Genomic DNA, 57509 nt, shown 5'->3' with positions numbered 1-57509 from the left:
CCCGGTCGCCCTGCTGCACTTCGACGCCCACCTGGACACCTGGGACACCTACTTCGGCGCCGAGTACACCCACGGCACCCCGTTCCGCCGCGCGGTGGAGGAGGGCATCCTCGACACCTCCGCCCTGTCCCACGTCGGTACCCGCGGCCCGCTGTACGGCAAGCAGGACCTCACCGACGACGAGAAGATGGGCTTCGGCATCGTCACCTCCGCCGACATCTACCGCCGGGGCGCCGACGAGGTCGCCGACCAGCTGCGCCAGCGCATCGGCGACCGCCCGCTGTACATCTCCATCGACATCGACTGCCTCGACCCGGCCCACGCCCCCGGTACGGGTACGCCGGAGGCGGGCGGCATGACCTCGCGGGAGCTGCTGGAGATCCTGCGCGGCCTGGCCTCCTGCAACCTGGTCTCGGCGGACGTCGTCGAGGTGGCGCCCGCGTACGACCACGCCGAGATCACCTCGGTGGCGGCCTCGCACACCGCGTACGAACTGACCACCATCATGAGCCGCCAGATCGCGGCGGCCCGCAACGCCTAACTCTCCTTAGGGGACCGAGAGCAGTGACTCACGACCACGACCTGGTACTTCGCCCGACGCCCGCGCAGACGGAGGCAGCGCTGAACCCGCCCCCGGGACGCAATGGCGGAGACCTGGTCGTGGAGACCCTGGCCGGGCTGGGCGCGACGACCGTCTTCGGCCTGCCCGGCCAGCACGCGCTCGGCATGTTCGACGCCCTGCGCAGGTCGGCACTGCGCTACGTGGGCCTGCGGGTGGAGAACAACGCGGGTTTCGCGGCGGACGCGTACGGCCGGATCACCGGCGAGGCGGCCCCGCTGCTGCTGTCGACGGGTCCGGGCGCGCTGACGTCGCTGGCGGCGCTCCAGGAGGCGGCGGCGGCTTCGGCCCCCGTGCTGGCGATCAGCAGCCAGATCCCGACGGCAGGCCTGGGCGGCGGCCGACACGGCTATCTGCACGAACTCCCCGACCAGGCGGCCTCGTTCCGGGGTGTGGTGAAGTCGGTCCACACGGTCCGCACCCAGTCCCAGATCCCTTCCGCGATAGCGGCGGCCTGGAAGTCGGCGCTGACGGCACCGCACGGCCCGGTGTGGGTGGAGATCCCGCAGGACGTACTGCTCGCGGAGACCTCGCTGCCGGTGGTGACGGCGCCGGACGCGACCCCCGAGGACCTGGCTCCCCGCCCCGAACTGACCGCGGTGGCGGCCGACCTGCTGTCCCGCGCCGCCCGTCCGGCGATCATCGCGGGCGGGGGAGTCGTACGGTCGGACGCCTCGGGCAAGCTGCTCCAGCTGGCCGAGAAGCTCCAGGCCCCCGTGGTGACGACCTTCGGCGGCAAGGGCGCCTTCCCCTGGGAGCACCCTCTGTCGTTGCAGTCCTGGCTGGAGGACCGGCACACGACCGACTTCCTGGAGGACGCCGACGTCCTGCTGGTGGTCGGCTCGGGCCTCGGTGAACTCTCCTCCAACTACCACACGTTCAAGCCGCGCGGCCGGGTCGTCCAGATCGAGGCCGACCTCGGCAAGCTGGAGTCCAACCACCCGGCGCTGGGCATCCACGCCGACGCCCGACTGGCGTTGCAGGCGCTGCTGGAGACGGTGCGGGAGCGCACGGACGAGTCGGCGCCGGGGCGGGTGCGGGAGCTGCTGGAGAAGGTGGCTTCCCGTATCGCAGGCCAGGAACTCACCCTGGAACGGGAGGTGTTGGGGGCTGTCCGCCGCGCGCTGCCTGCGGGTGCCCCCTCCTTCTGGGACATGACGATCCTGGCGTACTGGGCCTGGTCGGCCTTCGACCCCCGGGGCGCGAACACCATGCACTCGGCCCAGGGCGCCGGCGGCCTCGGCTACGGCTTCCCGGCGGCGCTGGGCGCGGCGGCGGCCGACCCCACCCGCCCGGTGCTGGCGGTGTCCGGCGACGGCGGCGCGCTGTACTCGATCGCCGAGCTGGCGACGGCGAAGCAGTACGACCTGCCGGTCACCTGGCTGATCGTCGACGACGGCGGCTACGGCATCCTCCGCGAGTACATGACGGACGCCTTCGGCCAGGCGACGGCCACGGAACTGACCCGCCCGGACTACGTGGCGCTGGCGGAGTCCTTCGGGGTGCCGGGTGTCCGTACGACCCCGGAGACCCTGGAGGAGGACCTGGCGAAGGCGCTGGCCGCGCCCGGCCCGTCGGTGGTCGTCCTCCCGGCGGTGCTGCGGATGTTCGCGCCGACGCATCTGGGCTAGGGGCGCATGGCGCCGCCCCGGCGCGGGTGCGGGACCTGCGCCGGGGCGAGCGGACGGGGCCGAGGGTGCCTCAGTGGCACGTGCTGGAGCTGCTGATGTAGACCTGCGTCGGGTGCGCCCCGTTGAAGGCCCATCCCTCGCCCGGCTTCATGCAGATGACCGGGTGGTTGGAGAACCTCACGTAGGCCACGTCGTCGTGCCGGGTGTTGACGGCGCCCTTCGCGTTGCGGCTCGCACCGAGCTGCTGCCAGTACCCGGTGTCCTTGAACTTCCCGGTCATCGTGTTGCCGTTGTAGAAGCAGACGTACGGATACGGACAGTTCGGGCGGGCTGCGATGGACGGGGCGGACGCGGTGTGCGTGTCGGCCGAGGCGGACGGCGCGGAGAGGGCCAGGCCGCTTCCGGCCATGGCGCACGCGGTCAGGACGGTTGCGGTCGCGATGCGGAATCGCATGGATGCTCCTTGGGTCGGTTGCTCGGGGCGGCCCGCCCCACCCCCGTGAGGGCGGGCCGCCGAGTGCCTGGGGCGGTGCGGGGTGGACCGCACCGCCCGCCGTGCACCACCGACAGTGCAGGCCGAGTCCAGGACGGGGCCAGGCCTGCCGGACAGTTGCCGCGGGCGCGGGACGTCCCACCCTCCGACCTGCACAAACACCCCGTGCCGTGAGTTACCGGCGGGACGCGTGGACGCCGGGTGAGGCGGCCGAAACCATGCGCCCGCACGGCAGGTCACGGAACCGCGCGCTCTTGGTGGGGCATCCTCGTCCGGGAAGTCGCAGCAGACATGGGGTGGAGCATGTCTCGTTGGAAGCAGTTGCCGGACTCGCTCGACCCGCGAGTGCGGCAACTCGCCGTACAGATGCGCCGGATCAAGGACCACAGCGGCCTCGGTCTGCAGGCGCTGGCCGCCCGGACGGGCTACAGCCGCGCCTCCTGGGACCGCTACCTCAACGGCCGGGCGGTGCCACCGCAGCAGGCGGTGGCGGCACTGGCCCGCGCCTGCGGCGCCGACCCGGCCCGGCTGCTGGCCCTGCACGAGGTGGCCGTGGCGGCGGGGAGGGGAGGGGAGGGTGCCGGTCGGGCGGGGGAGCCGGAGCCGGGGGTGGACTCCGGTCCTGGCGGGGAGGAACCGGCGGGACGCGGTGGGGGACGGCGGATGCGCGCCGTCGTACTGGCCTCGGCCGTGCTCGTGACCGCGGTGATCGTCCTGCTGGTGGCCGCGCCGTGGGACGGCGGTCGGGACCGGACCGGCGACCGGCCGGTCTCGGCGGACGCCACGTCACCGGCCTCGGGGACGGGGGCGGCGAACGGGGCGTTCGTGTACCGGGCCGACAAGGACTACCCCTGCCGGGTGCACCGCGCCAAGGACGGGTTGCTGTACGCGGGGTACAGCACGACCCGCGTCGGCCTGATCGGCCCGGGATCGGCGCAGTGGTCCGTCGTGGAGGCGCAGTGCCTGTTGCGCCACCACGGTTTCTCGCCGGGGATGGCCGACGGGGCGTTCGGCTCCCGCACCGAGCGCGCGGTGGAGCGGTTGCAGCAGGGGGCGCACCTGCGCGTGGACGGGGTCATCGGCGAGGACACCTGGGGGGTGCTGCGGAAATGACGTCCGGCGCCGCGTCCGGCGACCGGCCGGTGGAGTGCGAGCGGCTGGCGGAGGCCCTGCGCGGGTTGCGGATCGGCACCGGGCTGAGCCTGGCCGCACTGGCCGCGAAGACGCCGTACAGCAAGTCGTCCTGGGACCGCTATCTCAACGGCAGGACGGTGCCGCCCCGGCAGGCGGTCGCGGACCTGTGCGAACTGGCGGGCGCGGACCCGGCTCGGCCGCTCGCGCTGTGGGAGCTGGCGGACGCGGCGATGAGCGGGCGGGGAGCGGGTGGGCGCACAGAAGGCGGGCGTAGCAGGGAGGGCGGGAGCCGCCTCGCGGGCGCGCCGTCACCCGCACCGCCGTCCGAGCCGCGTCCGCCCGAGGACGCCGGCCGCGCGCCCAGGCGTCCGGCCCGGCGTGGCCTGCTCGCCGGAGTCGTGGGCGGCGGGCTCACGGTCGCTGCGGTCGTGGTGTCACTGGCGGCCACCGGCGCCTTCAGCGAGTCCGGCCGGGGCCCGTCCGCGTCCCCGTCCTCCCCCGTGCCCGCACCGGCGAAGGGCTGCCACGGCAGCGGCTGCACCGGCAAGGACCCCGAGACGTACGGCTGCGGAGCCGACCCCGTGCCGGTGACCCTCGGCCGGCGGAGCTTCCCCGGGCCGACTGTCATCAAGCTCCGGCACAGTACCGCCTGCGCCGCGGTGTGGGCGCGGATCGACCTCGGGAAGGTGGGGGACCGGGCGGAGATCCTCGTACCGCATCACGCGCCCCTGCGGATCGAGGTCAAGGACCGGTACGACGCCAAGGACTCCCTGTCGACTCCGATGGTCGCCGCGAACCCCGGTGACCTGGACCGGGTGCGCGCCTGTCTGGTCCGCAACGGCGAGCGGCACTGCTTCGGCCCGGAACGGTAGCCGCTCCGTCAGGCGTGCTGGGACGGCGCCAGGACCGCGGCCGCCAGATGGTCGCGGAACCAGCGGTGCCCCGGGTCGGCCGAGTTGCGGGGGTGCCAGGCCATCCCGAGGTCGACAGGGGCGAGATCGAGGGGGACGGGGAAGGTGCGCAGGCCGAGGGCGGCGATGGTGCCGGGCAGCCAGTCGGCCAGGGTCAGCGCGACGAGATCGGTGGACCGGGCCAGCATCATCGCGGCCGTGTGACTGGGTACGACGACCGCCGTCCGGCGCCGCAGCCCGAGGTCGGCGAGCGCGCGGTCGATCGGTCCGGTGCGTTTGCCGAGCCGGGAGACGCCGATGTGACCGACCGCGGCGAACCGGCGGACGTCGACCCGCCCGTCGGTCCGCCCGTCGGTTCGCCCGTCAAAGAGGGGATGGCCGCTGCGGGCGAGACCGACCAGGTGCGTGCGTGTGAGGCGCCGGGTGTGGATCTCGGGGTCCAGATGCTCCAGGACGCCCAGTTCGACGTCCACCAGCCCCTGCCGCAGCGCCGGGCCGCCCTCCACCGCCTCCGGCAGGAAGACCACGTCCACGTGCGGGGCCTCCGCGTGGATGCGGTCCGTCAGCGTCCCGGCCAGTCCGGTCAGCAGCAGGTCGGTGGCCTGCACCGTGAACGTGCGCTGAAGACGCGCCGCGTCGAAACCGGCGCCGGGCCGCAGGACGTTGTCGCAGCCGCGCAGCAACACGGCCACCTCCTCGCGGAGTTCCAGCGCTCGCGGTGTCGGCACCATCCGCTGACCGGCGCGCACCAGCAGCGGATCGCCGACGGCACGGCGGAGCCGGGCCAGCATGCGGCTCGCCGCCGCGGGCGAGGTGCCGAGCCGCTCGGCGGCGCGGGTGACGCTGTTCTCCTGGAGCAGGGCGTCCAAGGCACGCAGCAGATTGAGATCCATCGAAAGCGGCTCCTGAGCTGTGCCTTTACGTCTGAGGCAATAATGCCCTGCCGATCTTTGCATTGCGGCGGAATTCTCCCGGGCGGAGGGTGGAGGTGTCCACGAAGACCCTTTATGAAGCTGTTCGAGGAGACACCTGTGCAGCAGTCACCCCGTGCCGGTCGAGAAGGCGATGTGCTGGCCGTGGTCAGCCAGAGCGGGCCGACGGTCTCGTTCTACGACGCCGCTTCCGACCGCCACCTCGGTACGACCGAAGTCACCGCCGAACCCCACGAGTTGTGCTTCGACCCGGCACAACGCCTGCTGTGGTGCAGCACGTCGTACCGCTCGGGCTACTACCACGCCAACAGCGGCCGCCGCACCCAGCTGACCGCCATCGACCCCGACAGCCGCCGGATCGTGGAGGTCATCGACATCGCCCCCGAACACGGCCCGCACGGACTGGCGTTGGACCCGGCACGCAGCCGCCTCTACGTCAGTGTGGAGGGCTCGGCGGACCGCCCCGGCGGAGTGGTCGTGATCGACACCGCCACTCGCCGCCCCCTGGGCCGGATCGACACCGACGCACCCGGACCGCACTGGTTCGCCATCGACCCGGCGGGCCGGACGGGATACGCCACCAACAAGGAGGCGCCGTTCGTCTCGGTGGTCGACCTCGACCAGGGCGCCCTCACGGCGAAGGTGGAGGTACCGGGCAGCGAGGGACTGGCGGTCTCCGCCGACGGCACGCAGGTCTTCGTGGCCGCCCCGTACGCGGGCGCGCCCGAGGGGCACACGCCCGGCATCCGAGTGATCGACACCCGCACCCTGTCCGTGACCGCCACCCTGCCCACGGAGCACGTCGTGGTGCCGGTGCACGTGACGCCGACGGGCAAGCTGCTCGCCGGCCAGCTCCGTATGACCCCCGACCCGGCGTCCCCCCTCGGCCGCCAGGCACCGGGCCGCCTCACGGTCTTCTCCGCCGCCACCCATCAACACCTCGGTGACGTCGAGGTCGGCCTCTTCCCGCTGACCATCCACTCCTCCCCCGACGGCCGGCTCGCCTACGTCGCCTGTGTCTCCTCGTCGACGGTCGACATCATCGACCTGGAGACCACGAGCACCCTGACCCGCCTGAACATCCCGAAACGGGGCGAACCGGGGGCGCACGGCCTGGCGTACCTTCCGCGGGCGGCCTGAGCAACATTCCCCCCACAGGGCAGGAGCCGCCGACCGACCTGCGCAGATGGCGTGTCAGGCGCGCCCTGACCTGGTCCGCCTCTGTCCGCCTCAGCCGGCGTCCGAGGGGTCCAGGCGGTAGAGAGCCGACTGGTTGCTCTGTGACGACGTCGAACTCTTGCCGTACGCGCTCTCCTTCACCAGCGTCCCGTGCTTCTTCACCCAGGCCGTGACCTCGGACGACACGCTGTTGCCGCCCCCTCCGGGGCCGCCGCCCATCATGCCGCCGCCGAGCTGGATGTAGTGCAACTCGCCCTTCTTCACCAGCTCCTCGAGCTTGGCGACGGTCATCGCCTCGTCGGTGCCGGTGAAGCCCCACATGGAGATGACCGGCGCCTTGGCGCTCAGCTCGATCTGGGCCGCGCTCTGCGAGTTGGGGACGGCGAGCAGCCAGGTGGCGCCGTCCTGGTGCTTCTTCAGGTACGCGACCAGCTCGCTGCTCGCGCCGCCCATGCCGCCGCCCTTCATGCCGCCGCGCATACCGGCTCCTCCCATGCGGCCGCCCGTGCTTCCCGAGCCGCCGGTGCCGGTTCCGTACGGCGCGGTGCCGTACGGGGCGGCGCCGCCCGGCGAGCCCTGGCCGCCGGGGAGGTCACCGTTCTCCTCGCCGCCAGGGAACCCACCGGCCTGCTGCCCGCCGGCGGCTCCGCCGGGAAGGCCCCCGCCCGCCTCGGCGTTCCCGCCGCCCCGGCCGCCGTTCTGCCCGGGCATCTCCCCGCCGCCCGGGAAGCCCCCGGCGCCGCCCCGGCCACCGGCCCCGCCAGGGCCTCCGCCGAAGCCGCCGCCCGTCGACGGGCCGGCCGTCGGGTTCACCCCGCTCATGCCGCCGCCCGAACCGGACGGCACCGACCAGGCGTACGCCGCCGGGCCCGCGAGTGCCGCGACGACCGCCGCAGCGACGGAGGCCGCGAACAGCCGTACCCGGCCCCCCGAGCGGAAGACGAACAGGCCGGCGATCGCCGCCGCCATGACCACACCGACGCTCGGCCACAGCCAGGTGTGCCAGCCAGAGGCCCGGCGCAGCAACACGATCGCCCAGACAGCCGTTACCGCCAGGCCGGCCGGCAGGACCCAGGCCCAGCGCTTGTCGGTGCGGAACGCGCGCAGCAGCAGTACGCCACCGCCTCCGCACAGCGCCGCGATGCCGGGCGCGAGGGCGGTCGTGTAGTACGGGTGCATCGTGCCCTCGGCGGTGGCGAAGGTGACGTAGTGCAGCACCGTCCAGCCGCCCCACAGGATGAGCGCGGCCCGGGTGAGGTCGGTGCGCGGGGCGCGGCCGCACAGGATCAGGCCGGCGACGAGGGTGATGGCCGAGAAGGGCAGCAGCCAGGAGATCTGGCCGCCGAGGATGTCGTTGAACATGCGGCCGAGACCGGCGGAGCCGGAGAAGCCGCCCCCGCCGCCCCCGCCTCCGCCACCGTTGCCCTCGCCGCCGAAGATCCGGCCGAGGCCGTTGTAGCCCATGATCAGGTTCCAGGCGGTGCCGTCCGTCGAACCGCCGATGTACGGCCGCTCGGAGGCGGGGACGAGGGACACGGCGATGGCCCACCAGAAGCTGGAGACCGCCAGCACCACCCCGGCGATCAGCAGGTTCACGATCCGCCGTACGAGCTTCGGGCGCGCGGCGAGGAGGTGGACCGCGAAGACGGCGGGCAGCGCGATGTACCCGGCCAGCATCTTCGTGTTGAAGGCGAGGCCGAAGCACACCGCCGAGCCGAGCAGCGGCAGCAGCCTGCCGTTGCGCACCGCGCGCAGGGCGAGCGCCGCGCCGCCGACCATCAGCAGGACGAGGATCGTGTCGGGGTTGTTGTCCCGGTTGATGGCGACGGTGATCGGGGTCAGCGCGAGGACCAGTGCGGCCACCGCTGCGGCAGCGTGTCCGAAGGCCCGCTTCACGCTGGAGTGCAGGATCCAGATCGTGGCGAGCCCGGCCGCGACCTCCGGCAGCATCATCTGCCAGGTGCCGAAGCCGAAGATCCGGCACGACAGGCTCATCACCATGTCGGCGAACGGCGGTTTGTCGACGGTGAGGAAGTTCCCGGCGTCGAGCGAGCCGAAGAACCAGGCCTTCCAGTTCTGGGTGCCGCTGTAAATGGCCGCGCTGTAGAAGCTGTTGAGGCCGGAGCCGGACAGGTTACAGGTGTACAGCACGGCGGCCAGCAGCAGGATCGCGAGCAGCACGGGCAGCGACCAGCGTGGTGCGCGCTCCGGCGCCACGGCGTCCGGTGCCGGGGGAGCGGGGGTCGCCGTCGTGGCGTCGGGGAGGGGATCGGTGGCAGATGTCACCATTGCACCCTGCAGACCGGCGATGGGAGCGCGCTGTGGTGCACCTGGGCGGAAGCTGTGGGTCGGTGAAAGCCGGGTAAGGGCGTCGAATCCCCTTGGCGGGAACGGATGTGCAACCATTCGGCTGCCTCCGTGAGTCAACTGGGGCATGAATCCCCGGACATCAAGGCGTACCGGCGCGCTCGCCGCCGCGCTGCTCATACCGGCCGTCACCGCCCTCACCGCCGCCACCCCGGCCGCCGCGGCCACGCCCACCGTCAGCTGTACGTCCGCGAAGGCGGGCCTCGCCGCGAAGCTGCAGAAGGACATCACGGCCGCCCTCGCAGGCCGCAAGGGCACGGTCGCCATCGGCCTGTACGACCGCGGTACCAGCACCACCTGCACCCTGCGTGCCACCAGCTCCTACGACTCGGCCAGCACCGTCAAGGTCACCGTGCTCGCCACGCTGCTGTGGGACGCCAAGAAGCACAACCGCTATCTGACGGACCGGGAGGCCTCGCTCGCGAAGGCCATGATCACCCAGTCGGACAACAACGCGACGACCACACTGTGGAAGCAGCTGGGCCTGACGAAGATCAAGGGCTTCCTGGCCGCCGCCGGGATGACGAACACCGTGCCCGGCACGAACGGCTACTGGGGCCTGACCCAGGAGAACGTCACCGACGAGCAGAAGCTGCTCAAGCTCATCACCGCCAAGAACGGCGTGCTGAGCGACAACTCCCGCGCCTACATCCTGAAGCTCATGGGCGAGGTCATCTCCTCCCAGCGCTGGGGCACCCCGGCCGGCGCGCCGTCCACGGTCTCCGTGCACGTCAAGAACGGCTGGCTGCAGCGCGCGACGCACGGCTGGCGGGTGCACAGCCTCGGCACCTTCAACGGCGCCGGGCACGACTACATGATCTCGGTGCTGACGCAGGACGACAGCACCATGGACTACGGCGTCACCACCATCCAGAACGTCGCCAAGGCCATCCACAAGGACATCGTGCCGACCACCCCCGGCACCGCGGTCTACACCCCGACCAGCCGGCCCAGCGAGGCCTTCGTCGCGGTACCGCCGCAGGGCTGACGCTTTCAACGGGGCGGTTCACGAAAAACGGCCGAACTCAGCCGAACCAGCGGAGCGCTTTGTTACAGAGGGATGAAATCGACCCCCATCCGCGTTGGTGCCTTCCGGTAGAGCAGGACAACAGGAAGGCACCCGCGTGGCAGCGCAACGGGGATGGGCACGGCGCCTGGCGGCATACGCCTGGCGGTATCCGAAGGACGTCGTCCTGGCCCTCGGCTCGTCCCTCGCCGGAATGGCCGTCATGGCCGTCGTCCCGCTGATCACCAAGGTGATCATCGACGACGTGATCGGGAACCACACCCGCTCCATGGCCCCCTGGGCCGGCGCCCTGATCGGCGCGGCCCTCCTCGTCTACGTGCTCACCTACATCCGCCGCTACTACGGCGGCCGCCTCGCCCTCGACGTCCAGCACGACCTGCGGACCGAGATGTACGGCACGATCACCCGTCTCGACGGCCGCCGCCAGGACGAGCTGTCCACCGGGCAGGTCGTCGGCCGGGCCACCAGCGACCTCCAGCTGATCCAGGGCCTGCTCTTCATGCTCCCGATGACCATCGGGAACGTCCTGCTCTTCCTGATCTCCCTGGTGATCATGGCGTGGCTGTCGCTGCCGCTGACGCTGGTCGCGCTCGCCGTCGCGCCCGCGCTGGGTTACATAGCCAGGCACAGCCGCAGCAAGCTGCACCCCGCCACCTGGTACGCCCAGGCCCAGGCCGCCGCCGTCGCGGGCGTGGTCGACGGCGCGGTGAGCGGCGTACGCGTGGTGAAGGGCTTCGGGCAGGAGGAGCAGGAGACCGGGAAGCTCAGGGAGGTCGGGCGCAAGCTGTTCGCGGGGCGGCTGCGCACGATCCGGCTGAACAGCAAGTACACCCCCGCCCTGCAGGCCGTCCCGGCCCTCGGCCAGGTCGCCATGCTGGCCCTCGGCGGCTGGCTGGCCGTGCGCGGGCACATCACGCTCGGCACCTTCGTCGCCTTCTCCAGCTACCTCGCCCAGCTGGTCGGCCCGGTCCGCATGCTCGCGATGGTCCTCACGGTCGGCCAGCAGGCCCGCGCCGGCACCGAGCGCGTCCTGGAGCTGATCGACACCGAGCCGACGCTCCGGGAAGGCACCAAGACCCTCCCCGCCGACGCGCCCGCGACCGTCGAGTTCGACGACGTGTCCTTCGGCTACGACGGCGGATCCAAGGTCCTGGACGGACTGACCTTCGAGATCCGGCCCGGCGAGACCCTGGCCGTCGTCGGCTCCTCCGGCTCCGGCAAGTCCACCCTCTCCCTCCTGCTCCCGCGCTTCTACGACGTCACCCACGGCGCCGTCCTGATCGGCGGCCACGACGTCCGCGAGCTGACCCTGGACTCGCTCAGGTCGGCGATCGGGCTCGTCCCCGAGGACTCCTTCCTCTTCTCGGACACCGTGCGCAACAACATCGCCTACGGCCGCCCGGACGCCACCCAGGAGGAGATCGAGACCGTCGCCCGCGCCGCCCAGGCGGATCGTTTCATCGCCGAACTCCCCGAGGGCTACGACACCACGGTGGGCGAGCAGGGCCTGACCCTCTCCGGCGGCCAGCGCCAGCGCATCGCGCTCGCCCGCGCCCTGCTCACCGACCCCCGCCTGCTGGTCCTGGACGACGCCACCTCGGCCGTGGACGCCCGCGTCGAGCACGAGATCCACGAGGCCCTCAAGCAGGTGATGGAAGGCCGTACGACCCTCCTCATCGCGCACCGCCGCTCCACCCTCAACCTCGCCGACCGCATCGCCGTCCTCGACGGCGGCCGGCTCGCCGACCTCGGCACCCACGAGGAACTCCAGCGGCGATCCGCCCTCTACCGCCGCCTGCTCACCGACCCGGACGAGCTGGGCGGGGTCTCCCCGGGGCACGCCGCGCCCGCCGCGGTGCGGGAGGACACCTCCGTCCGCGAGGAGCTGGACGCCGAGTTCGACGCCGAGCGGGGCGTGACCCCCCGGCTGTGGACCGGCGACCGTACCCCCAAGGACCAGGCGCTCAGCGGCACCCCCGCCACCCCCGAGCTGCTCGCCCAGGTGGACGCGCTGCCCCCGGCCGCCGACACCCCGGACGTCGACGAGGCCCGGGCGGTCCGCCGCGAGGACTCCTACGGCCTGCGCCGCCTGCTGCGCGGCTTCGGTGTGCCCCTGCTCCTCAGCCTGCTGCTGGTCGCCCTGGACGCGGGCACCGGCCTGCTGCTGCCGGTGCTGATCCGGCACGGCATCGACTCGGGCGTGACGAAGATGGCCCTCGGGGCCATCTGGTCCGCGTCCCTGCTGGCCCTCCTCACCGTCGTCGTCCAGTGGGCCGCGCAGATCGGCGAGACCCGGATGACCGGCCGTACCGGCGAGCGGGTGCTGTACACGCTGCGGCTGAAGATCTTCGCGCAGCTCCAGCGGCTCGGGCTCGACTACTACGAGCGCGAGCTGACCGGCCGGATCATGACCCGGATGACGACGGATGTCGACGCGCTGTCCACCTTCCTGCAGACCGGACTGGTCACGGCGTTCGTCTCGGTCGTCACCTTCTTCGGCATCATGGCCGTCCTGCTGGTGATCGACCTCCAGCTCGCCCTCGTGGTCTTCGCGACGCTGCCCCCGCTGATCGTCGCGACCTTCTTCTTCCGCCGGGCGAGCGTGCGGGCGTACGAACTCGCCCGCGAGCGCGTGTCGACGGTCAACGCCGACCTGCAGGAGTCGGTCGCCGGGCTGCGGATCGTGCAGGCGTTCCGGCGCGAGCGGGACGGCGGGCGGCGGTTCGCCGAGCGCAGCGACAGCTACCGGCGCGCCCGCATCCGCGGCCAGTGGCTGATCTCCGTGTACTTCCCCTTCGTGCAGTTCCTGTCGTCGGTCGCGGCGGCGTCCGTGCTGATGGCGGGTGCGGGCCGGGTGGCGGCGGCGACCCTGACGACGGGCGCCCTGGTCGCGTACCTGCTCTACATCGACCTGTTCTTCGCGCCCGTCCAGCAGCTGTCCCAGGTCTTCGACGGCTACCAGCAGGCCACGGTCTCCCTGGGCCGTATCCAGGAGCTGCTGCGCGAGCCGACGTCCACGAAGTCGGCGGACGAGCCGCTGGAGGTGCTGTCGCTGCGCGGTGACATCGCCTTCGAGGGTGTGCGCTTCGCGTACGGGGCCGCCGATGCGGGCGACGCTGCCCTGACCGGCATCGACCTGACGATCCCCGCCGGGCAGACGGTGGCCTTCGTCGGCGAGACGGGCGCCGGAAAGTCGACGCTCGTCAAGCTGGTCGCGCGCTTCTACGACCCCACCGTCGGCCGGGTCACGGTCGACGGCACGGATCTGCGCGCCCTGGACCTGACCTCGTACCGGCACCGCCTGGGTGTCGTCCCCCAGGAGGCGTACCTCTTCCCTGGCACCATCCGGGACGCCATCGCCTACGGCCGCCCGGACGCCACCGACGCCGAGGTGGAGGCGGCGGCGCGGGCGGTGGGCGCGCACGAGATGATCGCCACGCTGGAGGGCGGCTACCTGCACGAGGTCGCCGAGCGCGGACGCAATCTCTCGGCAGGCCAGCGCCAGCTGATCGCGCTCGCCCGCGCCGAACTGGTCGACCCGGACATCCTTCTGCTGGACGAGGCCACGGCCGCCCTCGACCTGGCCACGGAGGCCCAGGTCAACCAGGCCACCGACCGCCTGGCCGGCCGTCGTACGACACTGGTGGTCGCCCACCGGCTGACCACGGCGGCCCGCGCGGACCGGGTGGTGGTGATGGACCACGGCCGGGTCGCGGAGGACGGCACCCACGACGAGCTCCTGGCCCGCGACGGCCGGTACGCCGAGCTGTGGCGCACCTTCGTCGGCCGCCCCGAACCGGAGGAGCCGGTCACCGCCTCCCGCTGACGGCCCCCTGCCGACGCGTTCCCCTGACGGCCGTGCAACCATCCGACATACGTTGTGCGTCCGTACATCAGTACGGCAACGGGGGTGTACGGACCGCCTCAGGGGGAGGACGACAGTGGACAGTAGTGGGATACGCCGGCGTCTGGCGCTCGGCGCGGCCGTGCTGGCCGCGCTCGGGACGATCGGCCTCGTGACAGCGGGCACGGCCCAGGCGGCCACCGGCGCCGGCTGCGCCGGGCGCGAGGTGCGGACCTTGCCGTTCAGCACCGGGGTGACACACGTCTACAAGCGCGACGGCTACGTCTGCGCCGTCACCGTGGCCCGGCACCCGGGCCCCACGCAGACGATGTCCGTCAGCGTCCAGGCGCGCGGCACCCGCCCGGTCGTCGACCAGGGCCGCTACCGGCACCACGCGGGCCCGGTGACGGTCCACGCCGGCCACCGCTGCGTGTGGATCAAGGGCAATGTGGGGCGGCCGGGGGTCAGCTCGGGGTGGATCCTGTGCTGACGGCCGCCCGGCCCTGACGCCCGGCCGGCTCGCGGCCGCCCGGTCAACTCGCTTCCGGCAGCCTCGCGAACGCCTCGTGGAACCCCGGGAACGTCTTGCGGACGCAGCCGGGATCGTCGTACGACAGACCGGGCGTGCGCAGGCCGGTCACCGCGAAGGACATCACGATGCGGTGGTCGCCGAAGGTCTTGATCTCGGTGCCGGGGGCCGGGGTGCCGGGCCGGATCTCGATCCGGTCGGGGCCGGTCGCCACGTCGACCCCGAGCCGCCGGAGGTTGTCCGCGCAGGCCTGAAGCCGGTCGCACTCCTTCACCCGGGTGTTGGCCACGTCCTCGATGCGGACCGGTCCCGAGGCGAACGGCGCGATCGCGGCCAGCGTCGGCATGGTGTCGGAGATGTCCCGCATGTTCACGGTGAGCCCGCGCAGCACCCCCGTACCGCGTACGGTCGTCCGGTCCGCCCCGATCTCCACCTCGGCGCCCATCCGCCGCAGCACCTCGACGAAACGCAGATCGCCCTGGAGCGCGCCGGTGCCGAGACCGGGCACGGTCACCTCGCGGCCCGGGGTGACGGCGGCCGCGGCGAAGAAGTAGCTCGCGGTGGAGGCGTCCGGCTCGATGGCGTAGGTGGTGGCCCGGTAGCCGCCCGGCGGGACGTCGTACACCTCGCCGTCACCGTCCCGGACGACCTCCACCCCGAACGCCCGCATCATCGCGAGCGTGATCTCCACGTACGGCGCCGAGACCAGGTCGGTCACCCGGATCCGGAGGCCCTGGCGGGTCAGCGGGCCGAGCAGGAGCAGTGCGGTCAGGTACTGGGAGGACTGCCCGGCGTCCAGCACCACCTCGCCGCCCTCGACGCCGGCCGCCCGGACGGTGAGCGGATGGTGGCCCTCGGCCTCCTCGTGCCGCAGGTCGACGCCGAGGTCGCGCAGGGCGCGGGTGAGCGGGCCGAGCGGGCGGCGGCGCATCTGCGCGGAGGCGTCGAAGCGGTAGGTGCCGTGCCCGGCGGCGGCCAGGACCGGCAGGAAGCGGGCGGTGGTGGCGCCGTCGCGGCAGTAGACGTCGGCCTCGGCGAGCGCCGGTCCCTGCGGGCGGCCGTCCAGCTGCCAGGCTTCGGGGGTGCGCCCCACCCGGTAGCCGAGCCGGGTCAGGCCCTCGGCGAAGCCCTCGGTGTCGTCGGAGCGCAGGGGCCGTACGAGGGTGCTGACGCCGTCGGCGGCGGCCGCGAGGAAGAGCGCGCGGGCGGTGATGGACTTGGAACCGGGGATGTCGACTGCGGGCATGCCCGCCATGATGGCCGCTACCGCTGCGTGCCGGGACGCGATGTCCATGACCTGGACGCCGCGGCTGCGGGAACCGGCCCGCCGCCGTCGGCACGCCCCCTCAATGCGCCGACGGCGGCCCCTCACTGGTTACTGTGCATTCCCTTGACGGAAAGAAACTTCCCGGATATTGGTGGCTCCTCGGAAGTTTCCTTCAGCGGTTCTCCTCTGGAAGGAGCGCACGTGCACGACACCAGCACGGGAAGCACGGGAAGCACCGGAAACGCCGCAACACCCTCCAGACGCGCCGTCCTCGCCGCGACCGCGGGCCTCACCGCCGCGCTGACCGTACCGGCCACCGCCCGCGCCGCCGCACCCGCCGAGGACCGCCGGCTGCGCGCCCTGATCTCCCGGATGACGCTTCAGGAGAAGGTCGGCCAGCTCTTCGTGATGCGGGTCTACGGCCACTCCGCCACCGACCCCGACCAGGCCGACATCGATGCCAACCTCAAGGAGATCGGCGTCCGCACCGCCGCCGAGCTGATCGCGAAGTACCGCGTCGGCGGGATCATCTACTTCACCTGGACCCACAACACCCGGAACCCGCAGCAGATCGCCGCCCTCTCCGACGGCATCCAGCAGGCCTCCCTCGACCAGCCGCGCGGCCTGCCGGTGCTCATCGCCACCGACCAGGAGCACGGCGCGGTCTGCCGGGTCGGCAAGCCCGCCACCCTCTTCCCCGGGGCCATGGCGATCGGCGCCGGAGGCTCCCGCGCCGACGCACACACCCTCGGCCGCATCTCCGGCGCCGAGCTGCGCGCGATGGGCATCAACCAGGACTACTCCCCGGACGCCGACGTCAACGTCAACCCGGCCAACCCGGTCATCGGCGTACGGTCGTTCGGCGCCGACCCGGACGCGGTCGCCGCACTGGTGGCCGCCGAGGTGAAGGGCTATCAAGCGTCCCGGGTCGCGGCGACCGCCAAGCACTTCCCGGGCCACGGCGACACCGCCACCGACAGCCACACCGGCTTCCCGGTCATCACCCACAGCCGCGAGTTGTGGGAGAAGCTGGACGCCGTACCCTTCCGGGCCGCGGTCGCCGCGGGCATCGACTCCATCATGACCGCGCACATCCAGTTCCCGGCCCTGGACGACTCCGGCGACCCGGCCACCCTCTCCCCCTCGATCCTCACCGGCATCCTGCGCGGCGAACTCGGCTACGACGGGGTCGTGATCACCGACTCCCTCGGCATGGAGGGCGTCCGCACCAAGTACGGCGACGACCGCGTGCCGGTGCTCGCACTGAAGGCCGGGGTCGACCAGCTGCTCAATCCGCCGTTCCTCGACGTGGCCTGGAACGCGGTGCTGAACGCCGTCCAGAACGGCGAGCTGACCGAGTCCCGCCTGGATGAATCGATCCTGCGCATCCTGCGGCTGAAGTCCCGGCTCGGGCTCTTCGACGGCCCGCGCGGCGGCCGGCCGGGGAGTGTCGAGCACACGGTGGGCACCAAGGCGCACCTGGCGGCCGCCGACGAGATCGCCGGGCGGACCACGACCCTGCTGGTCAACGAGGACCAGGTCCTCCCCTTCTCCCCGCGCACCGAGCGCCGGATCCTGGTCGTGGGCGCGGACCCGGCCTCCCCCTCCGGCACCACCGGCCCGCCCACCGCCGTCCTGGCCGCCGCCCTCACCGAGCTGGGCTTCACCGCCACGGCCCTGTCCACCGGCACTTCACCCTCCGCCGCGACCATCGCCCAGGCGGTCACGGCCACGCAGGACGCGGACGCGGTGGTGGTGGCGACGTACAACGTCACGGCGGCGAACGCACAGCGCACGCTGCTGGAGCAGCTGCTGTCGACGGGCAGGCCACTGGCCGCACTCGCGATCCGCAACCCCTGCGACGTGGCCCAATTCCCGTCCGTCAAGGCTTGCTTGGCGTCCTACGGCTGGACCGACGTCGAGCTGCGCGCCGCCGCACGGGTGATCGCCGGAGGCGTGTCGCCGCGCGGCAGGCTGCCGGTGCCGGTGCAACGGGCCGACGACCCCACACAGGTGCTGTACCCGATCGGGCACGGGCTGACGTACTAGCCGTACGCCACACACCGGGCGTAACACCCCCAACAGGCGGAAACCCTCCCGGATGTCTGGCGTGGCCGTACCACCAAGGGCCACGCTGGACGGGGGGGTCAGGGGGGTGCGATGCGTGGGAAGGGTGCCGCAGGACTCGCGTGCCTGCTGCTGGCCGCCCTGCTGACCGGTTGCCGGGGAGCGGCGGGCGCCCCCGTCGGCGACGCCCGCCCCACCCCGGTCACGACCGGCGGCTACGGCGCGGAGTTCCTCGCGGTCGGCGAGTGCAGCTCCTTCGGCACGACCAGCTTCACCGAGGTGCCCTGCGCGAGCGAACGGGCGGCGGCCAAGGTCGTCGCCCGCTACGACGGTGCGGTCGCCGACGGCCCCCTGTGCCCGGCGACGACCGACTTCGTGCTGCACATCAGCGCCCAGGCGGCGATCTCCCCGGGCTACGCCTGCATGCGCAACCTGGAGCCCCCGCACCCCGGTGACCCCGGCGGCGGGGGCGGCCCGCGCACGATCCCCGGCGACTGCGTGTACACCTCCGGCAGGGGCCAGGTCCGCGAGACCCCTTGCGACGGCTCCGGCGAACACCCGCCGCAGTACCGCATCACGAAGGCGGCACCGACGCGGGCGGACTGCCCGGCGTCGACGGTGTTGTACGTCGAGGTGGGCGGGACCAGGCCGGTGGGCTGTGCGCGCCGGTTGTGACGGCGCACAGGCACCGCTTCCGCACCGCTCGGTCCGGCCTACGGCCGCAACGCGGGCTCGCGCTCGGGATCCCGGACATCCAGGCGGCCGTCGAACGCGGCCAACGGCTTGGCCCGGGCCACATCCGCGGCCGAAACCCCGGCCCACTCCAGGATCCGGGCCGTGGCGAGCGCCTTCTGATCCGGCACCAGGCCCGCGACGTTCGCGCCGTGGTTCAGACCGGGCGCCGTGAAGACGTACGAGTCACGCGCACCCGTACCGAGCCGGAACCGCTCCGAACCCCAGGGGTCGTTCTGGCCGTACACGAAGAGCATGTGCGTGGCGTGATGCCGGACCCACGTGTCCACGTCCCGCATGGCGTACGGCTTAAAGCGCATCGGGATGGAGCGGGGCACGAAGTTGCGCGGCGGCTGGTAGCCGTAGCGGATCAACTTCCGCTCGATGTACGGGAAGTGGATGGTGGGCGAGCCGAGCTGGGTACCCGCCTGGTAGTAGTACGGCGTGTACTGCTCAAGACCCTGGTCGGTGTAGGCGGAGAACCCGGAGATGGTGTCGACCGAGTTCCAGATCTCGTCGTCGCTCGCGGTGGCCGCGTGCGCCGGGACGGTGTCGCAGTCCTTCAGCAGGCTGTACTGCCAAAAGCCCCACACATAGTCGAGGACGACCGCCTCGTACGCCTTGTCCAGGCCGCCGATGGTGTCGAAGGTGTACCCCTTGTCGGCGGCGTACTGCGCGTACCGCTTCTCCAGCGGCTCCCGGCGCACCAGCGCCTCCCGCTGGACGGCGTTCAGCCGGTCCCGGCACTCCTTGGTGCCCACGGTGGTGAAGAAGCGGTCGTAGGCCGAGTCCTCGTTGTTCACGACGTCGTTGGGCGCGACGTACGCGACGACGCCGTCCATGTCCCTCGGGTAGAAGCGCTCGTAGTACGTCGCCGTCATGCCGCCCTTGGAGCCGCCGGTGGCGATCCAGTGGCCGCCGTAGATCGGCTTGAGGGCCTCGAACACGCGGTGCTGGTCGCTGGCCGCCTGCCAGATGTCGAGCTTGGACCAGTCGGCGGGGTCGGGGCGGGACGGGGTGAAGAAGCGGTACTCCAGGGAGACCTGGTTGCCGTCCACGATCTGGGTGGGCTCGCGACGCGAGGGGGTCGTGGAGACGTTGTAGCCGCTGGTGTAGAAGACCGTCGGACGGCTGGTGTCCTTGTGCAGCACGGTGATCCGCTGCTGGAAGGTGCCGCGGTCCGGGTGGCGGTGGTCGATCGGCTGGGTGTAGTCCAGGACGAAGTAGCGGTAGCCGGGGTACGGCTTCTCCTGGATCAGGCTCATGCCCGGTATGGCGAGCAGCTGGTCCTTGATGTCGGTCGGCTCGGACTGGGCGGCGGTGGCCGCGCCCGCCGTGCTCAGCGTGCCTATGAACACGGCGAGCGCCAGCAGCCATCTGAGCGCCTTGCGCATGCGTACTCTCCCCTGTGAGACAGATGTGCCCGGAAGCTATCGGAGCAACTGGTGTCACACCAGGGGGAGTTGTGCGCCAGTGTGGCGAAGTGCGCCGCAACCCGCCTCGACCTCGACGCGCATTACGGCGCCGCGTCCCGCAGTTCGGGTGTGGTCGCGGCGACCGTCGCCACCGCCAGCAGGCACAGCAGGCCGCCGGTGATCAGCGAGATCGCGCCGGTGGTCCAGCCGGCCACCAGGCCGCCGCGCACATTGCCGAGGCTGGGGCCCGCCTGGCCGACGATCTGCTCGGCCGCCGTGACCCGGCCGAGCAGCGCGTCCGGGGTGCTGGTCTGCACGATCGTGGACCGGGAGACGACCGAGGTGGCGTCCCCGGCACCGGCGACGACGAGCAGGGCGAGGCCGGTCCACGGGTCGGTCGACAGACCGAAGAGGACCAGCGCCGCGCCCCAGGTGGCCGCCGCGCCCAGCATGACCGGGCCCGGCCGGCCGAGCCGGGTCACGGCGCCCGACAGGGCCGTCGCCGTGATGCCGCCCACCGCCAGGGCCGACAGGAACAGGCCCAGCGTGCGCGGGTCGTTGCCGGAGCGTTCGGCGTTGACCAGCGGGAACAGGCTGACCGGGAAGGACAGTACGGTCGCGGCGAGGTCGGTGATCAGCGCGCCCCGCACCACCCGGTGCCCGGCCAGGAACCGCAGCCCGTCCAGCACCCCGTGCACCCCCGCCCGGGACGGCTCGCCCTGCGGCGGCAGCGCGGGCAGCCCGAAGGCGCCGTAGAAGGCGACGCCGAAGCTGAGCGCGTCCAGCAGATAGCAGGTCCCGATGCCCAGCCAGCCCAGCAGCACACCGGCCAGCGCGGGCCCGAGGAGCATCATCGACTGACCGGTGATCTGGTTGAGGGCCAGCCCCGCGGCCACCTGGTCCTTCGGCAGCAGACGCGGCACGAACACCCCGGCCGCCGGGGCGCCGAGCGCGCCGAACGCCGACTGTGCGGCGACCAGCGCGAGAACGGCCGCCACCGGGACACCTCCGGTGAAACCCTGCACGGCCAGCAGCAGGGAACAGGCCGACTGGCCCACCGTCGCCGTCAGAAAGATCCGCCGCCGGTCCGCCCGGTCCACCCAGGCACCCGCGAACAGTCCGAACCCCGCGAGCGGCAGCGCCTGCGCGAGCCCGACCGCGCCGGTCCACGCCGTGCTGCGGGTCATGTCCCACACCTGGTACATGACCGTCACCGCGGTCATGAACCCGCCCAGCGCGGACACGGTCCGCCCGATCAACAGCCGCCGGAAGACGGGCGAGGCGCGCAGCGGCCGTACGTCGATGAGCGAGTGCTGGATCACCGGGGGAGGTTAATCGGGCACCTACACTCCGGCCAGCGAATTATCCGCGGTGCGGGGCAGCGCCCCGTCAGGGGCGCGGGGAACTGCGCGAGAAACCACATCGGACCCGCACCCGGCAGCGGCCCGCAGCCCCGGGCTCGTAGCCGCACTAGGCCGCTTCGTCGAGCAACCGCAGCAGATGATCCCGCCCGGCACCGAGCAACCCCGCAAGCGGCGCAGCCGACGCGTACCACCGCTTCTCGTACTCCCAGCACAGCCACCCGTCCCACCCGTGCCGGCACAGCACATCCACGCACTCGGTGAGCGGAAGCACGCCCGAACCCAGCGGCAGCGGCGTCGTGTCCTGGGCCGAGGCGATGTCCTTGACCTGCACATACCCCAGATGCGGGGCGAGCGCCGCGTAGGTGTCGGCGGGCTGCTCGCCGCCCAGCCAGGTGTGCATGACGTCCCACAGCGCACCCACCTGCCGGTGTCCGACCGGGCCCAGCACCCGGATCGCGTCGGCACCGGTGCGGTGCGAGTCATGCGTCTCCAGCAGGATCCGCACCCCCAGCGCGGCAGCGTCCTCCGCGGCGGTGCCGAGCCGCCGGGCCGCGCGGGCGTCGGACTCCTCGCGGGGGAGCTCGGGGTCGCCGCCGGGGAAGACGCGGACGAAGGGCGCGCCCAGGTCGTGGGCGAGGCGGAGGAGGTCGCGGATCTCCGCCAGCACGGGGGCGTCGTCACCGGGCGCGGCCACACGCGCGTACCCGGCGACGCTCAGCACGTCGACCCCGGCGCTCTTGAACAGGGCCGCGGTCTCGGTGCGTTCGGCGGGGGAGAGACCGGGATGCACCGGTTCCTCGGGATGGGCGCGCAGTTCGACGCCGTGGTAACCGTGCGCGGTCGCGAGCGCCAGGACCTCAGGGACGGGCAGGCCGGGGACACCGAGAGTGGAGAACGCCAGCTTCATGGCCCGGACCCTACTCGCCACTCGCCCGATCCGCGCAGATCCGGCGGCCAGTCGTGGCCGACGGATTCCGGCCGCCGCGTGTCACTCGCCCGCCGGGTGCAGACTCAGCCGCCAGTCCTGGCCGATCAGGTCCTTGCCGAAGGAGCGGTGCGGTTTCTCGGTGACGAGGACGAAGCCGTGGCGCTGGTAGATGCGGCGGGCGCCGCTCAGCACGTCGTTGGTCCACAGCACCAGCTCGCGGTAGCCCACCCCGCGCGCGAAGTCGATCACGGCCCGCACCAGCCGGTCGCCGATGCCGTACCCGCGCGCCTCGGGCTCGACGAGCAGCAGCCGCAGCCGCGCGGTACCGGGAGCCTCGTCCCGTACGCACATCACACAGCCCACGGGCCGCCCGGCCAACTCGGCGATCCACACCCGCTCCAGATGCGGGTCGTGATCCTCGGCGAAGTCGGCGACGATCCGGGCGACCAGCCCCTCGTAGTCGGCGTTCCAGCCGTACTCGGCCGCGTACAGCGCGGCGTTGCGCTGCACGATCCAGCCGAGGTCGCCGGCGTGCGGCTCGCGCAGTACGGCCTCGCGGGAGCCGGTGCGCTCCCCGCCGAGGATGTCCTGGATGGTCCGCATGGCCGCCGCCAGCCGCGGCCGGTCGGCCGGGGCCACGGTGTCGAGCAGGGCCCCGACCGTGTCCCGGGCCCGCTCGTCCAGCAGCCCGGCGGCCTCCCGCCCCCGCGCGGTCAGCCGCACGCGCCGCCGGCGCGGATCGCTCGCCGAGGGCCCGCGCTCGATCAGCCCGGCGTCCTCGAATCTGTTCAGGATCCGGCTCAGATACCCGGCGTCCAGGTCGAGCAGGGTGCGCAGCTCGACCGCGTCCAGGTGCGGGACCTGGGCGAGTTCGTACAGCACGCGGGATTCGGTGAGGGTGTACGGGGCGTAGAGACGGCGGCCGTAGTCGAGGGCGCCGATGAGGCCCGTGTAGAAGCGGTTGAAGGCGCGGACGTCCTGGACGGTCATGATCGCCCCCGGATGCTTGACTCAGTCAGAGATGCCGTCCCCCGAGCCTAGGCCCGCCGCCCGCCCGCGTCCACGGCCGCGCTCACCGGCGCAATAAGTGCGCTTGCGGCGCAGGGAAGTTGGCGTGTCCGGACCAGGGTCCGCTTCTTTGCCCGTTCTTTAGGCCGGTACCGGGTCCTGCTTTTGACTATGTCGCGATCGCATCGTAGGTTTAGAAACAAACGTCACTTATGTCCGTTTTGTACCGGAGGTGACGATCCGCCGCCGGGCTCGCTACCCGGACGGCGGAGTGCGCCCAGAGCTACGCGCAGGCTCGAGCGCAGGCGGACGGCCCGTCGAGGCCGCCGTTGAAAATCCATCACACCCTCGGAGAGGGGCTCATCATGCGCGCGCACACCACCCGTATCAAGAGAGTGGCCATCGCGGTCTGCTCGGCACCGATCCTGGCCATCGCGGCCGGAGCGGGAGCTGCCCAAGCGGCCACCACCGCGGCTCCGGACCACGTCGTCGCCGGATTCCACAGCGACGGCTGGGGCTGGGGAGACGGCGGCGGCTGGGGTTGGGGAGACGGCGGCGGCTGGGGCTGGGGAGACCACGGCGGCTGGGGCTGGGGAGACCACGGCGGCTGGGGCTGGGGTTGGGGACACCACGGCCACGGCGGCGGCTGGGGCTGGGGTTGGGGTTGGGGCGACGACAACTGCGACTGAATGTCGGCAGGTGTGATCGACACCCCCTGACAGCAAAGGGTGGATCCGGGTGCCCGACCCCATGGGGCACCCGGATCCATGTCACGACAGGTGAGGCGGTGACCGGATGAGGATCGTCTGCGTGGGTGGAGGCCCGGCAGGGCTGTACTTCTCGATCTCCGCGAAGCTGCGGGACGCCGGGCACGAGATCATCGTGATCGAACGCGACCCGCCGGAGGCGACGTACGGCTGGGGCGTCGTGTACTGGAACGACCTGCTGGACATCCTGCACCGCAACGACCCCGAGAGCGCACGGGCGGTGAGCGCCGGTTCCGTGCTCTGGGAGCAGCAGGAGATCCGGGTCCACGGCAGCCGGCACGACGGTACGGCGTACTTCGGGGGCTACGGCTACAGCATGGGCCGCGCCGCCCTGCTGGACGTGCTGACCCGCCGTGCGCGCTCCCTCGGCGTCGAGGTCCGGCACGGGCAGCGGCTCGAGGACCCCGCCGACCTGCCGGAAGCCGACCTGATCGTGGCCGCCGACGGGGCGGGCAGCCGGATCCGGCAGAGCCGGGCCGGGCACTTCGGCACCAAGGTGGAGACCGGCCGCAATCCCTATATCTGGCTCGGCACGGACCGGCAGTTCCAGAGCTTCGTGTTCGACTTCGAGGAGACCCCCGCGGGCTGGATCTGGTTCCACGCCTACCCGTCGATCAAGGGGCGGATCAGCACCTGCATCGTGGAGTGCGCACCGCAGACCTGGCAGGGCCTGGGGCTCGACACCCTCGACCCTGAGGACGCCGTACCCCTGCTGGAGAAGATCTTCCACCGCGCGCTCGACGGCCGCTCCCTGATCAGCAGGTCACGCGGCGAACCGGCGAAATGGCAGCGATTCCAGCACATCAGCAACCAGACGTGGGTCGACGGCAATGTCGTCCTGGCCGGCGACGCCGCGCACACCACCCACTTCACGCTCGGCTCCGGGACCCGGCTGGCCATGATCGACGCGATCGTGCTGGCCCACAGCCTCTCCCGGTACCAGGATCCGCGGACGGCGCTGAAGGAGTACGACGAGCACCGCCGCGCGGAACTGCACTCCGTGCAGGCCGGGGCACGCTCCAGCATGGCCTGGTTCGAGCAGCTGGACCACTACCTGGACCGCGACCCGGTCTCCTTCGCCTACGCCATGTCCGTACGGCAGGGCCACCAGTCCCCCTGGAAGTACCAGGTCCACCTCGCCAACCAGCTCGCCGCCGTACGCAGGGCACGGCGCGCCTACGACTCCGGCAGGCGCTGGTACCGGGACAGGCGCCGGGGCGAGGCGCCGCTGCCGGTGCTGGGCCGGTCACTTCCCGGCCGACGGTGAGTGGGCGGGCGGGAAGCGCCACCCGGCGGCGGTCGGAAGCGCCACCTGACGGCGGTCGGAAGCGTCACCCGGCGGAGGTCGGAAGCACCACCCGACAGCGGTCGGAAGCACGACCTGACGGCGGTCAGACGCGAGGCGCCCCCGAGGAGCCCCGCACCATCAACTCCCCTCGGACGGCGGCCACACCCCCCGGCGGCGGCTCCTCCCGCCCCATGGCGATGCGCCCGGCCCTGGCCCCCGCCTCCGCCAGCGGCAGTCGTACCGTCGTCAGCGCGGGCACCGCGTCCACGCTGAACGGCAGATCGTCGAACCCGGCGACCGACACATCGTCCGGGATCCCCAGCCCCGCATCCCGCAGCGCCGCACACGCCCCCACCGCGACGGAGTCGTTCGCGGCGACGACGGCGGTCAGGGAGGGGTCGCGGCGCAGCAGCTCCACCGTGGCCTCGTACCCGGACTGCCGGTCGTAGCGCCCGTGCACGGTCCGGCGCGGGTCCTCCTCGACACCCGCCGCGGCCAGCGCCTCCCGGTGTCCCTCCAGCCGGTGCCTGGTCGTCGTACGTTCCTCGGGCCCCGCGATGTAGCCGAGGCGGCGGTGGCCGAGGCCGAGCAGGTGCTCGGTGAGCCGGCGCGCACCCCCGCGGTTGTCGAAGGTCAGCGCGACGGCCCCGGTGTCGGGCGCCGGCGGGCGTCCGCACAGCACCACCCGGGTGCCGGCCTCGGTGAGCTTGCGCAGCTTCGCCGCGACCGCCGCGGCGTGCGGCGCGTCCTCCACGGCCCCGCCGGTCAGCACGACGGCCGCGGCCCGCTGCCGCTGCAGCAGCGTGAGATACGTCAGCTCCCGCTCCGGCGACCCGCCCGTGTTGCACACGACCGCCAGCCGCTCTCCGCCCGCCCGGCCGCCGGGACCGCCGATCTCGGCCTGGATCGCGCTCGCCATGATCCCGAAGAACGGGTCGGCGATGTCGTTGACGAGAATGCCGACCAGATCGGAGGTGGCCGCGGCGAGGGCGCTCGCCGGGCCGTTGAGGACGTAGTCCAGCTCGTCCACCGCCCGCAGCACCCGCTCGCGGGTGGCGGCGGCCACCGGGTAGTTGCCGTTCAGCACGCGCGACACCGTCGCGGGTGAGACCTGGGCGCGGGCCGCCACATCCGCCAGGGTCACCGTCATGTCGTCGTCCTCCGGTCGCGCATCATGTCGTACGCCCTCGTAGACAGCCAGTTCTTGCCGCTGGTTCCGAGAAACTGTCGAGCAGACCTTAAAGCCATGGACCCGGCGTGTTCGCCCCCTCGAACAACTCGAAGGGGACACGGTCTTGTACCGACCAGTGTGCAGGGACTAGCTTCTCATCGATAGAAAGCGCTTGCTGTCGGTGTTGACGGAGGGACTGACGTGACACGCAAGACGGTGCGTATCGCCATGAACGGCGTGACCGGGCGCATGGGCTACCGCCAGCACCTCGTCCGGTCGATCCTCGCCCTGCGCGAGCGGGGCGGACTCGATCTCGGCGACGGCACCGTGCTGTGGCCGGAGCCGGTCCTGCTCGGCCGCCGCGAGCACGCGCTGCGGGAGATCGCCGAGCGCCACGGCCTGGAACACCTGTCGACGGACGTGGACGCGGTGCTCGCCGACCCGGCCGTCGACATCTACTTCGACTCCCAGGTCACCTCCGCCCGCGAGGCGGCCGTCAAGAAGGCGATCGCCGCCGGAAAACACGTCTACACCGAGAAGCCGACGGCGACGGGACTGGCCGGCGCCCTCGAACTCGCCCGCCTCGCCCACACGAAGGGCGTCAAGCACGGCGTGGTCCAGGACAAGATCTTCCTGCCGGGCCTGCTCAAGCTGAAACGGCTGATCGACGGCGGCTTCTTCGGCCGGATCCTGTCCGTGCGGGGGGAGTTCGGCTACTGGGTGTTCGAGGGCGACTGGCAGCCCGCCCAGCGCCCTTCCTGGAACTACCGCGCCGAGGACGGCGGCGGCATCGTCGTCGACATGTTCCCGCACTGGGAATACGTCCTCCACGAGCTGTTCGGCCGCGTGCGGTCCGTCCAGGCCCTGGCCACCACCCACATCCCGCAGCGCTGGGACGAACGGGGCAAGCCCTACGACGCCACCGCCGACGACGCGGCCTACGGGATCTTCGAGCTGGAGGGCGGCGCGATCGCCCAGATCAACTCCTCCTGGGCGGTCCGGGTCAACCGCGACGAGCTGGTGGAGTTCCAGGTCGACGGCGCCGAGGGCTCGGCGGTGGCGGGGCTCAGGCACTGCCGGGCGCAGCACAGGTCGGCGACCCCCAAGCCGGTCTGGGACCCGGACGTCCCCGCCACGGAGGTCTTCCGCGATCAGTGGCAGGAGGTCCCGGACAACCAGGACTTCGACAACGGCTTCAAGGCCCAGTGGGAGCTGTTCCTCAAGCACGTCTACGCCGACGCGCCGTACCACTGGGACCTGCTGGCCGGCGCCCGCGGCGTCCAGCTCGCCGAACTGGGCCTGAAGTCCTCCGCGGAGGGGCGCCGCATCGACGTACCGGAGATCGCCCTGTGACCATCCGACTTCCGGGCGCTGACGGCCGCTTGAGGACGTACGAGCCCCGCACCGAACCACTGCTGTTGTCGCCGGGCACCCCCTTCACCTCCCGTACGGTCTTCTCGGCGGCGCACGTGGTCGCCGACCCGTTCGCGGACGTCTCGCCCGACGCACCCGCCGCCGTCGACTGGGACGCCACCCTCGCCTTCCGCCGCCACCTGTGGTCCCACGGACTCGGCGTCGCCGAGGCGATGGACACCGCCCAGCGCGGCATGGGCCTGGACTGGGCGGGCGCGGCCGAGCTGATCCGCCGTAGCGCGGCCGAGGCGCGGTCGGCCGGTGGCCGTATCGCCTGCGGGGTCGGCACCGACCAGATCACGCGCGGCTCCCTCGTGGAGATCCGCGCCGCGTACGAGGAACAGCTCGCGGTGGCGGAGGAGTCGGGCGCCCAGGCCATCCTCATGGCGTCCCGGGCCCTGGCCGCCACGGCTCAGGGCCCCGAGGACTACCTGGAGACCTACGGCCGTCTGCTGCGCCAGTGCGCCGAGCCGGTGATCCTGCACTGGCTGGGCCCGATGTTCGACCCGGCGCTGGAGGGCTACTGGGGCTCGGCCGACCTCGACGCGGCGACGGAGGTGTTCCTGGAGGTCATCGCCGCGCACCCGGAGAAGGTGGACGGCATCAAGGTGTCGTTGCTGGACGCGCGGCGGGAGGTCGACCTGCGCCGCCGGCTGCCTCGCGGGGTCCGCTGCTACACCGGAGACGACTTCCACTACCCCGAGCTGATCGCGGGCGACGACCAGGGCTTCAGCCACGCCCTGCTCGGCGTCTTCGACCCGCTGGGCCCACTGGCGGCGGAGGCGGTACGAGCCCTGGACACGGGCGACGCGGCCGCCTTCCGGGGACTGCTGGACCCGACGGTCGACCTGTCCCGCCACCTCTTCCAGACCCCGACCCGCTTCTACAAGACGGGCGTGGTCTTCCTGGCCTGGCTGGCGGGTCACCAGTCGCACTTCACGATGGTCGGCGGCCTCCAGTCGGCCCGCTCCCTCCCGCACCTGGCTCGAGCCTACGAACTCGCCGACGAACTGGGCCTGTTCCCGGACCCGAAACTCGCCGAGGAACGGATGAAGAACCTGCTGTCGCTGTACGGGGTGAACCAATGACGGTGGACTTGGCGCGCTTCAGTATCAACCAGATGACCGTGAAGCAGCTGTCGCTGCCCGAACTGGCCTATGCCTGCGGCCAGTTGGGCGTCACCCAGGTGGGCCTGTGGCGCGAGCCGGTGCGGGCGTACGGTGTCGAGGCGACGGCGAAACTGATCCGCGACGCGGGCCTGACGGTGACGACCCTGTGCCGGGGCGGCTTCTTCACGGCGATCGACCCGGTGGAGCGGGCCGAGGCGCTCGGCGACAACCATGCGGCGATCGACGAGGCCGCCACCCTCGGTACCGACACCCTGGTCCTCGTCTCGGGCGGCCTGCCCGCCGGCAGCAAGGACCTGCACGGAGCCCGCGAGCGCATCGCCGACGCCCTCGCCGTCCTCGCCCCGTACGCCGCCGAGCGCGGCGTCCGCCTGGCCATCGAGCCCCTGCACCCCATGTACGCGGCCGACCGCTGCGTGGTCTCGACGCTGGCCCAGGCCCTGGACCTCGCCGAACGCTTCCCCGCGCACCAGGTCGGGGTGACGGTGGACACGTACCACGTCTGGTGGGACGACCAGGCTCCCGGGCAGATCGCCAGGGCGGGCGCGGGCGGCCGTGTCCACGCCTTCCAGTTGGCCGACTGGACGACTCCGTTGCCGGAGGGCGTGATGACCGGCCGTGGCCAGCTCGGCGACGGCGCGATCGACATGCGCGAGTGGCGGCGCCACGTGGAGGCGGCCGGCTACACGGGCCCGATCGAGGTCGAACTCTTCAACGACGATCTATGGGCCAGGGACGGCCGGGAGGTGCTGGCGGAGACGGCGGCGCGGTTCGTGGAGCAGGTGATCCGCCAGTAGTTGACGTGATGCGGGTCGCGGAGAGCAGGGGCGCACGGCTCGGTCGGGGAACGCCGGGCCCGGTCAGATCGTCATGTTCATCGTGCAACAGAAGTTGATGGGGGCCGCCGCGGCCGCGCTCGTGCTGGGTGCCGTCCTGACGGCCTGCTCCGGCGGCCGGGACACCCTGGACTACCAGACGGACTACGCGAACCACCGCCCGCTGCGGGTGACGGGCCATCCCAGCGTGGGCAGTCTCGAAACGGTCCAGAAGGTCGTCTGGCGGCTCGCCGACGGGGACACCGACGGCCTCGCCGCGCTGCACACGGAGGGCGGCGACGCGAAGCCCGCGGCCCGCGCCTGGATCAAGGCCTACGGCAACGCGGCCCGCGCCGAGGTGACCGCCGACTTCCTGGACGAGGGTTCCGTACGCCAGGACGTGGTCCTGCACTTCACCGGCCTGCACCGGACGCAGGAACTCACGGTGCGGATCGGGAAGGACGACACCTGGGGGATTGCCCTCTCCGATCCGGAACCCCGCCTCGACGCGCCGGCGTCCGAGACCGCCGGTTGAGATCGACGACGTCACGCGGTGTGTTTGTGGATGACGCTGAGACATTGATGCTCACGATGAGGCATGTGGTCGCCTCGACCCGGCGGGAAGAACACCGCACAGACGTCGGCAGGCCGGGTAAGGATGCTGGACTGCTCTCCGAACGTCAGGCGATCGTTGACGTCGTGGCGGCAACCTACTGCGTCAAGGCCGGCGATCAGGTCCTCACGGAGAACTGTGGACGGGTAGGACTCGGAGTCCGGCAGGACCAGTGGCGGCAACTTCGTCGTTGACCCCGGCGAGAGCCTGATCCAGATTCCGCTCACGAGGCGCTGGGTAGTGACCAGCTCCAGCCCATCCCAGGCATAGGGGTAGCCATTGATGTCCGGCCCCTTCATCCGAATGGCAGGGTGCGGGCGCCCCGGGCCGAGGAGAGCCTCGGCCTCGGACAGCGGCATGCCGCAGTGCAGGGGGCCGATCCGGCCGGTCCGAGCGAAGTCGACGAGCAGGTTCATCAAGGTCACGACGCTGACTGTGGCACCTCCCGCACTGGCCCACACCTGGATAATGCTCGCGGATCTGGGCGCTCCAGTCGACCATGCGGACGTGCGCCGTCCCGGTCCTGGACCCTCGCGGCAGGTCCGGTACACCGGCTCGACGGCGTTCAGGCCGACGTCGTCCACGACCTCCGCGAACGACGGCACCACGGCGCGGAACGCCGGGTCCCCTACGCGCGGCCCGACCGGGATCGGCATGCCGCGTCGCACGCCGACACCCCGTCCCCGTGCCCCAACTGGGCGAGGGCATCGGGCAGATGACGATTGAGGACGCCCGCCCTTTTCATGGGCTGTCCATCTCCTCCGCCGTCGGATACGACTCCTGCGCGCCCCGCTTCGTGACGGCCGCCGCGCCGACCCGGGCCGCGTAACCCGCCGCCTCCGCCAGGGAGGCACCCGCCCCCAGCCGCCAGGCCAGCGCGGCCGTGAAGGCGTCCCCGGCGCCGGTCGTGTCCACCGCGTCGACCTTCACCGACGGCACGGAAGAGACGCCGTCGGAGTCGGCCACCAGCGCCCCCTGCGCGCCCAGCGTCACCACCACCGAGCGCGGGCCCTTGGCCAGCAGCAGTCGTGCCCAGTCCGCCGGGTCCTCGCTCACACAGGCCTCGCCGAGGATCACCCGGGCCTCGTGCTCGTTGACGATCAGCGGATCGCAGGCGGCCAGCACCTCCGTGGGCAGGGGCCGTGGCGGGGACGGGTTCAGCACGAAGCGGCTGTCCGGGGACAGGTTCCGTACGACCTCCACGACCGTCTCCAGCGGGACCTCCAGCTGTGCCGACACCACCCGGGAGGCCAGGAACAGGCTGACGGCCGCCCGGATGTCCGCCGGGGTGAGCCGGGCGTTGGCCCCCGGCGACACCACGATGCTGTTGTCCCCGGAGGGGTCCACCGTGATCAGCGCCACGCCGGTCGGCGCCCCGCCCACCAGCACGCCGACCGTGTCGGCACCGGCTGCGCGCAGGGAGTCGAGGAGCAGCCGCCCGTAGGCATCGTCACCGACCCGGGCCAGCAGGGCCGTAGCCGCGCCCAGCCGGGCGGCGGCGACCGCCTGGTTGGCGCCCTTGCCGCCCGGGTGGACGGCCAGATCGCCGCCGAGCACCGTCTCACCGGCGGCCGGCCGCCGTTCGACATCGATCACCAGGTCGGCGTTGGCCGAACCCACGACCAGCAGGTCGTAGCCGTACATCAGTTGACTCCCCGTCGTCAGCCGCTGAAACCGGCCACGTCGTCCTTCGTGACCACCTTCACCGGTACCTTCACCGTCGGCTCCACCTTCTTGCCCTGGACCGCCTCCAGCGCGTTGTCCACGGCGATCCTGCCCAACCGCGTCGGCTGCTGGCGACCGACGCGTACAGCGTGCCCTTCCTCACGGCCGGCAGCTCGCCCGGGGTGCGGTCGAAGGCCGTCCCCCGTCGCTGACAGGCACCAGGGGCCCCTGCGCTGTCACACCCCACCGGTACCGTCGGATCATGGCTCAACAGGCGGGGACCCAGACCGGTGAGCGGCGGCTCGCTGTGCTCGAAGGCGTGCTGGAGAGGATCACGTACGCCAACGAGGAGAACGGCTACACGGTCGCCCGGGTCGACACGGGAAGAGGCGGCGGCGACCTCCTCACGGTCGTCGGCGCGCTGCTCGGTGCCCAGGTCGGTGAATCCCTCCGGATGGAGGGCCGCTGGGGTTCGCACCCCCAGTACGGCAAGCAGTTCCACGTCGAGAACTACACGACCGTCCTGCCCGCCACCGTCCAGGGCATCCGGCGATACCTGGGATCCGGGCTGGTCAAGGGGATCGGGCCGGTCTTCGCCGACCGGATCACACAGCACTTCGGCATGGACACGCTCCGGATCATCGAGGAGGAGCCCAAGCGGCTCATCGAGGTGCCGGGGCTGGGTCCCAAGCGGACCAGGAAGATCGCCGACGCCTGGGAGGAGCAGAAGGCGATCAAGGAGGTCATGCTCTTCCTCCAGACCGTCGAGGTGTCCACGTCGATCGCCGTGCGGATCTACAAGAAGTACGGCGACGCGTCGATCTCCGTCGTCAAGAACCACCCCTACCGCCTCGCCGCCGACGTCTGGGGCATCGGTTTCCTGACCGCCGACAAGATCGCCCAGTCCGTCGGCATCCCGCACGACAGCCCAGAGAGGGTCAAGGCCGGGCTGCAGTACGCCCTGTCGCAGTCCGCCGACCAAGGGCACTGCTTCCTGCCGGAGGAACGGCTGATCTCCGACGCCGTGAAGCTGCTCGCCGTCGACACCGGGCTCGTCATCGAGTGCCTCGCCGAGCTGGCCCGGCCCACGGACGACGACGGCGAACCCGGTGTCGTACGGGAGAAGGTGCCCGGACCGGACGGTGACGCCTCCGAACCCGTCACCGCCGTCTACCTCGTCCCCTTCCACCGCGCCGAACTCTCCCTCTCCTCCCAGCTCCTCCGCCTCCTGCGGACCGGCGAAGACCGGATGCCATCCTTCCGGGACGTCGACTGGAGCAAGGCCCTCACCTGGCTGAGAACACGCACCGGCGCCGATCTCGCCCCGGAGCAGGAAGCCGCCGTCAAGCTCGCGCTCACCGAGAAGGTCGCCGTCCTCACCGGCGGCCCCGGCTGCGGCAAGTCCTTCACGGTTCGCTCGATCGTGGAGCTGGCCCGCGCCAGGCGCGCCAAGGTGCTGCTCGCCGCCCCCACCGGGCGTGCCGCCAAGCGCCTGGCCGAGCTGACCGGCGCCGAGGCCTCCACCGTGCACCGGCTGCTGGAGCTGAAGCCCGGCGGGGACGCGGCGTACGACCGGGACCGGCCGCTCGACGCCGACCTCGTCGTGGTCGACGAAGCCTCGATGCTGGATCTGCTGCTCGCCAACAAGCTCGTCAAGGCCGTACCGCCCGGCGCCCACCTCCTCTTCGTCGGGGACGTCGACCAGTTGCCCAGCGTGGGGGCCGGGGAGGTCCTGCGCGACCTGCTCGCCGACGGCAGTCCCCTCCCCGCCGTCCGGCTCACCCGGGTCTTCCGGCAGGCCCAGCAGTCCGGCGTCGTGACCAACGCGCACCGGATCAACGCCGGACAGCATCCGGTCACCGACGGGATGAAGGACTTCTTCCTCTTCGTGGAGGACGACACGGAGGAGGCCGGGCGGCTCACCGTGGACGTGGCCGCCCGTCGGATTCCGGCCAAGTTCGGGCTCGACCCGCGCCGGGACATCCAGGTCCTGGCCCCCATGCATCGGGGGCCGGCCGGGGCCGGAGCGCTGAACGGCCTGCTCCAGCAGGCCGTCACCCCCGGCCGGCCCGATGTGCCGGAGAAGCGGTTCGGCGGACGGGTCTTCCGGGTCGGCGACAAGGTCACCCAGATTCGCAACAATTACGAGAAAGGGAAGAACGGAGTCTTCAACGGCACCGTGGGCGTCGTCACCTCGCTCGATCCGGTCGACCAGCGTCTGACGGTGCTGACGGACGAGGACGAGGAGGTTCCGTACGAGTTCGACGAACTGGACGAGCTGGCGCACGCGTACGCGGTGACCATTCACCGCTCGCAGGGGAGTGAATATCCCGCCGTGGTGATTCCCGTCACCACCGGGGCATGGATGATGCTCCAGCGGAATCTCCTCTACACGGCGGTCACCCGGGCCAAGCAGCTGGTCGTCCTCGTCGGTTCGCGCAAGGCGATCGGACAGGCGGTGCGCACGGTGTCGGCCGGACGGCGGTGCACGGCCCTCGACTTCAGGCTGGCGACACCCGGGAGACGGCCGGAGGTCACCGGTTCGGACGGGTAGTGGACGGGCACCAGGAAAAATGATCGATCAAACGAGTCGTGAAGGTCACAGAGCACTTCCAGATGCCGTTCGGAGGGGGCAGGATGAGCAGGTTGGCGGCACTGAGTGCCGCCAATAGGCCCAATGGTCGACCCCGAGTGCACTCTCCTGAGCCAAATGGGGGATGGTAGAGACAGTCAGGGCACCTCGAAGATGAGGCACTACGTCGGTGAGGGAAGACGTGAGCGACAACTCTGTAGTACTGCGGTACGGCGACGGCGAGTACACCTACCCGGTGGTCGACAGCACCGTCGGCGACAAGGGCTTCGACATCGGGAAGCTCCGCGCCCAGACCGGGCTGGTGACTCTGGACAGCGGTTACGGCAACACGGCCGCCTATAAATCCGCTGTCACCTACCTCGACGGCGAGGCGGGCATCCTCCGCTACCGCGGCTACCCCATCGAGCAGCTGGCCGAGCGCTCCACCTTCCTCGAGGTGGCGTACCTGCTGATCAACGGCGAGCTGCCCACCGTCGACGAGCTCTCGGCGTTCAAGAACGACATCACGCGGCACACCCTGCTGCATGAGGACGTCAAGAACTTCTACAAGGGCTTCCCGCGGGACGCCCACCCGATGGCCATGCTGTCCTCGGTCGTCTCCGCGCTGTCCACCTTCTACCAGGACAGCCACAACCCGCACGACGAGAAGCAGCGCGACCTCTCCACGATCCGGCTGCTCGCGAAGCTGCCGACGATCGCGGCGTACGCGTACAAGAAGTCGATCGGCCACCCGTTCGTCTACCCGCGCAACGACCTCGGCTACGTCGAGAACTTCCTGCGCATGACCTTCTCGGTGCCGGCACAGGAGTTCGAGCTGGACCCGGTCGTCGTGGCCGCGCTGGACAAGCTGCTCATCCTGCACGCCGACCACGAGCAGAACTGCTCGACCTCCACGGTCCGCCTGGTCGGCTCCTCGCAGGCCAACATGTTCGCGTCGATCTCGGCCGGCATCAGCGCCCTGTGGGGCCCGCTGCACGGCGGCGCCAACCAGTCCGTGCTGGAGATGCTCGAGGGCATCCGCGACTCCGGCTCCGACGTCGACACCTTCATCCGCAAGGTGAAGAACAAGGAGGACGGCGTCCGTCTGATGGGCTTCGGCCACCGGGTCTACAAGAACTTCGACCCCCGCGCCAAGATCATCAAGGCCGCCGCGCACGATGTGCTCTCCGCGCTGGGCAAGGAGGACGAGCTCCTCGACATCGCCCTGAAGCTGGAGGAGCACGCGCTGTCCGACGACTACTTCGTCGAGCGCAAGCTGTACCCGAACGTCGACTTCTACACCGGTCTGATCTACCGGGCCATGGGCTTCCCGACCGAGATGTTCACGGTCCTGTTCGCCCTCGGCCGCCTGCCGGGCTGGATCGCCCAGTGGACCGAAATGATCAAGGAGCCGGGCTCCCGCATCGGCCGCCCGCGCCAGATCTACACGGGTGTCGTCGAGCGCGACTTCGTCCCGGTCGAGGAGCGCTGACACCTGCCGGTGGGGGTGCCGGGTGACTGGTGCCCCTCGTTGGGCTGTGCCGTTCGGAGGCGCTCGCCCAAGAGCTCGATGGTCAAGGAGCGTGGGCGGCTGCCGGTCCGTTGCGGTTGGTCGCGCAGTTCCCCGCGCCCCTTGGGGCGCTGCACTGAGCGAGCTCCAGAAGTTGAGCGAAAGCAGAAGGCGCCCTGAGTCGCCGGTCCCCCCACGGGCCGACGACCAGGGCGCCTTCCCATGTCCCGGTGCGGATTCCCCCCACGGGATCCGGCCGGGCGCTCGGAGAGGACAGCGCCTGAATCGCTGTCTGTGAGCAGAATGAGCAAAACTCGTCCTGCTCCAGTGATGCGGTGCGGTCTGCCGGGACAGCGCACGCTGGGATGGCCGCTCAAAGCTTCCCGGCGCGCGTGCCCCGGCAACGCATCTCTGAGGAAGTCCCCCAAGACATCCCCAGATGCCAGTCAGCGCCCCCCAAGACGCTGGTCTGACATCGCCAACTTAGACCTTCGAACCCCTTCGATGGTTACGTTCGCATCACTGTGATCTGCGTCTCTTGCATATGTCCTATAGGTGCGCAAGAGCCCCGATGCTGCGATCGGGGACCAAGCGTAAGGATGATGCGCGAGCCTTGTGAAGAGCTTATGTGAGGCTCGCGCCGGACTCTAGAGGGTCTCTTACTTCTGTGCGGGTGAACCGCCGGTAACCCCGCGGGACTTCAGTGGAAGCGGCGCAGCCGCAGGCTGTTGGTCACCACGAAGACGGAGGAGAAGGCCATCGCCGCGCCGGCGATCATCGGGTTGAGCAGCCCCGCGGCGGCCAGCGGCAGCGCGGCCACGTTGTAGCCGAACGCCCAGACCAGGTTCCCCTTGATCGTGGCCAGCGTCCGCCGCGACAGCCGGATGGCGTCGGCGGCCACGCGCAGGTCCCCGCGCACCAGCGTCAGATCGCCCGCCTCGATCGCCGCATCCGTGCCGGTGCCCATGGCGAGCCCCAGGTCGGCGGTGGCGAGCGCGGCCGCGTCGTTCACGCCGTCGCCGACCATGGCCACGGCCCGCCCCTCGCGCTGCAGCCGCCGTACGACGTCCACCTTGTCCTCGGGGAGCACCTCGGCGAACACGTCCCCGGCGTCGATGCCCACGGTGCGCGCGACCGCCTCGGCGACCGTGCGGTTGTCCCCGGTGAGCAGCACCGGCCGGAGGCCCAGCGCACGCAGCTCCCGGACCGCCTCGGCGCTGGTCTCCTTGATCGCGTCGGCCACGGCGAGGACCCCACGGGCCCGTCCGTCCCAGCCGGCCACGACGGCCGTACGGCCCTGCTGCTCGGCCTCGCGTGCCGCGCGGGCCAGCTCCTGTGGCAGCTCGTCGTACAGGCGCCCCACGGCCACCTCACGCCCGTCCACGCGCCCGCGTACGCCCCGCCCGGGGACATTCTCGAAGCGCTCGACCGGCGGCAATGCTCCGGCGCGTTCCTCGGCGCCGACGGCGATCGCGCGGGCGACCGGGTGTTCGGAGGCGTGCTCCAGGGCGCCCGCGAGGCGCAGCAGCTCCTTCTCGTCCTCGCCGTCGGCGACGTACACCGCCTGGAGCGTCATCCGGCCGGTGGTGACGGTGCCGGTCTTGTCGAGGACGACCGTGTCGACGCGGCGCGTGGACTCCAGTACCTCGGGGCCCTTGATGAGGATGCCGAGCTGGGCGCCGCGCCCGGTGCCGACCATCAGCGCGGTCGGCGTGGCGAGGCCCAGCGCGCAGGGGCAGGCGATGATCAGGACGGCGACGGCGGCCGTGAACGCGGCGACCGTGTCACCGGTGACGCCCAGCCAGACGCCGAAGGTGCCGAGCGCGATGAGGATGACCACCGGGACGAACACCGCGGAGATCCGGTCGGCGAGCCGCTGCACCTCGGCCTTGCCGTTCTGCGCGTCCTCCACGAGCCGCGCCATCCGCGCGAGCTGGGTGTCGGCGCCGACCCGGGTCGCCTCGACGACCAGCCGGCCGCCCGCGTTGACCGTGGCGCCGGTGACCCGGTCGCCGGGTCCGACGTCGACCGGCACCGACTCGCCGGTCAGCATGGACGCGTCCACCGCGGAGACGCCCTCGACCACCGTGCCGTCGGTGGCGATCTTCTCGCCGGGCCGTACGACGAACCGGTCGCCGACGGCCAGGGACGACACGGGCACCCGTACCTCACGGCCCTCCCGCAGCACGGCCACGTCCTTGGCGCCCAGCTCCATCAGTGCCTTCAGGGCCGCACCCGCGCGCCGCTTGGAGCGGGCCTCCAGGTAGCGGCCGAGCAGGATCAGCGCGACGACCCCGGCGGCGACCTCCAGGTAGATGGTGGAGGCGCCGTCCATGCGCGAGACCGTGAAGCGGAACGCGTCGTGCATGCCCGTCATGCCCGCGTCACCGAAGAACAACGCCCACAGCGACCAGCCGAACGCGGCCAGCGTGCCGACCGAGACCAGCGTGTCCATGGTGGCGGCGCCGTGCCGGGCGTTGGTCCAGGCGGCCCGGTGGAAGGGCGCGCCGCCCCAGGCGACGACGGGTGCGGCGAGGGTCAGGGAGAGCCACTGCCAGTTGTCGAACTGCAGCGCCGGGATCATCGCGAGCAGGACCACCGGCGCGGCGAGCAGCGCGGAGACGAGCAGGCGGTGCCGCAGGGTGCCGAGTTCGGGGTCCTGCTCGGGGGTCTCGGCGGCCGCCTCGGGTTCGGGCTCCGGCGGCGCGGGCTCCTCCGCGGTGTAGCCCGTCTTCTCCACGGTGGCGATCAGGTCGTCCACCCGGACGCCCGCGCCGAAGGCGATCTTCGCCTTCTCGGTGGCGAAGTTGACGGTGGCGCTGACGCCCTCCATCCGGTTGAGCTTCTTCTCCACCCGGGCGGCGCAGGAGGCGCAGGTCATCCCGCCGATCAGCAGCTCGACCTCGGAGGTGCTGCCTATGGCGGTCGGGTTCTCTGCGGTGGTGCTGGTCATGTCCGGACTCCAGACATCGGACCGGACCGCACGGATCCAGTATCAGCTGGTCGGCGCGGCCCGGTCGGGGAAGGGTTTCGGGTCCCGGGCGCGGGGCCGGGGCCGGTCGTACGGGCTCTTCGGCCTGGTCGTACGAGCCCTGCGCTCTCAGGCCCGGCCGGCCAGCTCGAAGCCGGCCTCGTCCACGGCGGCGCGCACCGCCTCGTCGTCCAGCGGGGCCTCGGAGACCACGGTCACCTCGCCGGTGGACGCGACGGCCTTCACCGAGCTGACGCCGGGGATCTGGGAGATCTCGCCGGAGACGGAGCCTTCGCAGTGGCCACAGCTCATGCCGGTCACCTTGTAGACGGTGGTGACGGAGCCCGGGGTGTCGGTGTGGGCGGTCATGTCGTTACTCCTCGTCGAGGCACATGTGGGGCACATGGGGCCCACGTGGGGTGCCCCATGCTCCGTACAGTATACCCCTAGGGGGTATTTCTCCAAGAGGGATCACGGCGAGCCAGCGACCGCACCCAACCGACCCCGGCCAGGCCCACCAGGGTGAGCCCGCCGACCGAGAACAGCGTGAACAGGTGCTCCTGCCCGGCGCTCGGCCGGACGAGGTACCCCAGCGCGAACAGCTCGCTCTCCAGGCCGCTGCCGGTCAGCCGGGCGGCCATCCAGATCGCGAGGCCGTGGGTGGAGTCCCACAGCGCGTGCAGCAGGGAGACGCCCAGATACGTGCCGACGACCGGCGCGGCGAGACGGACGTGTCCGTTCAGGCGGCGCCGGGACAGCAGGACGCCACCGGCGATCGCGGTCCACAGCCCGTGCCCGAAGGGGGCGAGCACCCCGCGCAGGATCTCCGTCTCCAGCAGGTCGCGCAGGGAGACGCCCTCGGCGGAGACGGTCGCGTCGAAGGCGTACCCGGCGCTCTCCAGCGCCGCGAAACCGAACCCGACGGCCGCGCCGAGCACGAGTCCGGCGCGCAGCCCGCGAAGGTGCGGCTGCCGGCGCAGCACGAACACCAGAGCCGCGAGCTTGGCCGCCTCCTCGGTCAGTCCGACGCCGGCGAACCGCCCCAGGGAGGGGTGCAGCAGGTGCGACTCCATCAGCGAGGCGCCGAGCACCCCGAGGGTGCCACCGGCCAGGAAGCAGCCGAGGATCGCGCTGACGCCCAGGTCCCGGCCGTGCGCCTCGTACGCCCACAGCACGAAGACGACCGGTACGAGAAAGCTGCCGAGCAGCATCAGCGTCGGCAGCGGTGTGCTGTTCCGCGTCTCGTACGTGACCCACGCGGTCAGCGCCCACAGGGCGAGCCCGCCGCCCAGGCAGCGCCGCCACAGGCCCGCGGCGATGCGGGGGTACGGCGGTGGCGGCTGCTGGGGGCCGGGGATGCGGGCCTTGGGCGTGCCGGGAGGTGGGGAGTGGCTCACGAGGGTCCCCTCGGACAGCGGCGGGCTTGCGGGTGATTTATCCGCACTCTAGGCAGATGTTCCGGGCGTCGCAGTCCGGGTGACTCCCAGGGGTCGGCCGCGGCTGCCCCGGGCCCGCGCGCTCGGCGCCCCCGTGGGCGAGGACCAGCTCCAGGCCCGACTTGTAGATGCCGGGGCAGACCTGCGCCGTGCGGGTGACGCCGGCCGGGGCGGCGCCGGGCATGCTCGGTGTCGCAGCGCGGGCGTGTGAGGCCGGCACTTCCAGGGGAGGGTGAGAGCCATGAGAGCCGTGGTGTTCGAGCAGTTCGGTGAGCCGGCCGAGATACGGGACGTACCCGAACCGGAACCCGCGGAGCACGGTGTGGTCGTCCGCGTGGAGGCCACCGGCCTCTGCCGGAGCGACTGGCACGGCTGGATGGGCCACGACCCCGACATCACGCTGCCCCACGTACCCGGGCATGAACTCGCCGGTGTGGTGGAGTCGGTGGGCTCCCGGGTGGCCGGCTGGCGCCCCGGCGACAGAGTCACCGTGCCGTTCGTCTGCGCCTGCGGCACCTGCCTGGCCTGCGCGGCGGGCGACCAGCAGGTGTGTGAACGCCAGACCCAGCCGGGCTTCCACCACTGGGGCTCCTTCGCCGAGTACGTGGCGCTCGACCACGCCGACGTCAACCTGGTCGCGATCCCGGACGACATGGCGTACGCCACCGCCGCCGGCCTCGGCTGCCGCTTCGCCACCGCGTTCCGTGCGGTGGTGCAGCAGGGCCGGGTGGCGGCGGGGGAGTGGGTCGCGGTGCACGGGTGCGGCGGGGTCGGTCTGTCGGCGGTGATGATCGCGGCGGCCTGCGGGGCGCGCGTGGTCGCCGTCGACGTGTCACCCCAGGCCCTCGACCTGGCACGGAAGTTCGGCGCCGCCGAGTGCCTGGACGCGACCGGTGTGGCCGACCCGGCCGCCGCCGTCCGCGAGCTGACCGGCGGCGGCGCCCACCTCTCCCTGGACGCGCTCGGCTCGCCCGTCACCTGTGCGGCCTCCGTGAACGGCCTGCGCCGCCGGGGCAGGCACGTCCAGGTGGGCCTGCTGCCGTCGGCCGACGGCACCACCCCCGTCCCGCTGGCCCGCGCCATAGCCCTGGAGCTCGAACTCCTCGGCAGCCACGGCATGGCGGCCCACGCCTATCCCGGCATGCTCCGGCTGGTCCGCGCCGGGGTCCTGAGCCCCGAGCTCCTGGTGAGATCCACCATCACGCTCGACGCGGCACCGGCGGCCCTCGCGGCGATGGGCGAGGAGCCGGGGGCCGGGGTCACGGTCATCGAGCCGTGGAGCCTCGGGCGGCCCACTCCCGGTCCAGGACCGACATGATCACCTCGTCGGCCCACTCGCCGTCCGGCTGCCGCTGAGCCTCCCGCCGGACTCCCTCGACCACGAACCCCACCTTCTCGTAGACGTGCAGGGCCCGGCGGTTGTGGGCGTAGGCCCCCAACTCGATGCGGTGCAGGCCGAGTTCCTCGAAGCCGTGGGCGACGATCAGCCGGGTCGCCTCGGTGCCGATGCCGCGACCGCGGCCCCGGGGGCCGATCGCGGTGCGGAAGACGCAGCTGCGGGCGGCGGGGTCGTACTCGAACAGGACGACCTCGCCCAGCACTTCACCGGTCGCCGGGTCGGTGACGGCCAGGTCGAGACGGTCGGGGGCGGTGGCCCGGGAGCCGTACCAGGACCGCACCCGCTCCAGGGTCAGCTCGGTGGACGGATCGTAGGTGAAGCGGACGACCTCGGGGTCCTCGATGATGTCCCACATGACGTCGGCATCGGCCTCGGTGAAAGGGCGCAGCACGGTCTTCCGGCCGGTCAGGGTGGGTTTGACGGAGAAGCTCATGGAACGACTGTGCCCCACCCGGCAGGTGGGGCACAGCCGATTTACGGCGGGGACCAGGAGATCACTTGCGGCCGCGGTTGCCGGGCCGGGAGGCGACCCAGGCGCGGACGGTGTCGGCGTACCAGTACGGCTTGCCGCCCTCCACGTGGTCGGGCGGGGGCAGCAGTCCGTGCTTGCGGTAGGAGCGCACGGTGTCCGGCTGCACCTTGATGTGCGCCGCGATCTCCTTGTAGGACCAGAGCCTTTGGTCGGTCATGAGTTGCACCTCCCTGCGCGCGCCACAGCGGCGACCTGGGGGCGGTCGTCGGGGGAGCCGGGCGCGACGCTGGCGATCACCAAGCCTGCGACGGGTTAACGACACAGAGTGATCGGAGGACAGCGGCTGTCGGCACGCTGTGACACAACACCCCCGTACACGGGACATCCGTGACGCGGACGGGGCGTTTGTGACACAGCCGCCGCACCAGGCTCCTACGCCCCGCAGGACCGGAGAAACGCCCGAGTCCGCCGAGCGATGGGCAACGGCGCGTCCGGCGCACAGGGATACATGTCCTGCTCCACGATCCCGAACAACTCGATCCCCAACCGCTGCGCGGCATCCAGCACCGGACCCAACTCCGGCACCCCACGCGGCGGTTCACACATCACCCCCTGGGCCACGGCGGGCCCGAACGGCGTCCCCTTGGCCCGTACGTCCGCCAGGACCTCCGGATCGACCTGCTTGAGGTGCAGATACCCGATCCGCTCCCCGTACGTCTCGATCAACCGCACGCTGTCCCCGCCGCAGTACGCGTAGTGCCCGGTGTCCAGGCACAGCGACACCAGGTCGGAGTCGGTGCCGTCGAGGAAACGGGTGACGTTCTCCTCGCTGTCGATGTGGGTGTCCGCATGCGGGTGGACGACGATCGTCAGCCCGTACCGCTCCCGCACCTCCCGGCCGAGCCGCTCGGTCAGCGAGGTCAGGTTCCGCCACTGCCCGGCGGTCAGCGTGTCGGGTTCGAGTACCTCACCCGTCTTGTCGTCCCGCCAGAAGGACGGGATGACGACGAGGTGCCGGGCGCCCATCGCCTGGGTCAGGGCGGCGATGTCGGCGACGTGCGCCCACGTCTCGTCCCACACCGCCTCCCCGTGGTGCAGGCCGGTGAAGACCGTGCCGGCCGACACCTTCAGGCCGCGCCGCGCGGTCTCCTCGGCGAGCACCGCGGGGTCGCTGGGCAGGTAGCCGTAGGGGCCCAGTTCGATCCACTCGTAGCCGGAGTCGGCCACCTCGTCGAGGAACCGCTGCCAGGGCACCTGCCGGGGGTCGTCGGGGAACCACACGCCCCAGGAGTCGGGCGCCGATCCGATCCGGATACGGGACAGTGAGGAGGAGGGCGACAACGACGTCATGGGCGCCAGCGTGCGGTTGCCCGGAAAGCGGTGTCAAGAGCTGGTCCGAATGTCTGGACAAAACATTGACAGGGTTCGCCGTGCGGGACTAGAAAGCCGGGGAGAGCCATGACGAAGGGAAGCCGATGGCCTACGACCTGATCACCATGGGGCGGATCGGAGTTGACCTCTACCCGCTGCAGACCGGTGTCCCGCTCGCCCAGGTGTCGTCCTTCGGCAAGTTCCTCGGCGGGTCGGCGACGAACGTCGCGGTCGCCGCGGCCCGGCTCGGCCGGCACGCCGCCGTGATCACCCGTACGGGCGATGACCCGTTCGGCGTCTATCTGTGCGAGGCGCTGCGCGGGTTCGGCGTCGACGACCGCTGGGTCACCCCGGTCCCCGGACTGCCGACCCCGGTCACCTTCTGCGAGGTCTTCCCGCCGGACGACTTCCCGCTCTACTTCTACCGGCAGCCCAAGGCGCCCGACCTGGAGATCGACGCCCATGAGCTCGATCTCGACGCGATCCGTGACGCCCGTGTCTTCTGGATGACCGGCACCGGCCTGAGCGAGGAGCCCAGCCGTACGGCGACCCTGGCCGCCCTCGCCCACCGGGCCAAGTCCGGCACCACCGTCTTCGACCTCGACTGGCGTCCGATGTTCTGGAAGGACCTCGCTGCGGCCCGCCCCTTCTACGCCGAGGCCCTGAAGCACGCGACGGTCGCCGTCGGCAACCTGGACGAGGTCGAGGTCGCCACCGGTGTGCGCGAGCCGCATGCGGCCGCCCGCGCGCTGCTCGCCTCCGGGGTCGAGATCGCCGTGGTCAAGCAGGGACCCAAGGGTGTCCTCGCCGTGAGCCGGGACGGCGACTCGGCCGAAGTCCCGCCCCTGCCCGTCAAGGTCCTCAACGGCCTCGGCGCCGGAGACGCCTTCGGCGGCTCCCTCTGCCACGGCCTGCTGGCAGGCTGGGACCTGGAGACGATCACGCGGCACGCCAACGCGGCCGGCGCCATCGTCGCCTCCCGCCTGGAGTGTTCCTCCGCGATGCCCACCCCGGACGAGGTGGCCGCCGCGCTCGAGGCCGGAGCGGTGCTGTGAGGGCCGGCCGGGTCACAGGCACCCACACCGAGGGCGGGGCAGGCCCCGACACCACCGAACGCCCCCACCACGAGGGCGCCGCAGAGACCGGCTCCGAAGCCGGCGCGGCTTCCCGTCGTGAGGGTGTGGGGGGTGCCGGCTCCGAAGCCGGTGCGGCTCCCGGCCGTGAGGGCGCCGCAGGCACCGGCCCCGACACCGCTGTGGCCCCCCGCCAGGGTGCCGCAGAGGCCGGTTCCGAAGTCGGCGCGGCCCCCGGCCGTGAGGGCGCCGGGGGTGCCGGCTCCGAAGCCGGTGCGGCTCCCGGCCGCGAGGGTGTCGCAGGCACCGGTCCCGAGACCACCGCGGCTCCCCGCCGCGAAGGCGCCGCAGGCCCCCCGTGGCCCCGTGTCGATGTTGCCGAGCTTGTTCGGATTCGTACCCGGCATCCCGAGGCCATCGCCGAGGCCGCCGTTCGTCGGGCGCGGCGCCCGTTGCTGGACGACAAGGGGCGGCTGATGATCGTCGCCGCCGACCACCCCGCCCGGGGCGCCCTCGGTGTCGGCGACCGCAGGCTGGCCATGGCCAACCGTGCCGACCTGTTGGAACGGCTGTGTCTGGCGCTGTCCCGGCCCGGCGTCGACGGTGTCCTCGCCACTGCCGACATCCTGGACGACCTGCTGCTGCTCGGTGCCCTCGACCACAAGGTGGTCATGGGCTCCATGAACCGGGGCGGGCTGCAGGGAGCCAGCTTCGAGCTGGACGACCGCTTCACCGGCCACCGCCCCGAGGACCTCCAGCGGCTCGGCTTCGACGCGGGCAAACTGCTGCTGCGCATCGACTACGACGACCCCGGCTCCCTGACCACCCTGGAGTCCACGGCCCGCGCCATCGACGACATGGCCGCGCGCCGGCTGCCCGTCTTCGTCGAGCCGTTCATCAGCCGCCGCACCCCCGAGGGCAGGGTGAAGAACGACCTGTCCGCCGAGGCGGTCACCCGGTCCATCGCCATCGCCTCCGGCCTCGGCGGCTCCTCCGCCTACACCTGGCTGAAGGTGCCGGTCACCGAGAACCCCGACGACATGGCCCGGGTCATGGCGACCTCGACGCTGCCGGCCGTGCTGCTCGGCGGTGACATCGGCGACTCGCCCGAGGACCAGGTCGCCGCCTTCGAGAAGTGGCGGGGGGCGCTCCAACTCCCCACCGTACGCGGCCTGGTGGTCGGCCGCTCGCTGCTGTACCCGGCGGACGGCGATGTGGCCGCCGCCGTGGACACCGCCGTAGGACTGCTGTGAGGGCCGCATGACCAGCACCGACCTGCATCTGCCCAGGGGCGCCACCGCGAACGCCCAGTACGCCGTCGACATCGACCCCAAGTTGGCCGGCTGGACGCACAGCAGTCTGCGTGTGGTCGAGTTGCCGCCGGATGGCACGCATATGTTCACCACCGGGGACAGTGAGTGGATCGTGCTTCCGCTGGAAGGCGGATGTACCGTACAAAATGAGTCCGCATCAACTGAGAAGAGCGAGTTCCAACTCCTGGGCCGGGAAAGCGTGTTCGCGGACGTCTCCGACTTCGCGTACGTTCCCCGGGACGCCCGGGTCCAGATCGCCTCCGGCGCGGGAGGCCGCTTCGCCCTGGCAGGAGCGAAGTGCGAGCGACGACTCCCCGCCCGCTACGGCCCCGCGCCGGAGGTCCCCGTCGAGCAGCGCGGCAGCGGCAACTGCGCCCGCAGGGTGCGCAATTTCGCCTCCGCGGACTCCTTCGACTGCGACAAGCTGATCGCCGTCGAGGTGATCACCCCGGGCGGCAACTGGTCGTCGTACCCGCCGCACAAGCACGACGAGCACCGGCCGGGCGAGGAGTCCGAGCTGGAGGAGATCTACTACTTCGAGATCGACGGCCCGAACGGACTCGGCTACCAGCGTGTGTTCCCCTCCCGCGAGGGCGGCGCGGACGTGCTCGCCGAGGTCCGCTGCGGTGACGCCGTCCTCGTCCCCGACGGCTGGCACGGGCCGTCCATCGCCCAGCCCGGGCATGACATGTACTACCTGAACGTCATGGCGGGCCCGGGCGGGACCCGGGAGTGGCGGATCTGCTTCCACCCCGATCACGTAGAAAGCACAGGGGGCTACCGATGACGACGACCCGGCTGACCGTCGCGCAGGCGCTGGTCCGCTTCCTCGCCGCCCAGTACACCGAACGTGACGGCGAGCGGCAGCGGCTGATCGGCGCCACCTGGGGCATCTTCGGCCACGGCAATGTCGCGGGGCTCGGCCAGGCGCTGATCGAGTACGCGGAGGCGATGCCGTACCACCAGGGCCGCAACGAGCAGTCCATGGTGCACGCGGCCGTCGGCTACGCCCGCCAGTCCAACCGGCTGTCCACGCACGCGGTGACGACGTCGATCGGCCCGGGCGCGACCAATCTGGTCACGGGCGCGGCCCTGGCCACCATCAACCACCTCCCGGTCCTGCTCCTGCCCGGCGACGTCTTCGCCACCCGGCCCGCCGACCCGGTCCTGCAGCAGCTGGAGGTGCCGTACGCGGGCGATGTGTCGGTCAACGACACCCTGCGCCCGGTGTCGAAGTACTTCGACCGCGTCACCCGCCCGGAAGCCCTCATTCCGTCGGCTCTTCAGGCCATGCGGGTCCTCACCGACCCCGTGGAGACCGGCGCGGTCACCCTCGCGCTGCCGCAGGACGTGCAGGCGGAGGCCTTCGACTGGCCGGAGGAGTTCTTCGCCGAGCGGGTGTGGACGGTACGACGGCCGGGCGCGGACCCGACCGAGCTGGCCGAGGCCGTGACGGCGATCCGGGCCGCCCGGCGCCCCCTCGTCATCGCGGGCGGCGGAGTCCACCACAGCCGTGCCGAGGCGGCCCTCGCCGAGTTTGCGGCGGCCACCCGCATCCCGGTCGCCTCCACCCAGGCGGGCAAGGGCTCGCTGCGCCACGACCACCCGCAGGACGTCGGCGGGGTCGGCCACACCGGCACCGCGACCGCCGACGAGCTGGCCCGCACGGCCGACCTGGTGATCGGCGTCGGCACCCGCTACACCGACTTCACCACGGCCTCCGGCACCCTCTTCGCGGGCCCGGACGTCCGCTTCCTCAACCTCAACATCGCCCCCTTCGACGGCCACAAGCTCTCCGGGCTCCCGCTGGTCGCCGACGCCCGCAGCGGCCTGGGCGAGCTGACCGAGGCGCTGGTGATGCACGGCCACACGGTGGCGGATTCGTACGTCGCCGAGTACAGCGAGGACAAGGAGCGCTGGGAACAGCGCGTCGACGCCTGCTTCGAGGCCGGGGAGATCGACGTACGGCCGACCCAGCCGCAGGTCATCGGGGCCCTGGACGCCCTGGTGGACGAGTCGGACATCATCATCAACGCGGCCGGCTCGCTCCCCGGCGATCTGCACAAGCTGTGGCGGGCCCGGTCGGTGGACCAGTACCACCTGGAGTACGGCTACTCCTGCATGGGCTACGAGATCCCGGCCGCGCTCGGCGTGAAGCTCGCCGCGCCCGAGCGGAACGTGTGGGCGCTGGTCGGCGACGGCACGTACCTGATGATGCCGACGGAGATCGTGACGGCCGTGCAGGAGGGCGTCGCGATCAAGATCCTGCTGGTGCAGAACCACGGGTACGCGTCCATCGGCGGCCTCTCGGAGTCGGTGGGCGGCGAGCGGTTCGGCACCGCCTATCGCTTCCAGGCCGGGGACGGGACGTTCACCGGCGCCCCGCTGCCCGTCGACCTCGCCGCCAACGCGGCCAGCCTGGGTATGCGGGTACTGCGCGCGAAGACCGTAGGGGAGCTGCGCGAGGCGCTCGCCGAGGCGCGGGCCGCCGACACTCCCACATGTGTCTACGTGGAGACCGAAACGTCCGACACTGTGTCGGGCGCGCCTCCGGCGCAGGCCTGGTGGGATGTTCCTGTGGCCGAGACCGCGACCCGACCGTCCGCGGTCAAGGCACGTGAGCTGTACGAACGGCACGTCTCGACCCGACGCCGCCATCTGTAGTAAGGAGTCTCTGGGCATGACGAAGATCGTCAACCACTGGATCGGCGGGAAGACCGTCGAAGGCGCGTCGGGCACGTACGGGCCGGTCACCGACCCGGCGACCGGCGCGGTCACCACGAAGGTCGCGTTCGCGTCGGTGGAGGAGGTGGACGCGGCCGTCGCGGCCGCCAAGGACGCCTTCACCACCTGGGGCCAGTCCTCGCTGGCCCAGCGGACCACCATCCTCTTCAGGTTCCGGGCGCTGCTCGACGCGCACCGCGACGAGATCGCCGAGCTGATCACCGCCGAGCACGGCAAGGTGCACTCCGACGCGCTCGGCGAGGTCGCGCGCGGCCTGGAGATCGTCGACCTGGCCTGCGGCATCAACGTCCAGCTGAAGGGCGAGCTGTCCACGCAGGTCGCCAGCCGCGTCGACGTGGCCGCGATCCGCCAGCCGCTCGGTGTCGTCGCCGGCATCACGCCGTTCAACTTCCCGGCGATGGTCCCGATGTGGATGTTCCCGATCGCCATCGCGTGCGGCAACACGTTCGTGCTGAAGCCGAGCGAGAAGGACCCGTCGGCGTCGATCCGGATCGCCGAGCTGCTCTCCGAGGCCGGTCTCCCGGACGGCGTCTTCAACGTCGTGCACGGCGACAAGGTGGCGGTGGACCGGCTGCTGGAGCACCCCGACGTCAAGGCGGTGTCGTTCGTCGGCTCGACCCCGATCGCCCGCTACATCCACACCACGGCCTCCGCGAGCGGCAAGCGTGTGCAGGCCCTGGGCGGCGCCAAGAACCACATGCTGGTCCTGCCGGACGCCGACCTGGACGCGGCCGCCGACGCCGCCGTGAGCGCGGCCTACGGCTCCGCGGGCGAGCGCTGCATGGCGATCTCGGCCGTCGTCGCGGTCGGCGCGATCGGCGACACGCTGGTGGAGAAGATCCGCGAGCGCGCCGAGAAGATCAAGATCGGTCCCGGCAACGACCCGGCGTCCGAGATGGGCCCGCTGATCACCGCTGCCCACCGCGACAAGGTCGCCTCGTATGTGTCGGGTGCCGCCGCCGAGGGCGCCGAGGTGGTGCTCGACGGCACCGGATACACCGTCGAGGGCTTCGAGGACGGCCACTGGATCGGCATCTCGCTGCTCGACAAGGTGCCGACCAGCGCCAAGGCGTACCAGGACGAGATCTTCGGCCCGGTGCTGTGCGTGCTGCGCGCGGAGACCTACGACGAGGGTGTGGCGCTCATCAACGCGTCCCCCTTCGGCAACGGCACCGCGATCTTCACCCGGGACGGCGGCGCGGCCCGCCGCTTCCAGCTGGAGATCGAGGCCGGCATGGTCGGCGTCAACGTCCCGATCCCGGTCCCCGTCGGCTACCACTCCTTCGGCGGCTGGAAGGACTCGCTCTTCGGCGACCACCACATCTACGGCAACGACGGCACGCACTTCTACACCCGCGGCAAGGTCGTCACCACCCGCTGGCCCGACCCGGCCGACGCCCCGGCGGGCGTGGACCTGGGCTTCCCGCGCAACCACTGAGCCGTAGCAGCCGTACGGTGCCCCGTCCTCCGCGTGGGAGAGGGCGGGGCACCGGTGCGTTCAGTGCTGCCGGCGCTTCTCGATCACGTCGGTGAGGTCGGCGACGCGCCCGGCGGGCGGTGTCTTGACGGTGACCGCCTTGCCGAACTTCTCGAAGTCCATGGTCACCGTCAGGGTGCCCATTTTCTGCTTCAGCCGCACCGGAAGGTCGTCGGAGCCGACCCACACGTCCATGACGATCGAGGTCGTTCCCGTCGCCTCGCGCAGGGCGCTGTCCTTGCCGAAGGCGTCCTTGAACTTGCCCAGGTGCGCCGAGTCGAGGACGGCGCGGTAGTGCGTGGTGCGCTTTCCGTCCACGGTCTGCGCGCCCAGGTCCTGGACGTCGTTGGCGTACTTCAGACCTTTCATGGAGGCCGAGGGGCTGCCGGTGTCCCCGGTGAAGGCCTGGGCGCCCTTCTTTCCGAACAAGGCCGAACCGTCGATCTTGATCCAGTCCTTGCCCTGGTAGGGGCCGGAGGGGAACCGGTCGACGTCGTAGTAGTAGACGCCGTCGACGAACAGGCAGTGGGTCTTGGGCGAGTGGTTCACGGCCTGCATGTTCGCGGCCCTGGTGTCCATCTGGACGTCGAAGGCGTACCCGTGCCCCCAGGAGTAGGTGCCCTCCATGGCGACGGGGCCGCTGGTGCCGGTGTCGGTCGTCATGCGCACCTGGGCCGACCCCACCGCCTCCGTGCGGTCGGTCGCCCGGGTCAGCGCCGCCATCGCCTGGTCGGCCTTGGCGACCGCCTTGACGGCCGTCTTCGCGCCCTGTGTGCCGCAGCCGGAAGCCGCCACCAGCGCCGCCGCGGTGAAGCCCACCCACGCGGCCGTGTGCCGCATCTTCATGTCCCACCCCAAGCTGTGTGTCCTGTGTGAGCGGCGACCTTATCCCGCCGCACTGACATGCACGCGACCGCATCACCAGTCCGGATAGCGGACGGCTGACATTTTTTTGAAACGTCGGCTGCGGTTCCCGTTCAGGCGGGATGAAACGGGCGACGAAGGGATGATGCGCAGATTGCCTTGGAAAGCAAGGTCACATTCGGCTGTGGCTTGATGGATGCCTCTATAGGGTTTCACGGCCTGGGAATGTGATCCGGTGAGGGCCTCTCCGCAAGTGCGGATTCCGAAGGTAAACGGCCATTGACGCGATGGTTTTCGTCGGGGTTCCCTATGCAGCGCCGGGAGCGGACGAGATGAACGTACGACGATCCGCCGGAGGCGATAGCGCTCCCGTCCCCACCTCAGCCGCTCGAGTCGATCGGAACCGCCGTATGACCGACACGCTCCAGAAGTCCGTGGTCGACCCCGCGACGGCCCCCTCCCCGGGGCTGAAGCGTTCCATCGGTGTCGTCGGCGGCACCCTGCTGACGCTGTCCTGTGTCACGCCCGCCTCCACGCTCTTCGTGATCGTGCCCGACCTGTTCTCCAGCCTGGGCACGGCGACGGCGCTCTGTATCGCCATCGGCGCGCTGCTCTGCATCCCCGTGGCGTTCTGCTACTCGGAGCTGGGCACGCTCATCCCCAGCGCCGGCGGCGAGTACGCCATCGTCTCCACCCTGGCCGGGCGGCTCGCCGGCTGGCTGGCCTTCGTCATGTCACTGCTCGTCGTGATGATCGTCCCTCCGGTCATCGCGATGGGCACCGCCGACTACCTCGCCCCGGTCGTCCACCTCGACCCGTCCCTCACGGGCGCCGGAGTGATGATCGCGGCCACCCTGGCCGGTCTGCTGGACCTGCGCGCCAACGCCTGGATCACCGGCGTCTTCCTGGTCCTGGAGGTCGTCGCCGCCGGAGTCGTCGCGGTGCTCGGTTTCACCCACTCCCACCGCGGTGCGGGCAGCCTGGTCAGCTCGCTCCAGGTGGCCGGCGAGCACGCGCACGTCAACCCGGTCACGGCCATGATGGTCCTCTCCGGGCTCGCCATCGCCCTCTTCGCCACCCAGGGCTTCTCCACCGCCATCTACCTCTCCGAGGAACTGGAGAACCCGCGGCGCAGCGTCGCCCGTACCGTCCTCGCGACGCTCGCCATCTCCAGCGTCGTCATCCTGGTGCCGGTGGTGGCGATCACCCTGGGCGCCGGTGACCTGAAGGACCTGACCGGCGGCGACATCTCCAGCATGGTCATCGCCTGGAGCAACTCCGCCGTCGGCACCTTCGTCAGCCTGTGCGTCGCCCTCGCGATCATCAACGCGGGCATCGTCATGGTCATCCAGAACTCCCGGGTCCTGTTCGCCTCCGCCCGCGACAAGGCCTGGCCCGCCCCGGTCAACAACGCCCTCGCCAAGCTCGGCCGGTTCGGCTCCCCCTGGGTCGCCACCCTCGTCGTCGGCGTCCCCGGTGCGTTCCTCTGCTTCGTCAACCTGGACACCCTCTACGGCGTCACCGGCGTCGCCGTCACCGGCCTGTACCTGCTGGTCGCGATCGCCGCGCTGCTCGCCCGGCGCGGCGCCCACGGCACCAGGAAGGCATGGCGGATGCCGCTGTGGCCGGCGATGCCGGTCCTGCTGATCGCCGTCCTCGTCTACATCCTGGTCGAGCAGGACCCGTCGTACCTGCTGTGGACCGGCGGCATCACCGCCGTCGCCACCCTCTACTGGGCCTTCTACCTCCGCCCGCGCCGCGAGACCCGCTGGCTGGTGTCCCTCCCGGAGGACGTCCGGCCCGCCGAGGAGGAGCAGGCCGCCGAGGGCGCGCCGGTCGGCACGGCCGCGCCGCTCACCGAGGGCGCCCAGGCCTGACCCGCCGGTTCAGGCGAAGTCCCACGTCAGCACCGTGCACATCCCGTCGTCCTTGCCGCCCGCACTGCGATAGGCGGCAAGGGCGACGTCGTTTCCGGCGTCGACCCCGACCCACATGCCGTAGCAGCCCCGCTCCCGGGCCAGCGCGGCCAGCCGCTCCACGTACCACGCCCGAAGTACGCCCGGGCAGACCCGTACTCCCCAGGGAGGGCCCGGGGTTCAACCCGGCGGGCGCGTCGGTTGTCGGTGGCGGCCCGTACCGTTGAGGACATGGATCTTCGGGTGCCCTCCGTGCGAGGGCTGCTCAAGGGGCCGCGCCGGCTGCTCGCCGCCGCGGCCGCTGTCGTGGTGCTCGCCGGCGTGGGGACATGGACGGCCGTCGCCTCCGACGACCCGCGGCCGGTGCACGCGAGCGACCAGGTCATGGCGGTCGACGGGGTGCGCCTGGACACCTCGTTCTTCACCCCGGCCGGCGCCGGACGGCACCCCGCCGTCCTGCTGGCCCACGGCTTCGGTGGCAGCAAGGCCGACATGCGCCCGCAGGCCGAGGACCTGGCCCGGCACGGATACGCGGTCCTGACCTGGTCCGCGCGCGGCTTCGGCAAGTCCACCGGCAGGATCGGGCTCAACGACCCGAAGGCCGAGGTCGCCGACGCCTCCCGGCTCATCGACTGGCTGGCGAAGCGGCCCGAGGTCCGGCTCGACAAACCGGGCGACCCGCGCGTGGGCATGGCCGGCGGCTCCTACGGCGGCGCGATCTCCCTGCTCACCGCCGGGTACGACCACCGGGTCGACGCCATCGCCCCGGCCATCACCTACTGGAACCTCGCCGACGCCCTGTTCCCGGACGGCGTGTTCAAGAAACTGTGGGCCGGCGTCTTCCTCAACACCGGCGGCGGCTGCGCCCGCTTCGAGCCGGAGCTGTGCCGGATGTACAACCGGGTCGCCCAGTCCGGCACCCCGGACGCGGCCGCCCGCGGGCTCCTCGAAGAGCGCTCGCCGTCCGCCGTAGGCTCCCGCATCAAGGTGCCCACCCTGCTGCTGCAGGGCCAGACGGACTCCCTGTTCCCCCTCGGCCAGTCCGACGCGGCCCACAAGGCGATCTGGGCGAACGGCGCTCCCGTGGACGTCGACTGGATCGCGGGCGGCCATGACGGCGGCGACATGGAGACGGGCCGGGTGCAGACACGCGTGCGTGCGTGGTTCGACCACTATCTGAAGGGTGACGAGAGCGTCCGCACCGGCCCGGCCTTCCGGATCACCCGCACCGGGGGCGTCGACTCCACCAACGGCAGGGCCCTGCTGCGCGGCGCGAGCGCCACCGCCTACCCCGGCCTGCGCGACCACCCGCGCGGCATCGCCCTGACCGGCGGCACCCAGCACGTCACCAACCCGGCCGGCGCCAGCCCGCCCGGTATCTCCGCACTGCCCGGCCTCGGCGGCGCCGGCGGCGGCCTCACCCAGCTGTCCGCGCTCGGCATCGGCGTCTCCCTCGACTTCCCCGGCCAGTACGCCAGGTTCGACTCCGCGCCGCTCACCCGGGACCTGCAGATCACCGGCACCCCGACCGCGACCGTCCACGTCACGTCGACCGCGGCCGACGCCGTCCTCTTCGGCAAGGTCTACGACGTCGGCCCCGACGGCACCCAGCAGGTCCTGCCCTCCCAGCTCGTCGCCCCCTTCCGGGTGACCGGCGCCAAGGCCGGCCAGGACGTCACCGTCACCCTCCCGGCGATCGACCACGAGGTGCAAAAGGGCCACCGGCTCCGCCTGGTCCTCGCCTCCACCGACCTCGGCTACGCCTCACCGGCCGCGCCGGCCACCTACACCGTCTCCCTCAAGGGAGACCTGAGCGTGCCGACGGCGCCCGCCGTCACCACCGCCGCGGCGCCCCTGCCCGCCTGGGTCTGGTGGCTGCCGGTCGCCGGCGCGGCGGTTGCGCTCGCCCTGCTGCTCACCGCCCGCCGCCGTACGGCCGGCCCCGCGCCCGACCCGGAGCTGGCCGAAGTCCCGCTGGTCATCAAGGACTTGAGCAAGCGGTACGCGAAGTCCACCGACCGGTACGCGGTGCGCGAGCTGTCCTTTCGGGTCGAGAAGGGCCAGGTGCTCGGCCTGCTCGGACCCAACGGCGCGGGCAAGACCACCACCCTGCGCATGCTGATGGGCCTGATCACCCCGGACGACGGCGAGATCCGCGTCTTCGGCCACGCCATCCGGCCCGGCGCGCCCGTGCTGTCGAGGGTCGGCGCCTTCGTGGAGGGCGCGGGCTTCCTGCCGCACCTGTCCGGCCGGGAGAACCTGGAGCTGTACTGGCGGGCCACCGGCCGCCCGCCCGGGGACGCGCACCTGGACGAGGCGCTGGAGATCGCCGGGCTCGGTGACGCGCTCGCCCGCGCGGTGCGCACCTACTCGCAGGGCATGCGCCAGCGCCTGGCCATCGCCCAGGCCATGCTGGGCCTGCCCGACCTGCTCATCCTCGACGAGCCCACCAACGGCCTCGACCCGCCCCAGATCCGCGAGATGCGCGAGGTGATGATCCGCTACGCGGCCGCCGGCCGTACGGTGATCGTCTCCAGCCATCTCCTCGCCGAGGTCGAGCAGTCGTGCACGCACCTGGTGGTGATGGACCGCGGCCGGCTCGTCCAGGCCGGCCCGGTCGGCGAGATCATCGGCTCCGGCGACACCCTGCTAGTCGGCACCGCCACACCCGTGGAGGAGCCGGTCATGGAGAAGGTGGCCGCACTGCCCGGCGTCGCCTCCGCCGTGCGCACCGACGACGGACTGCTCATCCGGCTGGACCCGGGCGGCAAGGCCGAGCGGCTGGTCGTGGAGCTGGTCCGGCTGGAGGTGCCCGTCGCCTCGGTCGGCCCGCACCGCCGCCTGGAAGACGCCTTCCTCACCCTGATCGGAGGTTCAGCATGAGCACGCTCACCGAGGTCGCCTCCGGCTTCTCGACGCGGCACACCCTGCCCCTGCGGGTCGAGCTGGTCCGCCAGCTCAAGCGGCGGCGCACCCTGATCATGGGCGGCATCCTGGCCCTGCTGCCGTTCGTGCTGCTGATCGCCTTCGCGATCGGCGGCGATCCGTCGAGCCGCAACGGCCAGATCACCCTGATGGACACGGCCACCGCGTCCGGCGCCAACTTCGCCGCGGTGAACCTGTTCGTCTCGGCCGGCTTTCTGCTGGTGATCCCGGTCGCCCTGTTCTGCGGGGACACGGTCGCCTCGGAGGCGAGCTGGTCCTCCCTGCGCTATCTCCTCGCCGCGCCCGTACCCCGCGCCCGGCTGCTGTGGTCCAAGCTCGTCGTGGGGCTCGGGCTGAGCCTCGCCGCGATGATCCTGCTCCCGGTGGTCGCCCTCGCGGCCGGTACGGCGGCGTACGGCTGGGGTCCGCTGCAGATCCCGACGGGCGGCGCGCTGGAGGCCGGTACGGCGGTGCAGCGCCTGGCGGTGACGGTGGCGTACATCTTCGTCTCCCAGCTGGTCACCGCCGGGCTTGCGTTCTGGCTGTCGACGAAGACGGACGCCCCGCTCGGCGCGGTCGGCGGCGCGGTCGGCCTCACCATCGTCGGCAATGTCCTGGACGCCGTCACCGCGCTCGGCGACTGGCGCGACTTCCTGCCCGCGCACTGGCAGTTCGCCTGGGCGGACACCGTCCAGCCGCACCCGGAGTGGTCCGGCATGATCCAGGGCACCGCGATCTCCCTGACCTACGCCCTGGTGCTGTTCGCCCTGGCTTTCCGGGGATTCGCCCGCAAAGACGTGGTGTCATAGTTTTCTTTAATAGGATCAATCGATTCGCCGACCACATGTGAATAGCTCCGGGGAAACCGGAGTAATGCGCTTCTTCACTCCTTTTCATTCACGCGTATGGAGTAGTGCCTCGCTTTGCGCGGACTGCGGACTGCTATGTTCTGCATCTGTCGGATCAGAGGTAACTTCAAGTGAGGTGAATGATGAAGAAGGCAGTTTTCACAACTGCGGCGTTGGCCATCGGTGCGGGCCTCGTCGGTGGCTCCGCCGTGGCGGCTTCGGCCACTGCCAAAGGACCTGCCCACGAAACCGGCCCGCTCGGCCTCATGTCCCAGACCGAGGTGACTCCGGCGCTTGTTCCCGCCGCCGAT

48 protein-coding genes and 2 pseudogenes (2 of these 50 running past the window's edge) are annotated in these 57509 nt (G+C 71.6%); 28 read left to right on the top strand and 22 right to left on the bottom strand.

The genetic code is table 11. The features are described from left to right. Both speB and ACWC0C_RS07645 read left to right on the top strand, forming a co-directional pair. Positions 1–541, top strand: the 3' portion of a protein-coding gene (gene speB, locus ACWC0C_RS07650; protein ID WP_055706451.1) for an agmatinase. The gene continues 428 nt to the left of window position 1, outside the view; only the last 541 of its 969 coding nucleotides appear in the window; its start codon lies off the left edge, out of view; its stop codon occupies positions 539–541. A 23-nt stretch (positions 542–564) separates the two neighbouring features. Beyond that, entirely contained in the window at positions 565–2250 is a 1686-nt protein-coding gene (locus tag ACWC0C_RS07645; RefSeq protein WP_450862407.1) for a thiamine pyrophosphate-binding protein, read from the top strand. A 70-nt stretch (positions 2251–2320) separates the two neighbouring features. Here ACWC0C_RS07645 and ACWC0C_RS07640 read toward each other — a convergent pair whose 3' ends face one another. Further along, on the bottom strand, positions 2321–2704 hold the full coding sequence (locus ACWC0C_RS07640) for a hypothetical protein (RefSeq protein WP_449195297.1): 384 nt from the start codon (positions 2702–2704) through the stop codon (positions 2321–2323). Positions 2705–3046: 342 nt separating this feature from the next. Here ACWC0C_RS07640 and ACWC0C_RS07635 point away from each other — a divergent pair, with 342 nt between their 5' ends. Continuing rightward, positions 3047–3856 (top strand): helix-turn-helix domain-containing protein, encoded by an 810-nt coding sequence (locus ACWC0C_RS07635; RefSeq protein WP_450862405.1) that lies wholly within the window; start codon positions 3047–3049, stop codon positions 3854–3856. Further along, the gene (locus ACWC0C_RS07630; protein WP_450862403.1) at positions 3853–4749 is read left to right on the top strand and encodes a helix-turn-helix domain-containing protein; all 897 of its coding nucleotides are present in this window, start codon (positions 3853–3855) and stop codon (positions 4747–4749) included. The genes ACWC0C_RS07635 and ACWC0C_RS07630 overlap by 4 nt, the downstream gene beginning before the upstream one ends. Before the next feature lie 8 nt (positions 4750–4757). Here the strand turns inward: ACWC0C_RS07630 and ACWC0C_RS07625 are convergent, their stop codons facing one another. Continuing rightward, entirely contained in the window at positions 4758–5681 is a 924-nt protein-coding gene (locus ACWC0C_RS07625; protein WP_450862402.1) for a LysR family transcriptional regulator, read from the bottom strand. A 138-nt stretch (positions 5682–5819) separates the two neighbouring features. Between ACWC0C_RS07625 and ACWC0C_RS07620 the strand changes: the two genes are divergently transcribed. Next, positions 5820–6860, top strand: coding sequence for a YncE family protein (locus ACWC0C_RS07620; RefSeq protein WP_450862400.1), 1041 nt, complete (start codon positions 5820–5822; stop codon positions 6858–6860). Positions 6861–6950: 90 nt separating this feature from the next. Here ACWC0C_RS07620 and ACWC0C_RS07615 read toward each other — a convergent pair whose 3' ends face one another. After that, positions 6951–9185 carry a glycosyltransferase family 39 protein gene (locus tag ACWC0C_RS07615; RefSeq protein ID WP_450862715.1) on the bottom strand — a complete coding sequence of 745 codons (2235 nt, stop codon included), beginning with the start codon at positions 9183–9185 and terminating at the stop codon, positions 6951–6953. Positions 9186–9333: 148 nt separating this feature from the next. Here ACWC0C_RS07615 and ACWC0C_RS07610 point away from each other — a divergent pair, with 148 nt between their 5' ends. From ACWC0C_RS07610 to ACWC0C_RS07600, 3 genes are all read left to right on the top strand, one after another. After that, positions 9334–10254, top strand: a complete 921-nt coding sequence (locus ACWC0C_RS07610; RefSeq protein WP_450862398.1) for a serine hydrolase — start codon at positions 9334–9336, stop codon at positions 10252–10254. A 136-nt stretch (positions 10255–10390) separates the two neighbouring features. After that, positions 10391–14119 (top strand): ABC transporter ATP-binding protein, encoded by a 3729-nt coding sequence (locus ACWC0C_RS07605; protein WP_450862396.1) that lies wholly within the window; start codon positions 10391–10393, stop codon positions 14117–14119. Between the two features lie 115 nt (positions 14120–14234). Beyond that, a complete protein-coding gene (locus ACWC0C_RS07600) occupies positions 14235–14627 on the top strand; it encodes a hypothetical protein (protein ID WP_449195290.1) in 393 nt (130 codons plus the stop codon). A 43-nt stretch (positions 14628–14670) separates the two neighbouring features. On the opposite strand, the gene aroA is transcribed toward ACWC0C_RS07600, so the two are convergent. Continuing rightward, complete coding sequence (aroA, locus tag ACWC0C_RS07595; protein ID WP_450862394.1) at positions 14671–15912, bottom strand: 3-phosphoshikimate 1-carboxyvinyltransferase; 1242 nt, start codon at positions 15910–15912, stop codon at positions 14671–14673. Between the two features lie 222 nt (positions 15913–16134). On the opposite strand from aroA, the gene ACWC0C_RS07590 reads away from it, so the two are divergent. Beyond that, a complete protein-coding gene (locus ACWC0C_RS07590) occupies positions 16135–17982 on the top strand; it encodes a glycoside hydrolase family 3 protein (protein ID WP_450862393.1) in 1848 nt (615 codons plus the stop codon). A 111-nt stretch (positions 17983–18093) separates the two neighbouring features. After that, complete coding sequence (locus ACWC0C_RS07585; RefSeq protein ID WP_450862392.1) at positions 18094–18675, top strand: hypothetical protein; 582 nt, start codon at positions 18094–18096, stop codon at positions 18673–18675. A gap of 38 nt (positions 18676–18713) precedes the next feature. On the opposite strand, the gene ACWC0C_RS07580 is transcribed toward ACWC0C_RS07585, so the two are convergent. From ACWC0C_RS07580 to ACWC0C_RS07565, 4 genes are all read right to left on the bottom strand, one after another. Beyond that, the gene (locus ACWC0C_RS07580) at positions 18714–20126 is read right to left on the bottom strand and encodes a S28 family serine protease (protein ID WP_449195286.1); all 1413 of its coding nucleotides are present in this window, start codon (positions 20124–20126) and stop codon (positions 18714–18716) included. Between the two features lie 122 nt (positions 20127–20248). Continuing rightward, positions 20249–21469 carry an MFS transporter gene (locus ACWC0C_RS07575; RefSeq protein WP_450862390.1) on the bottom strand — a complete coding sequence of 407 codons (1221 nt, stop codon included), beginning with the start codon at positions 21467–21469 and terminating at the stop codon, positions 20249–20251. A gap of 148 nt (positions 21470–21617) precedes the next feature. Next, positions 21618–22418, bottom strand: coding sequence for a sugar phosphate isomerase/epimerase family protein (locus ACWC0C_RS07570; RefSeq protein ID WP_450862388.1), 801 nt, complete (start codon positions 22416–22418; stop codon positions 21618–21620). Positions 22419–22499: 81 nt separating this feature from the next. Beyond that, positions 22500–23429: a bifunctional helix-turn-helix transcriptional regulator/GNAT family N-acetyltransferase gene (locus tag ACWC0C_RS07565; RefSeq protein ID WP_450862387.1), complete on the bottom strand. Its 930-nt coding sequence runs from the start codon at positions 23427–23429 to the stop codon at positions 22500–22502. 383 nt (positions 23430–23812) lie between these two features. On the opposite strand from ACWC0C_RS07565, the gene ACWC0C_RS07560 reads away from it, so the two are divergent. Beyond that, complete coding sequence (locus ACWC0C_RS07560) at positions 23813–24136, top strand: hypothetical protein (protein ID WP_450862385.1); 324 nt, start codon at positions 23813–23815, stop codon at positions 24134–24136. 121 nt (positions 24137–24257) lie between these two features. Beyond that, positions 24258–25481: an FAD-dependent monooxygenase gene (locus ACWC0C_RS07555; RefSeq protein WP_450862384.1), complete on the top strand. Its 1224-nt coding sequence runs from the start codon at positions 24258–24260 to the stop codon at positions 25479–25481. A 124-nt stretch (positions 25482–25605) separates the two neighbouring features. Here ACWC0C_RS07555 and ACWC0C_RS07550 read toward each other — a convergent pair whose 3' ends face one another. After that, positions 25606–26652: a LacI family DNA-binding transcriptional regulator gene (locus tag ACWC0C_RS07550; protein WP_450862382.1), complete on the bottom strand. Its 1047-nt coding sequence runs from the start codon at positions 26650–26652 to the stop codon at positions 25606–25608. 222 nt (positions 26653–26874) lie between these two features. Here ACWC0C_RS07550 and ACWC0C_RS07545 point away from each other — a divergent pair, with 222 nt between their 5' ends. The 4 genes from ACWC0C_RS07545 (at position 26875) to ACWC0C_RS07530 (ending at position 30563) form a co-directional block, all read left to right on the top strand. Further along, positions 26875–28026, top strand: a complete 1152-nt coding sequence (locus ACWC0C_RS07545; RefSeq protein ID WP_450862380.1) for a Gfo/Idh/MocA family protein — start codon at positions 26875–26877, stop codon at positions 28024–28026. After that, positions 28023–29174, top strand: a complete 1152-nt coding sequence (locus tag ACWC0C_RS07540; protein WP_450862379.1) for a dihydrodipicolinate synthase family protein — start codon at positions 28023–28025, stop codon at positions 29172–29174. Before ACWC0C_RS07545 ends, ACWC0C_RS07540 begins: the two co-directional genes overlap by 4 nt. Beyond that, complete coding sequence (locus ACWC0C_RS07535; protein ID WP_450862377.1) at positions 29171–30010, top strand: sugar phosphate isomerase/epimerase family protein; 840 nt, start codon at positions 29171–29173, stop codon at positions 30008–30010. The genes ACWC0C_RS07540 and ACWC0C_RS07535 overlap by 4 nt, the downstream gene beginning before the upstream one ends. Positions 30011–30092: 82 nt before the next feature. Continuing rightward, positions 30093–30563 carry a hypothetical protein gene (locus tag ACWC0C_RS07530; protein WP_450862376.1) on the top strand — a complete coding sequence of 157 codons (471 nt, stop codon included), beginning with the start codon at positions 30093–30095 and terminating at the stop codon, positions 30561–30563. An 11-nt stretch (positions 30564–30574) separates the two neighbouring features. Here ACWC0C_RS07530 and ACWC0C_RS07525 read toward each other — a convergent pair whose 3' ends face one another. The 4 genes and pseudogenes from ACWC0C_RS07525 to ACWC0C_RS07510 all read right to left on the bottom strand — a co-directional run. After that, positions 30575–31057, bottom strand: coding sequence for a hypothetical protein (locus ACWC0C_RS07525; RefSeq protein ID WP_450862713.1), 483 nt, complete (start codon positions 31055–31057; stop codon positions 30575–30577). 162 nt (positions 31058–31219) lie between these two features. After that, a pseudogene (locus ACWC0C_RS07520) lies at positions 31220–31386 on the bottom strand (RbsD/FucU domain-containing protein); the annotation flags it as partial. Beyond that, the gene (locus ACWC0C_RS07515; RefSeq protein ID WP_450862375.1) at positions 31383–32285 is read right to left on the bottom strand and encodes a ribokinase; all 903 of its coding nucleotides are present in this window, start codon (positions 32283–32285) and stop codon (positions 31383–31385) included. The gene ACWC0C_RS07515 and the pseudogene ACWC0C_RS07520, both read right to left, overlap by 4 nt. Positions 32286–32302: 17 nt before the next feature. Beyond that, positions 32303–32499 (bottom strand): annotated as a pseudogene (locus tag ACWC0C_RS07510) (substrate-binding domain-containing protein); the annotation flags it as partial. A gap of 69 nt (positions 32500–32568) precedes the next feature. Between ACWC0C_RS07510 and recD2 the strand changes: the two are divergent. Together recD2 and ACWC0C_RS07500 are read left to right on the top strand one after the other, a co-directional pair. Then, a complete protein-coding gene (recD2, locus tag ACWC0C_RS07505) occupies positions 32569–34860 on the top strand; it encodes an SF1B family DNA helicase RecD2 (protein ID WP_450862374.1) in 2292 nt (763 codons plus the stop codon). A 220-nt stretch (positions 34861–35080) separates the two neighbouring features. Continuing rightward, positions 35081–36370: a citrate synthase gene (locus ACWC0C_RS07500; protein ID WP_449195269.1), complete on the top strand. Its 1290-nt coding sequence runs from the start codon at positions 35081–35083 to the stop codon at positions 36368–36370. A 718-nt stretch (positions 36371–37088) separates the two neighbouring features. Here ACWC0C_RS07500 and ACWC0C_RS07495 read toward each other — a convergent pair. The 4 genes from ACWC0C_RS07495 to ACWC0C_RS07480 all read right to left on the bottom strand — a co-directional run bounded on the left by ACWC0C_RS07495 (position 37089) and on the right by ACWC0C_RS07480 (position 40979). Next, positions 37089–39341 carry a heavy metal translocating P-type ATPase gene (locus ACWC0C_RS07495; RefSeq protein WP_450862372.1) on the bottom strand — a complete coding sequence of 751 codons (2253 nt, stop codon included), beginning with the start codon at positions 39339–39341 and terminating at the stop codon, positions 37089–37091. Between the two features lie 147 nt (positions 39342–39488). After that, positions 39489–39728, bottom strand: a complete 240-nt coding sequence (locus tag ACWC0C_RS07490) for a heavy-metal-associated domain-containing protein (RefSeq protein ID WP_450862370.1) — start codon at positions 39726–39728, stop codon at positions 39489–39491. A 77-nt stretch (positions 39729–39805) separates the two neighbouring features. After that, positions 39806–40756: a PrsW family intramembrane metalloprotease gene (locus ACWC0C_RS07485; RefSeq protein WP_450862368.1), complete on the bottom strand. Its 951-nt coding sequence runs from the start codon at positions 40754–40756 to the stop codon at positions 39806–39808. A 37-nt stretch (positions 40757–40793) separates the two neighbouring features. Next, complete coding sequence (locus ACWC0C_RS07480) at positions 40794–40979, bottom strand: hypothetical protein (RefSeq protein ID WP_450862366.1); 186 nt, start codon at positions 40977–40979, stop codon at positions 40794–40796. Between the two features lie 57 nt (positions 40980–41036). On the opposite strand from ACWC0C_RS07480, the gene ACWC0C_RS07475 reads away from it, so the two are divergent. Beyond that, positions 41037–42113: a zinc-dependent alcohol dehydrogenase family protein gene (locus ACWC0C_RS07475; protein ID WP_450862364.1), complete on the top strand. Its 1077-nt coding sequence runs from the start codon at positions 41037–41039 to the stop codon at positions 42111–42113. On the opposite strand, the gene ACWC0C_RS07470 is transcribed toward ACWC0C_RS07475, so the two are convergent. From ACWC0C_RS07470 to ACWC0C_RS07460, 3 genes are all read right to left on the bottom strand, one after another. Continuing rightward, positions 42061–42627 carry a GNAT family N-acetyltransferase gene (locus ACWC0C_RS07470; RefSeq protein ID WP_450862362.1) on the bottom strand — a complete coding sequence of 189 codons (567 nt, stop codon included), beginning with the start codon at positions 42625–42627 and terminating at the stop codon, positions 42061–42063. The genes ACWC0C_RS07475 and ACWC0C_RS07470 overlap by 53 nt on opposite strands. Before the next feature lie 61 nt (positions 42628–42688). Further along, complete coding sequence (locus tag ACWC0C_RS07465) at positions 42689–42883, bottom strand: helix-turn-helix transcriptional regulator (RefSeq protein ID WP_449195263.1); 195 nt, start codon at positions 42881–42883, stop codon at positions 42689–42691. Positions 42884–43098: 215 nt separating this feature from the next. Continuing rightward, complete coding sequence (locus ACWC0C_RS07460) at positions 43099–44016, bottom strand: sugar phosphate isomerase/epimerase family protein (RefSeq protein WP_450862360.1); 918 nt, start codon at positions 44014–44016, stop codon at positions 43099–43101. A gap of 125 nt (positions 44017–44141) precedes the next feature. Here ACWC0C_RS07460 and iolC point away from each other — a divergent pair, with 125 nt between their 5' ends. The 5 genes from iolC to mmsA all read left to right on the top strand — a co-directional run bounded on the left by iolC (position 44142) and on the right by mmsA (position 50606). After that, on the top strand, positions 44142–45092 hold the full coding sequence (gene iolC, locus ACWC0C_RS07455; RefSeq protein ID WP_450862359.1) for a 5-dehydro-2-deoxygluconokinase: 951 nt from the start codon (positions 44142–44144) through the stop codon (positions 45090–45092). 410 nt (positions 45093–45502) lie between these two features. Beyond that, positions 45503–46363 carry a Cgl0159 family (beta/alpha)8-fold protein gene (locus tag ACWC0C_RS07450; RefSeq protein ID WP_449195340.1) on the top strand — a complete coding sequence of 287 codons (861 nt, stop codon included), beginning with the start codon at positions 45503–45505 and terminating at the stop codon, positions 46361–46363. A 7-nt stretch (positions 46364–46370) separates the two neighbouring features. Further along, positions 46371–47210, top strand: a complete 840-nt coding sequence (gene iolB / locus ACWC0C_RS07445; RefSeq protein ID WP_449195260.1) for a 5-deoxy-glucuronate isomerase — start codon at positions 46371–46373, stop codon at positions 47208–47210. After that, a complete protein-coding gene (gene iolD / locus ACWC0C_RS07440; RefSeq protein WP_450862357.1) occupies positions 47207–49087 on the top strand; it encodes a 3D-(3,5/4)-trihydroxycyclohexane-1,2-dione acylhydrolase (decyclizing) in 1881 nt (626 codons plus the stop codon). The genes iolB and iolD overlap by 4 nt, the downstream gene beginning before the upstream one ends. A 16-nt stretch (positions 49088–49103) precedes the next feature. Continuing rightward, positions 49104–50606 carry a CoA-acylating methylmalonate-semialdehyde dehydrogenase gene (gene mmsA / locus ACWC0C_RS07435; protein ID WP_449195258.1) on the top strand — a complete coding sequence of 501 codons (1503 nt, stop codon included), beginning with the start codon at positions 49104–49106 and terminating at the stop codon, positions 50604–50606. A 60-nt stretch (positions 50607–50666) separates the two neighbouring features. Here the strand turns inward: mmsA and ACWC0C_RS07430 are convergent, their stop codons facing one another. Then, positions 50667–51491 (bottom strand): hypothetical protein, encoded by an 825-nt coding sequence (locus tag ACWC0C_RS07430; protein WP_450862355.1) that lies wholly within the window; start codon positions 51489–51491, stop codon positions 50667–50669. A 428-nt stretch (positions 51492–51919) separates the two neighbouring features. Here ACWC0C_RS07430 and ACWC0C_RS07425 point away from each other — a divergent pair, with 428 nt between their 5' ends. Then, a complete protein-coding gene (locus ACWC0C_RS07425) occupies positions 51920–53386 on the top strand; it encodes an APC family permease (RefSeq protein ID WP_450862353.1) in 1467 nt (488 codons plus the stop codon). A 9-nt stretch (positions 53387–53395) separates the two neighbouring features. Here ACWC0C_RS07425 and ACWC0C_RS07420 read toward each other — a convergent pair whose 3' ends face one another. Continuing rightward, the gene (locus ACWC0C_RS07420) at positions 53396–53548 is read right to left on the bottom strand and encodes a hypothetical protein (protein WP_450862351.1); all 153 of its coding nucleotides are present in this window, start codon (positions 53546–53548) and stop codon (positions 53396–53398) included. Positions 53549–53656: 108 nt separating this feature from the next. On the opposite strand from ACWC0C_RS07420, the gene ACWC0C_RS07415 reads away from it, so the two are divergent. The 3 genes from ACWC0C_RS07415 to ACWC0C_RS07405 form a co-directional block, all read left to right on the top strand. Beyond that, entirely contained in the window at positions 53657–56308 is a 2652-nt protein-coding gene (locus ACWC0C_RS07415) for a CocE/NonD family hydrolase (RefSeq protein WP_450862349.1), read from the top strand. Beyond that, positions 56305–57159: an ABC transporter permease gene (locus tag ACWC0C_RS07410; RefSeq protein ID WP_450862347.1), complete on the top strand. Its 855-nt coding sequence runs from the start codon at positions 56305–56307 to the stop codon at positions 57157–57159. The genes ACWC0C_RS07415 and ACWC0C_RS07410 overlap by 4 nt, the downstream gene beginning before the upstream one ends. Positions 57160–57338: 179 nt before the next feature. Continuing rightward, a protein-coding gene (locus ACWC0C_RS07405; RefSeq protein WP_449195252.1) for a hypothetical protein crosses the window boundary here: on the top strand, positions 57339–57509 show its beginning. The gene runs 258 nt beyond the window's last position; 171 of the gene's 429 nt are visible here — the first part of the coding sequence; it begins with the start codon at positions 57339–57341; its stop codon lies off the right edge, out of view.

The organism is Streptomyces sp. NPDC001709 (assembly GCF_053596375.1).
Note: the sequence above shows the minus strand (reverse complement) of the source record. Positions and strands in the feature narration are given on the sequence as shown.

Coding starts and splice junctions, on each gene's coding strand:
- ACWC0C_RS07640 (WP_449195297.1), bottom strand. CDS start 2,704: ATGCGATTCCGCATCGCGACCGCAACCGTCCTGACCGCGTGCGCCATG.
- ACWC0C_RS07635 (WP_450862405.1), top strand. CDS start 3,047: ATGTCTCGTTGGAAGCAGTTGCCGGACTCGCTCGACCCGCGAGTGCGG.
- ACWC0C_RS07630 (WP_450862403.1), top strand. CDS start 3,853: ATGACGTCCGGCGCCGCGTCCGGCGACCGGCCGGTGGAGTGCGAGCGG.
- ACWC0C_RS07625 (WP_450862402.1), bottom strand. CDS start 5,681: ATGGATCTCAATCTGCTGCGTGCCTTGGACGCCCTGCTCCAGGAGAAC.
- ACWC0C_RS07610 (WP_450862398.1), top strand. CDS start 9,334: ATGAATCCCCGGACATCAAGGCGTACCGGCGCGCTCGCCGCCGCGCTG.
- aroA (WP_450862394.1), bottom strand. CDS start 15,912: ATGCCCGCAGTCGACATCCCCGGTTCCAAGTCCATCACCGCCCGCGCG.
- ACWC0C_RS07585 (WP_450862392.1), top strand. CDS start 18,094: ATGCGTGGGAAGGGTGCCGCAGGACTCGCGTGCCTGCTGCTGGCCGCC.
- ACWC0C_RS07580 (WP_449195286.1), bottom strand. CDS start 20,126: ATGCGCAAGGCGCTCAGATGGCTGCTGGCGCTCGCCGTGTTCATAGGC.
- ACWC0C_RS07570 (WP_450862388.1), bottom strand. CDS start 22,418: ATGAAGCTGGCGTTCTCCACTCTCGGTGTCCCCGGCCTGCCCGTCCCT.
- ACWC0C_RS07565 (WP_450862387.1), bottom strand. CDS start 23,429: ATGACCGTCCAGGACGTCCGCGCCTTCAACCGCTTCTACACGGGCCTC.
- ACWC0C_RS07560 (WP_450862385.1), top strand. CDS start 23,813: ATGCGCGCGCACACCACCCGTATCAAGAGAGTGGCCATCGCGGTCTGC.
- ACWC0C_RS07550 (WP_450862382.1), bottom strand. CDS start 26,652: ATGACGGTGACCCTGGCGGATGTGGCGGCCCGCGCCCAGGTCTCACCC.
- ACWC0C_RS07535 (WP_450862377.1), top strand. CDS start 29,171: ATGACGGTGGACTTGGCGCGCTTCAGTATCAACCAGATGACCGTGAAG.
- ACWC0C_RS07525 (WP_450862713.1), bottom strand. CDS start 31,057: ATGAACCTGCTCGTCGACTTCGCTCGGACCGGCCGGATCGGCCCCCTG.
- ACWC0C_RS07515 (WP_450862375.1), bottom strand. CDS start 32,285: ATGTACGGCTACGACCTGCTGGTCGTGGGTTCGGCCAACGCCGACCTG.
- recD2 (WP_450862374.1), top strand. CDS start 32,569: ATGGCTCAACAGGCGGGGACCCAGACCGGTGAGCGGCGGCTCGCTGTG.
- ACWC0C_RS07495 (WP_450862372.1), bottom strand. CDS start 39,341: ATGACCAGCACCACCGCAGAGAACCCGACCGCCATAGGCAGCACCTCC.
- ACWC0C_RS07490 (WP_450862370.1), bottom strand. CDS start 39,728: ATGACCGCCCACACCGACACCCCGGGCTCCGTCACCACCGTCTACAAG.
- ACWC0C_RS07480 (WP_450862366.1), bottom strand. CDS start 40,979: ATGCCCGGCGCCGCCCCGGCCGGCGTCACCCGCACGGCGCAGGTCTGC.
- ACWC0C_RS07475 (WP_450862364.1), top strand. CDS start 41,037: ATGAGAGCCGTGGTGTTCGAGCAGTTCGGTGAGCCGGCCGAGATACGG.
- ACWC0C_RS07470 (WP_450862362.1), bottom strand. CDS start 42,627: ATGAGCTTCTCCGTCAAACCCACCCTGACCGGCCGGAAGACCGTGCTG.
- ACWC0C_RS07465 (WP_449195263.1), bottom strand. CDS start 42,883: ATGACCGACCAAAGGCTCTGGTCCTACAAGGAGATCGCGGCGCACATC.
- ACWC0C_RS07460 (WP_450862360.1), bottom strand. CDS start 44,016: ATGACGTCGTTGTCGCCCTCCTCCTCACTGTCCCGTATCCGGATCGGA.
- iolC (WP_450862359.1), top strand. CDS start 44,142: ATGGCCTACGACCTGATCACCATGGGGCGGATCGGAGTTGACCTCTAC.
- iolB (WP_449195260.1), top strand. CDS start 46,371: ATGACCAGCACCGACCTGCATCTGCCCAGGGGCGCCACCGCGAACGCC.
- iolD (WP_450862357.1), top strand. CDS start 47,207: ATGACGACGACCCGGCTGACCGTCGCGCAGGCGCTGGTCCGCTTCCTC.
- mmsA (WP_449195258.1), top strand. CDS start 49,104: ATGACGAAGATCGTCAACCACTGGATCGGCGGGAAGACCGTCGAAGGC.
- ACWC0C_RS07430 (WP_450862355.1), bottom strand. CDS start 51,491: ATGAAGATGCGGCACACGGCCGCGTGGGTGGGCTTCACCGCGGCGGCG.
- ACWC0C_RS07425 (WP_450862353.1), top strand. CDS start 51,920: ATGACCGACACGCTCCAGAAGTCCGTGGTCGACCCCGCGACGGCCCCC.
- ACWC0C_RS07415 (WP_450862349.1), top strand. CDS start 53,657: ATGGATCTTCGGGTGCCCTCCGTGCGAGGGCTGCTCAAGGGGCCGCGC.
- ACWC0C_RS07410 (WP_450862347.1), top strand. CDS start 56,305: ATGAGCACGCTCACCGAGGTCGCCTCCGGCTTCTCGACGCGGCACACC.